This window comes from Phycicoccus sp. M110.8 (assembly GCF_032464895.1).
In the GTDB taxonomy this organism is placed as follows: Bacteria; Actinomycetota; Actinomycetes; order Actinomycetales; family Dermatophilaceae; genus Pedococcus.
Genome location: NZ_JAWDIC010000004.1, coordinates 280825 through 336565, shown reverse-complemented (window position 1 = coordinate 336565; position 55741 = coordinate 280825). Strand labels below are relative to the sequence as shown.

Annotated in this window: 56 protein-coding genes and 1 pseudogene (1 of these 57 cut by a window edge); 36 read left to right on the top strand and 21 right to left on the bottom strand. The window is 74.0% G+C overall.

The genetic code is table 11. From position 1 onward, the window contains the following. A protein-coding gene (gene mgtA, locus RKE38_RS17025) for a magnesium-translocating P-type ATPase (protein WP_316008659.1) crosses the window boundary here: on the top strand, positions 1-1355 show its 3' portion. The gene continues 1333 nt to the left of window position 1, outside the view; 1355 of the gene's 2688 nt are visible here — the last part of the coding sequence; its start codon lies beyond the left edge, outside the window; it ends in the stop codon at positions 1353-1355. A gap of 81 nt (positions 1356-1436) precedes the next feature. Here mgtA and RKE38_RS17020 read toward each other — a convergent pair whose 3' ends face one another. Next, positions 1437-2456 carry an FUSC family protein gene (locus RKE38_RS17020; RefSeq protein ID WP_316008658.1) on the bottom strand — a complete coding sequence of 340 codons (1020 nt, stop codon included), beginning with the start codon at positions 2454-2456 and terminating at the stop codon, positions 1437-1439. A 266-nt stretch (positions 2457-2722) separates the two neighbouring features. Here RKE38_RS17020 and RKE38_RS17015 point away from each other — a divergent pair, with 266 nt between their 5' ends. The 4 genes from RKE38_RS17015 (at position 2723) to RKE38_RS17000 (ending at position 5395) form a co-directional block, all read left to right on the top strand. Next, positions 2723-3790: an NAD-dependent epimerase/dehydratase family protein gene (locus RKE38_RS17015; RefSeq protein ID WP_316008657.1), complete on the top strand. Its 1068-nt coding sequence runs from the start codon at positions 2723-2725 to the stop codon at positions 3788-3790. A 40-nt stretch (positions 3791-3830) separates the two neighbouring features. Further along, the gene (locus RKE38_RS17010; RefSeq protein ID WP_316008656.1) at positions 3831-4460 is read left to right on the top strand and encodes a flavodoxin family protein; all 630 of its coding nucleotides are present in this window, start codon (positions 3831-3833) and stop codon (positions 4458-4460) included. Between the two features lie 19 nt (positions 4461-4479). After that, positions 4480-4797 (top strand): WhiB family transcriptional regulator, encoded by a 318-nt coding sequence (locus RKE38_RS17005; protein ID WP_316008655.1) that lies wholly within the window; start codon positions 4480-4482, stop codon positions 4795-4797. Between the two features lie 64 nt (positions 4798-4861). Then, the gene (locus RKE38_RS17000; RefSeq protein WP_316008654.1) at positions 4862-5395 is read left to right on the top strand and encodes a hypothetical protein; all 534 of its coding nucleotides are present in this window, start codon (positions 4862-4864) and stop codon (positions 5393-5395) included. Between the two features lie 96 nt (positions 5396-5491). On the opposite strand, the gene RKE38_RS16995 is transcribed toward RKE38_RS17000, so the two are convergent. The 4 genes from RKE38_RS16995 to RKE38_RS16980 form a co-directional block, all read right to left on the bottom strand. After that, positions 5492-6286, bottom strand: coding sequence for a hypothetical protein (locus RKE38_RS16995; RefSeq protein WP_316008653.1), 795 nt, complete (start codon positions 6284-6286; stop codon positions 5492-5494). 47 nt (positions 6287-6333) lie between these two features. Next, positions 6334-7563: an NRAMP family divalent metal transporter gene (locus RKE38_RS16990; protein ID WP_316008652.1), complete on the bottom strand. Its 1230-nt coding sequence runs from the start codon at positions 7561-7563 to the stop codon at positions 6334-6336. Next, positions 7560-8006: a hypothetical protein gene (locus tag RKE38_RS16985; protein WP_316008651.1), complete on the bottom strand. Its 447-nt coding sequence runs from the start codon at positions 8004-8006 to the stop codon at positions 7560-7562. Before RKE38_RS16985 ends, RKE38_RS16990 begins: the two co-directional genes overlap by 4 nt. Positions 8007-8271: 265 nt before the next feature. Then, positions 8272-8517: a hypothetical protein gene (locus tag RKE38_RS16980; protein WP_316008650.1), complete on the bottom strand. Its 246-nt coding sequence runs from the start codon at positions 8515-8517 to the stop codon at positions 8272-8274. Positions 8518-8635: 118 nt separating this feature from the next. On the opposite strand from RKE38_RS16980, the gene RKE38_RS16975 reads away from it, so the two are divergent. After that, positions 8636-9559: a cytochrome P450 gene (locus tag RKE38_RS16975; RefSeq protein WP_316008649.1), complete on the top strand. Its 924-nt coding sequence runs from the start codon at positions 8636-8638 to the stop codon at positions 9557-9559. 27 nt (positions 9560-9586) lie between these two features. On the opposite strand, the gene RKE38_RS16970 is transcribed toward RKE38_RS16975, so the two are convergent. From RKE38_RS16970 to RKE38_RS16960, 3 genes are read right to left on the bottom strand one after another with little or no spacing between them, the layout of a single operon-like run. Then, positions 9587-10426, bottom strand: a complete 840-nt coding sequence (locus RKE38_RS16970; protein WP_316008648.1) for a carbohydrate ABC transporter permease — start codon at positions 10424-10426, stop codon at positions 9587-9589. Then, complete coding sequence (locus RKE38_RS16965) at positions 10423-11427, bottom strand: sugar ABC transporter permease (protein WP_316008647.1); 1005 nt, start codon at positions 11425-11427, stop codon at positions 10423-10425. The genes RKE38_RS16970 and RKE38_RS16965 overlap by 4 nt, the downstream gene beginning before the upstream one ends. After that, positions 11420-12790: an ABC transporter substrate-binding protein gene (locus tag RKE38_RS16960; protein WP_316008646.1), complete on the bottom strand. Its 1371-nt coding sequence runs from the start codon at positions 12788-12790 to the stop codon at positions 11420-11422. The genes RKE38_RS16965 and RKE38_RS16960 overlap by 8 nt, the downstream gene beginning before the upstream one ends. Before the next feature lie 224 nt (positions 12791-13014). Here RKE38_RS16960 and RKE38_RS16955 point away from each other — a divergent pair, with 224 nt between their 5' ends. Together RKE38_RS16955 and RKE38_RS16950 are read left to right on the top strand one after the other, a co-directional pair. Next, on the top strand, positions 13015-13683 hold the full coding sequence (locus tag RKE38_RS16955; RefSeq protein ID WP_316008645.1) for a GAF and ANTAR domain-containing protein: 669 nt from the start codon (positions 13015-13017) through the stop codon (positions 13681-13683). Between the two features lie 187 nt (positions 13684-13870). Next, the gene (locus tag RKE38_RS16950; RefSeq protein WP_316008644.1) at positions 13871-14629 is read left to right on the top strand and encodes a GAF and ANTAR domain-containing protein; all 759 of its coding nucleotides are present in this window, start codon (positions 13871-13873) and stop codon (positions 14627-14629) included. A gap of 69 nt (positions 14630-14698) precedes the next feature. On the opposite strand, the gene RKE38_RS16945 is transcribed toward RKE38_RS16950, so the two are convergent. Together RKE38_RS16945 and RKE38_RS16940 are read right to left on the bottom strand one after the other, a co-directional pair. Continuing rightward, positions 14699-15328, bottom strand: a complete 630-nt coding sequence (locus RKE38_RS16945; RefSeq protein ID WP_316008643.1) for a nicotinamide-nucleotide amidohydrolase family protein — start codon at positions 15326-15328, stop codon at positions 14699-14701. Next, positions 15321-16130 carry a sigma-70 family RNA polymerase sigma factor gene (locus RKE38_RS16940; RefSeq protein WP_316008642.1) on the bottom strand — a complete coding sequence of 270 codons (810 nt, stop codon included), beginning with the start codon at positions 16128-16130 and terminating at the stop codon, positions 15321-15323. The genes RKE38_RS16945 and RKE38_RS16940 overlap by 8 nt, the downstream gene beginning before the upstream one ends. 259 nt (positions 16131-16389) lie before the next feature. On the opposite strand from RKE38_RS16940, the gene RKE38_RS16935 reads away from it, so the two are divergent. The 12 genes and pseudogenes from RKE38_RS16935 to RKE38_RS16885 all read left to right on the top strand — a co-directional run bounded on the left by RKE38_RS16935 (position 16390) and on the right by RKE38_RS16885 (position 28348). Then, positions 16390-16656 carry a hypothetical protein gene (locus tag RKE38_RS16935; RefSeq protein ID WP_316008641.1) on the top strand — a complete coding sequence of 89 codons (267 nt, stop codon included), beginning with the start codon at positions 16390-16392 and terminating at the stop codon, positions 16654-16656. Positions 16657-16713: 57 nt separating this feature from the next. Beyond that, the gene (locus RKE38_RS16930; RefSeq protein ID WP_316008640.1) at positions 16714-17355 is read left to right on the top strand and encodes a UdgX family uracil-DNA binding protein; all 642 of its coding nucleotides are present in this window, start codon (positions 16714-16716) and stop codon (positions 17353-17355) included. 132 nt (positions 17356-17487) lie between these two features. Next, a complete protein-coding gene (locus tag RKE38_RS16925; RefSeq protein ID WP_316008639.1) occupies positions 17488-17961 on the top strand; it encodes a hemerythrin domain-containing protein in 474 nt (157 codons plus the stop codon). Positions 17962-18039: 78 nt separating this feature from the next. Beyond that, positions 18040-19707, top strand: a complete 1668-nt coding sequence (locus RKE38_RS16920) for a carbamoyltransferase (RefSeq protein WP_316008638.1) — start codon at positions 18040-18042, stop codon at positions 19705-19707. Further along, positions 19704-21269, top strand: coding sequence for an HAD-IIIA family hydrolase (locus tag RKE38_RS16915; protein ID WP_316008637.1), 1566 nt, complete (start codon positions 19704-19706; stop codon positions 21267-21269). Before RKE38_RS16920 ends, RKE38_RS16915 begins: the two co-directional genes overlap by 4 nt. Continuing rightward, positions 21262-22344: a glycosyltransferase family 9 protein gene (locus RKE38_RS16910; RefSeq protein ID WP_316008636.1), complete on the top strand. Its 1083-nt coding sequence runs from the start codon at positions 21262-21264 to the stop codon at positions 22342-22344. The genes RKE38_RS16915 and RKE38_RS16910 overlap by 8 nt, the downstream gene beginning before the upstream one ends. Then, on the top strand, positions 22341-23324 hold the full coding sequence (locus RKE38_RS16905; RefSeq protein ID WP_316008635.1) for a glycosyltransferase family 4 protein: 984 nt from the start codon (positions 22341-22343) through the stop codon (positions 23322-23324). Before RKE38_RS16910 ends, RKE38_RS16905 begins: the two co-directional genes overlap by 4 nt. Continuing rightward, positions 23321-24499: pseudogene (locus RKE38_RS19595) on the top strand (glycosyltransferase); the annotation flags it as partial. The gene RKE38_RS16905 and the pseudogene RKE38_RS19595, both read left to right, overlap by 4 nt. A 90-nt stretch (positions 24500-24589) precedes the next feature. Next, positions 24590-25180, top strand: coding sequence for an SIS domain-containing protein (locus RKE38_RS19590; RefSeq protein WP_410055479.1), 591 nt, complete (start codon positions 24590-24592; stop codon positions 25178-25180). Beyond that, positions 25177-26628: a PfkB family carbohydrate kinase gene (locus RKE38_RS16895; RefSeq protein WP_316008633.1), complete on the top strand. Its 1452-nt coding sequence runs from the start codon at positions 25177-25179 to the stop codon at positions 26626-26628. The genes RKE38_RS19590 and RKE38_RS16895 overlap by 4 nt, the downstream gene beginning before the upstream one ends. A gap of 41 nt (positions 26629-26669) precedes the next feature. Then, complete coding sequence (locus RKE38_RS16890) at positions 26670-27410, top strand: SDR family oxidoreductase (protein ID WP_316008632.1); 741 nt, start codon at positions 26670-26672, stop codon at positions 27408-27410. Continuing rightward, positions 27407-28348 carry a glycosyltransferase family 9 protein gene (locus tag RKE38_RS16885; RefSeq protein WP_316008631.1) on the top strand — a complete coding sequence of 314 codons (942 nt, stop codon included), beginning with the start codon at positions 27407-27409 and terminating at the stop codon, positions 28346-28348. Before RKE38_RS16890 ends, RKE38_RS16885 begins: the two co-directional genes overlap by 4 nt. 27 nt (positions 28349-28375) lie before the next feature. Here the strand turns inward: RKE38_RS16885 and RKE38_RS16880 are convergent, their stop codons facing one another. After that, complete coding sequence (locus RKE38_RS16880; protein ID WP_316008630.1) at positions 28376-29368, bottom strand: UDP-glucuronic acid decarboxylase family protein; 993 nt, start codon at positions 29366-29368, stop codon at positions 28376-28378. A 217-nt stretch (positions 29369-29585) separates the two neighbouring features. Between RKE38_RS16880 and RKE38_RS16875 the strand changes: the two genes are divergently transcribed. The 3 genes from RKE38_RS16875 (at position 29586) to RKE38_RS16865 (ending at position 32123) form a co-directional block, all read left to right on the top strand. Continuing rightward, a complete protein-coding gene (locus RKE38_RS16875; RefSeq protein WP_316008629.1) occupies positions 29586-30461 on the top strand; it encodes a glycosyltransferase family 2 protein in 876 nt (291 codons plus the stop codon). Between the two features lie 199 nt (positions 30462-30660). After that, entirely contained in the window at positions 30661-31413 is a 753-nt protein-coding gene (locus RKE38_RS16870) for an ANTAR domain-containing protein (RefSeq protein ID WP_316008628.1), read from the top strand. Beyond that, on the top strand, positions 31410-32123 hold the full coding sequence (locus tag RKE38_RS16865; protein ID WP_316008627.1) for a GAF and ANTAR domain-containing protein: 714 nt from the start codon (positions 31410-31412) through the stop codon (positions 32121-32123). Before RKE38_RS16870 ends, RKE38_RS16865 begins: the two co-directional genes overlap by 4 nt. A 30-nt stretch (positions 32124-32153) precedes the next feature. Here the strand turns inward: RKE38_RS16865 and RKE38_RS16860 are convergent, their stop codons facing one another. Then, on the bottom strand, positions 32154-33017 hold the full coding sequence (locus tag RKE38_RS16860; protein WP_316008626.1) for an MBL fold metallo-hydrolase: 864 nt from the start codon (positions 33015-33017) through the stop codon (positions 32154-32156). A 14-nt stretch (positions 33018-33031) separates the two neighbouring features. Continuing rightward, positions 33032-33505: a DUF4383 domain-containing protein gene (locus RKE38_RS16855; protein ID WP_316008625.1), complete on the bottom strand. Its 474-nt coding sequence runs from the start codon at positions 33503-33505 to the stop codon at positions 33032-33034. Positions 33506-33696: 191 nt separating this feature from the next. On the opposite strand from RKE38_RS16855, the gene RKE38_RS16850 reads away from it, so the two are divergent. Further along, a complete protein-coding gene (locus RKE38_RS16850; protein WP_316008624.1) occupies positions 33697-34299 on the top strand; it encodes a hemerythrin domain-containing protein in 603 nt (200 codons plus the stop codon). A gap of 30 nt (positions 34300-34329) precedes the next feature. Here RKE38_RS16850 and RKE38_RS16845 read toward each other — a convergent pair whose 3' ends face one another. Continuing rightward, positions 34330-35520, bottom strand: a complete 1191-nt coding sequence (locus RKE38_RS16845) for a Vms1/Ankzf1 family peptidyl-tRNA hydrolase (protein WP_316008623.1) — start codon at positions 35518-35520, stop codon at positions 34330-34332. A 318-nt stretch (positions 35521-35838) separates the two neighbouring features. Here RKE38_RS16845 and RKE38_RS16840 point away from each other — a divergent pair, with 318 nt between their 5' ends. The 5 genes from RKE38_RS16840 to RKE38_RS16820 all read left to right on the top strand — a co-directional run bounded on the left by RKE38_RS16840 (position 35839) and on the right by RKE38_RS16820 (position 39427). Next, positions 35839-36615 carry a hypothetical protein gene (locus RKE38_RS16840; RefSeq protein ID WP_316008622.1) on the top strand — a complete coding sequence of 259 codons (777 nt, stop codon included), beginning with the start codon at positions 35839-35841 and terminating at the stop codon, positions 36613-36615. Then, entirely contained in the window at positions 36612-37019 is a 408-nt protein-coding gene (locus RKE38_RS16835; protein WP_316008621.1) for a phage holin family protein, read from the top strand. The genes RKE38_RS16840 and RKE38_RS16835 overlap by 4 nt, the downstream gene beginning before the upstream one ends. Beyond that, positions 37016-37798 carry a DUF3618 domain-containing protein gene (locus tag RKE38_RS16830; protein ID WP_316008620.1) on the top strand — a complete coding sequence of 261 codons (783 nt, stop codon included), beginning with the start codon at positions 37016-37018 and terminating at the stop codon, positions 37796-37798. The genes RKE38_RS16835 and RKE38_RS16830 overlap by 4 nt, the downstream gene beginning before the upstream one ends. 136 nt (positions 37799-37934) lie before the next feature. Next, complete coding sequence (locus tag RKE38_RS16825) at positions 37935-38612, top strand: alpha/beta fold hydrolase (RefSeq protein WP_316008619.1); 678 nt, start codon at positions 37935-37937, stop codon at positions 38610-38612. Between the two features lie 143 nt (positions 38613-38755). Beyond that, entirely contained in the window at positions 38756-39427 is a 672-nt protein-coding gene (locus tag RKE38_RS16820) for an ANTAR domain-containing protein (protein WP_316008618.1), read from the top strand. A gap of 20 nt (positions 39428-39447) precedes the next feature. Here the strand turns inward: RKE38_RS16820 and RKE38_RS16815 are convergent, their stop codons facing one another. Further along, the gene (locus tag RKE38_RS16815; protein WP_316008617.1) at positions 39448-43158 is read right to left on the bottom strand and encodes an FAD-linked oxidase C-terminal domain-containing protein; all 3711 of its coding nucleotides are present in this window, start codon (positions 43156-43158) and stop codon (positions 39448-39450) included. Positions 43159-43232: 74 nt separating this feature from the next. Beyond that, positions 43233-43655, bottom strand: coding sequence for a MarR family transcriptional regulator (locus tag RKE38_RS16810; RefSeq protein WP_316008616.1), 423 nt, complete (start codon positions 43653-43655; stop codon positions 43233-43235). Between the two features lie 207 nt (positions 43656-43862). Here RKE38_RS16810 and RKE38_RS16805 point away from each other — a divergent pair, with 207 nt between their 5' ends. From RKE38_RS16805 to RKE38_RS16785, 5 genes are read left to right on the top strand one after another with little or no spacing between them, the layout of a single operon-like run. Continuing rightward, complete coding sequence (locus RKE38_RS16805; RefSeq protein WP_316008615.1) at positions 43863-44873, top strand: SDR family oxidoreductase; 1011 nt, start codon at positions 43863-43865, stop codon at positions 44871-44873. Continuing rightward, the gene (locus tag RKE38_RS16800) at positions 44873-45259 is read left to right on the top strand and encodes a hypothetical protein (protein WP_316008614.1); all 387 of its coding nucleotides are present in this window, start codon (positions 44873-44875) and stop codon (positions 45257-45259) included. Before RKE38_RS16805 ends, RKE38_RS16800 begins: the two co-directional genes overlap by 1 nt. Further along, positions 45256-47046: a thiamine pyrophosphate-requiring protein gene (locus tag RKE38_RS16795; protein WP_316008613.1), complete on the top strand. Its 1791-nt coding sequence runs from the start codon at positions 45256-45258 to the stop codon at positions 47044-47046. The genes RKE38_RS16800 and RKE38_RS16795 overlap by 4 nt, the downstream gene beginning before the upstream one ends. Continuing rightward, complete coding sequence (locus tag RKE38_RS16790; RefSeq protein ID WP_316008612.1) at positions 47043-48218, top strand: enolase C-terminal domain-like protein; 1176 nt, start codon at positions 47043-47045, stop codon at positions 48216-48218. Before RKE38_RS16795 ends, RKE38_RS16790 begins: the two co-directional genes overlap by 4 nt. After that, the gene (locus RKE38_RS16785; RefSeq protein WP_316008611.1) at positions 48215-49978 is read left to right on the top strand and encodes a glycoside hydrolase family 15 protein; all 1764 of its coding nucleotides are present in this window, start codon (positions 48215-48217) and stop codon (positions 49976-49978) included. Before RKE38_RS16790 ends, RKE38_RS16785 begins: the two co-directional genes overlap by 4 nt. Here RKE38_RS16785 and RKE38_RS16780 read toward each other — a convergent pair. Continuing rightward, positions 49968-50972, bottom strand: a complete 1005-nt coding sequence (locus RKE38_RS16780; RefSeq protein WP_316008610.1) for an NAD-dependent epimerase/dehydratase family protein — start codon at positions 50970-50972, stop codon at positions 49968-49970. The two genes, RKE38_RS16785 and RKE38_RS16780, sit on opposite strands and share 11 nt — an antisense overlap. 141 nt (positions 50973-51113) lie before the next feature. Here RKE38_RS16780 and RKE38_RS16775 point away from each other — a divergent pair, with 141 nt between their 5' ends. Beyond that, positions 51114-51347, top strand: a complete 234-nt coding sequence (locus RKE38_RS16775) for a hypothetical protein (RefSeq protein WP_316008609.1) — start codon at positions 51114-51116, stop codon at positions 51345-51347. On the opposite strand, the gene RKE38_RS16770 is transcribed toward RKE38_RS16775, so the two are convergent. From RKE38_RS16770 to RKE38_RS16755, 4 genes are all read right to left on the bottom strand, one after another. After that, entirely contained in the window at positions 51335-52525 is a 1191-nt protein-coding gene (locus RKE38_RS16770; RefSeq protein ID WP_316008608.1) for a C40 family peptidase, read from the bottom strand. The two genes, RKE38_RS16775 and RKE38_RS16770, sit on opposite strands and share 13 nt — an antisense overlap. A 63-nt stretch (positions 52526-52588) precedes the next feature. Continuing rightward, positions 52589-53113 carry an SRPBCC domain-containing protein gene (locus RKE38_RS16765; RefSeq protein WP_316008607.1) on the bottom strand — a complete coding sequence of 175 codons (525 nt, stop codon included), beginning with the start codon at positions 53111-53113 and terminating at the stop codon, positions 52589-52591. Further along, a complete protein-coding gene (locus RKE38_RS16760; protein WP_316008606.1) occupies positions 53110-53427 on the bottom strand; it encodes a metalloregulator ArsR/SmtB family transcription factor in 318 nt (105 codons plus the stop codon). Before RKE38_RS16760 ends, RKE38_RS16765 begins: the two co-directional genes overlap by 4 nt. A gap of 189 nt (positions 53428-53616) precedes the next feature. Then, a complete protein-coding gene (locus RKE38_RS16755; protein WP_316008605.1) occupies positions 53617-54459 on the bottom strand; it encodes a UbiA family prenyltransferase in 843 nt (280 codons plus the stop codon). 122 nt (positions 54460-54581) lie between these two features. Here RKE38_RS16755 and RKE38_RS16750 point away from each other — a divergent pair, with 122 nt between their 5' ends. Continuing rightward, the gene (locus RKE38_RS16750) at positions 54582-55739 is read left to right on the top strand and encodes a type III polyketide synthase (RefSeq protein WP_316008604.1); all 1158 of its coding nucleotides are present in this window, start codon (positions 54582-54584) and stop codon (positions 55737-55739) included. The last annotated feature ends 2 nt before the right edge of the window (positions 55740-55741 follow it).

The window sequence follows — 55741 nt, the reverse complement described above, 5'->3', positions numbered from 1 at the left end:
TCGAGGTGGTCAAGGGCGCGCCCGAGGCCGTGCTGGAGCGGTGCGGACCGGTCCCGAGCCGGGTCGCCCACGCGCTGGACGCGGAGTTCGCGGCCGGCAACCGGGTCATCGCGCTGGCCCGGCGCACGCCACCGGAGGGGGCGTTCCACCTCGAGGGCCTGCTCGTCTTCCTCGACCCGCCGAAGCGCGGCATCGACCGCTCCCTCGCCCGGCTCGAGGGGCTCGGCGTCGACGTCAAGCTCGTCACCGGCGACAACGCGGCCGTGGCCGCGAAGGTGTGCGCCGACCTCGGGCTGTCCCACCCGGGCGAGCAGGACGTCCTCGACGGCTCCGAGCTCGACCGGATGGACGACGCCACGCTCGCCGCGCGCATGGCCGGCACGGTCGTGTTCGCCCGGGTCAGCCCGGAGCAGAAGGCGCGCATCGTGCGGGCGCAGCGGGCCACGCGCAGTGGTGTCGCGTTCCTCGGCGACGGCGTGAACGACGCCCTGGCCCTGCACGCCGCGGACGTGGGCATCTCGGTCGACTCGGCCACCGACGTCGCCAAGGACGCCGCCGACGTCATCCTCCTGGAGAAGGACCTCGACGTCCTCGCCGACGGTGTCGTCGAGGGCCGGCGGATCTTCGCCAACACCATCAAGTACGTGATGATGGGGACGTCGAGCAACTTCGGGAACATGTTCTCCGCCGCCGGCGCCTCGGCGTTCCTGTCGTTCCTGCCGATGCTGCCGTCGCAGATCCTGCTCAACAACCTGCTCTACGACACCAGCCAGCTGGCGATCCCGACCGACGGCGTCGACGCGGAGCAGCTGCGTCGACCGTCGCACTGGGACATGCGCCTCATCCGCCGGTTCATGGTGGTGTTCGGGCCACTCAGCTCGGTGTTCGACTTCATGACCTTCTGGGTGATGCTGCACATGTTCCACGCGGACCCGGCGCTGTTCCGCTCCGGCTGGTTCGTGGAGTCCCTGGCGACCCAGACCCTCATCATCTTCGCGATCCGCACCCGCCGCGTCCCGTTCTTCCGCAGCGCCCCGAGCCTGCCGCTCGCGGCTGCAGCGTGGGGCGTGGTGCTCACGGGCGCGGTGCTTCCCGCGACGCCGCTGGCGCACACTCTGGGCTTCCAGACGCTGCCCGGCCTGTTCTACGCCACGCTGCTGGTGATGGTCGCGGCCTACCTGCTGCTCGTCGAGGTCGGCAAGAAGCTGTTCTTCGCCGTCCTCGAGGGGCCACCCCGCATCGAGCGGCACCCGTCGCGCCCGGTGCGGCCACGCCGGGTGCACCGTCGCGCGTCGCGGTTCAGCACCGGAGGACGCGTGGGCCAGGACGCGTCGCACCCCGCGCCAGGCGGCTGACCGGCGCGTGCGCCGTGTCACTCGCTCTCTGGCCGCCGCCCCGCGGGTGGACCGTCGCCGGTCCGTCGTCGCCAGGCCCGCTCAGGACGGCGTCGCCGGGTCGGGCGTGACCCCGCCCTGCCTCGTGCGCCCGAAGGCGTGGCTGAGCGCGAGCACGGCGACGCCCACGACGCTGCCGAGCACCGTCTCGACCCCACGGTCCACCAGCAGGCCGCTGGCCGGGACGCGGTGCGCGGCCTGCCCCATGAGCAACGCCAGCGGCGTGATGGCCAGCAGGGCCAGCCCGTAGTTGCGCCCCACGAGCAGCTCGGTCACGAACTGCAGGACGGCCACGAGCGCCACGAGCCCGACGCCGCGCAGGTCGAGGGCCAGCAGGGCCGCCGCAGGGAGCAGGCCCACGAGGGTCCCGCCCACGCGGTGGACGGCGCGCGTCAGCTGCCCGGACATCCCGCGCACGGTCAGCGGCGCGACGGCGGCCACCATGGCCCAGTACGGGTGCCCGATGCCGGCCAGCACGGCCAGGGCACCGGCCGGCACGACGGCGACCGCGTCGCGCACGGGCAGCCACGAGTGGTGCAGCCGGACGGGCAGCGCAGGCGACCGCGACCCACGCAGCACGCCGCCCACCGCGCCGACGGCGAGCGCGAAGACGACCGATCCGGCGGTCACCACCGCGGCCGGACCGAGGTCCGCCGGCGTGTGCGGTGCCGAGGCACACGCCCCGAACGCGAAGACCAGGAAGAGCGAGCCCGGCGGGTGCCAGTCCTGCGCGAGCGCCAGGTGCGAGCCGGCGTATGCCACGGCGCCGGCGACCGGGACGGCCCACCATGCGGCGTGCGGCAGGCACCCGACGAGCACGCCCAGCAGGACGGCACCGAAGAGCGCCGCACCCGCTGTCGCCTGCATGGTGGCTCGTGACAGGTGCCGGTGGTTGCGCCCGTAGAGCGAGGCGAAGGCGCCGAACGCGGCATACGGGGACCACTCCGGACGCCCCGCGAGCACGACCACGAGCAGGGGCACCGCCACGGAGACGGCCGCCCGGGCGGCGACGCGGTGCGCACCCTGGTGCGGTCGCAGGTGCCACAGGTCCAGCTGGGTCACGGGCTGATGGCTCCTGTTCGTGGTCGGGGAACCCAGTCTCCCCGGTCCGCGTCGGGATGGTGGCCCGGGTCCCGCCGGGCGGGCTGGGCGGCCGGCGGCCAGGGCGGCCGGCCGTGTTTGCGGCGGCTCCAAGCGGGGCATGCCCTCCGTGCCGCGACCGGTCACGCAGGCCGTGGGCCCGGACTCGGCCGAGGACCGTGGAGCCGACACGCACGGAGGTGCGCAGTGGACACAGCGCTGGAGAGCACGCCCCGGGGAGCGGCCTCGTGATCGTCGCCGTGACCGGCGCGACCGGGAACATCGGTTCCGCCGTGGTGCGGCGGCTGCTCGCCGACGGCCACGAGGTCCGCGGCATCGCACGACGCACTCCCGTCGAGGGGCTCGACGACCGGGTGGCCTGGACGGAGCTGGACCTGACGGCCGCCGACCGCGACGCGCGCCTGCTCGAGGTCCTGTCGGGCGCGGATGCGGTGGTGCACACGGCGTGGGGGTTCCAGCCCACCCGCGACGTCGCGTTCCTCCGCAGGCTCGACGTGGGCGGAACCGCGGCCGTCGTGCGGGCGGCGACCGCGGCCGGCGTGCCGCACCTGGTCCACGTCTCGTCCCAGGGCGCGTACTCCCCCGGGCCCGGACCGTCACCCGTCGAGGAGGACTGGCCGACCGGGGGCGCCGCACCCGAGCTGCCGTACAGCCGGCACAAGGCAGCTGCCGAGCGCGTGCTCGACGCCCACGAGGCCGTGCCGGACCACACTCCCGTCGTGGCTCGGGTGCGGCCCTCACTCGTGGTCCGGGCCGAGGCGGGCGGCGCGGTCGCCCGCTACATGCTGCCCAGCCTCGTGCCCCAGGGCGTGCTCCGGCTGCTCCCGGTACTGCCCCTGGACCGGCGGTTACGGCTGCAGGTCACCCACACCGACGACGTCGCCGATGCCATCGTGGCGGTCGTCCTGTCCCGTGCCACGGGTGCGTTCAACCTGGCCGCCGAGCCCGTGCTCGGGCGCGAGGACGTCGCGCGCGCCCTCGGCACACCGGCGGTGCACCTGCCGTGGCCGGCGCTGCGGGCCCTCGCGGGACTCGGCTGGACCCTGCGGCTGCAGCCCTTCGACCCCGGGTGGCTGGACATGGCCCGCGTGGTCCCGACCATGTCGAGCCGGCGCGCCCGGGAGGAGCTGGGCTGGCAGCCGGCGCACGACGCACGGGACGCCATGGCCGAGGCCGTCGCGGGGATGGCGCGCGGCGAGGGCGGCGGCAGCCCGGCGCTGCGACCGCGCCGTTGGCTCGAGCAGCTGGGCAACCTCGTCGGTCGGGGACCGGTCTCTCGTCGACCCACCGCCTGAACGGGGTTTGTCCTCCGACAGTGCCGGGTACGGGCCCGACATGTCCGCCTCCACGACCGACCGCCCGCTGAGGGCCCTCGCCCTCACGTGCTCGCTCAAGCCTTCGCCGGCCGAGTCGAGCACCGACGTGCTCACCCGTCAGCTGCTCGACCAGCTGGCGACCCACGGGGTGCAGGGCGAGCTGGTCCGCGTGGTGGACCACGACATCCGGCCCGGCGTCGAGGCCGACATGGGCGACGGGGACGAGTGGCCACAGCTGCGCCAGCGCATGCTCGACGCCGACATCCTGGTCCTCGGCACCCCGACCTGGCTCGGCCAGCACTCCAGCGTCGCCCAGCGCGTCCTCGAGCGCCTCGACGCCGAGCTGTCCGACACCGACGAGCAGGGGCGGCTGCGCACCTTCGGCAAGGTGGCCCTGGCCGTCGTCGTGGGCAACGAGGACGGCGCCCACCACATCACCGGGATCCTCTACCAGTCCCTGGGCGACGTCGGCTTCACCATCCCTGCCAGCGGGGTGACGTTCTGGAACGGCGAGGCCATGAGCGGCACCGACTACAAGGACCTCGACGAGACCCCTGACAGCACGGCGAGCGCCACCCGGACCGCCGCCGCCAACGCCGCGCACCTTGCGGCCCTCCTCCGCGACCGCGGCTACCCGCCGGCCGCCTGAACCCCTTCGGAGGCACCAGATGCGCAAGCCAGACCGACTTCCCGCTCCCCTTCTCGAGTCGTACGCGTGGCAGGACGAGGCGCGCTGCCGCACCCTTCCCGTGGGCTCCTTCTTCGACGCCGAACTCGCGCGTGGCGCCAACCGCCGCGAGCGCGAGGAGGCCGCCAAGCGGGTGTGCCGCGAGTGCCCGGTGATCCGGCAGTGCCGCGCCCATGCCCTCGCCGCCGAGGACTACGGGGTCTGGGGCGGCCTGACAGCCCACGAGCGCGACGTCATCCGGCAGAGCCAGTCCCGCGGCGTCCGCCGGGCGACCCCCGCCACGCTCAAGGCGTCCTGAGGCCCGCGCCAGCCCGGGACCGGTTCGACGCATGGCCGGCCCGCCTGCGGGGTACCGATCGCCTGTGACGCACTCGAGAAACTCCTCCGCAGCGCCGACGGCCAACCAGTGGCTGACGCGCTACCTCCAGGACCACTACGTGGCCTCCCGGGGCGAGCTCGAGCTCTTCGAGCGCAGCGCCGGTTCCCTGCAGGACGCGCACCTGCGTGAGGAGGTGTCCGCCCTCGCCCGTGAGGCGACGGAGGACCGCTCCGCGCTGCTCGCCCTCATGGACGCGCTGGAGGTCCCGGAGGCCAAGGTCCAGGAACAGGTCGCCGTGGTCGGGGAACGCCTCGGACGCCTCAAGCCCAACGGCACCCTCGTGCGCCGCTCCCCCCTCAGCGACCTGGTCGAACTCGAGGGCCTGGCGCTGGCGGTCCGCGCCAAGCGGGCCGCGTGGACCGCCCTGCGCGCCGTGGCACCTGCTGTCGAGGCACTGAACCCTTACCACCTCGAGCAGCTCATCGACCGCGCCGACGACCAGGAGGCTCGGCTCGAGCAGCTGCGCGTCGTCGTCGCCCAGCGGGTGCTGGCCGCCAGCGGGGAGGTGCAGGCCTGATGTGGTTCTGGCTGCTTCTCGTACTCGTCATCGTCGTGGGCGGTGTCGGCTTCTACCTGTTCGGCAGCCGCAAGCACCACTGACGCCGGGCTGCTCCTACCCGACGTCGCGGGGGTGCCGCAGGCGGGCGGCCCCGGACACCTGCAGGCGCCGGTCGGTCCAGGCGATGTCGACGTGCCGGAGGTCGACCCGTTGGTCGTGACGGTGCCAGACCCGCATCGCGAGCTCGACGAGCCGGGGTCCCTGGGCGGACATGGTGTAGCCGAGCTCGGCTCCCAGGCGCCGCCGTGAGCAGACGAGGTCCGTCAGCACGAGCCGCCCCCAGGGGCCGCCCCGCCGTCCTCGTGGAGCCGCGAGCACCTCGATGACCGACCCCAGGTCCCGACCACCGACGGTCGCGCGGCTGCCCACCAGCTCGCTCGTCGTGTGGTCACCCTCCTGCAGGAGGTATGCCTCGGGCAGAAGCCCGCGGCGCCGCATTGGTGCCCCTCCCGTGCTCGGGTCGCCGTCCCGAGCGCCGGGCAGCCGCCCCACGACGTGCTGCCGCAGCCACAGCTCGAGGCCCGCGGAACCCGCCAGCACCTCCGCCGCCCTGGCAGACACCTCGACCGCCGACCCGACCCTCGTGACCTCGGTCAGCGGCACCACGACGGGCCTCGGGTGCTCTTGCGGATGGAGCCTGGCCCAGGCGGCGTGCAGCCACCGGCCGCCCCTGCCTCCCTGCCGACGGGCGAGACCTGCGGGGCCGCTCATGAACGCGACCACCTCCAGCTCGTCCCCCGCCTCGCGCAGGACGAGGTCGTCGATGTTGCCGAGGAGCTCGCCGTGCGGTCCCACGACCTGGTGGTCGAGCAGCCGCAGGACCAGTGGCACCTCCTCGGACCGCGACACGGCGCCCGGGCCTCCCGCCCCGCTCCCGCGCACCTTCCCGGTCCCGCTCACTGGCCCGCTCCCGTCACGACCATGAGCGGGATGGCGGCGAGGGACGCGACGAGGACCAGCACGAGGTAGATGCTCCCCAGGACGTTGGCCACCCGGCCGTTGCGGTACCTGCCCATGTAGGTCCGGTCGTTCGCCACCACGAGGATGGGGAGGTAGGTGAGCGGGAGGGCGACGGCACTGAACACCACGCTGTACTCGGTCACCATGATCGGGTCGACCGTCGTGAGCAGCACGCCGATGGCGACGACGCACGAGAGCAGGACGACCGTGTGGAAGCGAGCCGCTCGCAGGGGCTCGACGAACTTGCCCCACTGCCAGCCGAAGTACTGGGCGATGCTGTACCCGACGGACAGACCGGTCTCGCACGCGGCGCCGAAGGTGGCGGCGAAGAAGCCGAGGAGCGCGAAGGCCAGGCCGACCTTGCCGAGGGCCACCACGACCGGCAGGGACACCTGCCCGAGCGTGTCCACCTCGATCCCGCGCGGCAGCAGGATGGTGGCCGCGGTGGCGGCGATGGCGAGCGAGAGCAGGCCGCCGAGCGGGAAGCCGATGAACACGTTCGCCCGCATGGTGGCGAGGTCCTTGGCCTTCCAGTGCTCCTCGATGCCGCCGGAGGAGAAGAAGAACACCTCGTACGGCGTCATCGCGGCACCGAACAGTGCCACGCCGTAGTAGGCGTAGCTCCACACGTCCTCGCGGACCGGGACCGCCGGGTGGCCGGCGGACGCCGCGAGGCCGCCCCAGTCGGGCCCCAGCTTCCAGACCGCCACGGCGAAGACCAGCAGGGCGAGACCGGCGAGACCGAAGACGTTCTCGAGCACCGCGAACTTGACCCGCCACAGCACCAGCCAGACGGCGGCCCCGACGACCGGGATCCACAGGTAGCGGTTCACGCTCGTCGCCAGCTCGAGCGAGAGGGCGACGCCGCCGATCTCGGCGATCATCGTCAGCAGGGTGACGGCGACGGAGGCGAGCAGGTTGAGCAGCCCTGCCTTCGGACCCAACCGCTCGCGCACCAGGTCGAACGTCGCCCGCCCGCTGACCGCCGCCACCCGGCCGCTCATCTCGGCGAAGACACAGATGCCCAGCACCCCGACCAGGACGACCCAGGCCAGGCTGAGGCCGAACCGGGCGCCGACGAGCGAGTTGGTCACGAGGTCGCCGATGTCCACGAAACCGCCGATGGCGGTGAGGATCCCGAGAGCGACCGCGAAGAAGCGCTTCACCGCAGCCGCACCCCCAGCGCCTCCAGCTGGTCGGCGGTGGCGGTGAGCCGACGCGTCGCCGAGACCACCGCGCCGCGGTCACCGAGGTCCACCGCCACCCTGAGCCTCGCCACGGCGTCGGAGGTGTCGCCGAGCGCCTGCGTCACCGAGGCACGCAGGCCACCGGCACCGGCCGGCGGGTCGGCCGCCGCGAAGTCCGACTCAGCTCCCCCCACGGTGCGGTCCGCGTCACCGACGATGACGGTGGCCGCCGCGTCGGGCAGGTTGCCGTCGAGCCAGGACCGCCCAGCCAGCTCCGCGGTCCGCGCGCCGCCCAGCTGCGTCTGCACCGCGGTCGACGCCGACTCACGGTAGGAGGCGACCGTGGTCCCACACCCACCGAGCGTTGTCGCCAGGAGCGCTCCGGTCAGCACCGCCGGCGCTGCGCCGCGCAGCCGCGTCATCGTTCCCGCCAGAGCAGGAAGTACGCGAGGGTGGCGAGCAGCACCGCATACTCCAGCCACCCCAGCACGAGCCACACGCGGTCGGCCATGCCGGAGAAGTACCCGCTCGCGGCACGGGCAAAACGGTGCCCCGTTTCGCGGGTTGGGTTGTCCCCCAACGGGTAGTCCCGCACACATGGCAGCCAACACGACCGTCCCCGCGTCCTCACCCCCTGCAGGTGCGGGTCGACGACGCCCCGGCTTCCCGGCGACCGACTCGACCGCTTCACTCCTCTTCCACGGCTACGACTTCGCTGCCCGGGCGCGCCGGCGCCACGGCGGGGACGACCCAGACGCCGTCCCGCTGCGGCGCATGGGGTCGCCGGCCCTGCTCCTGCGCGGGCCCGAAGGGGTGCGGCTCTTCACCGACACCGACCGCGTGCGCCGCCACCGTGCCACCCCGGGTGTCGTGGCGAACCCGCTCTTCGGCAGGGGCGCAGTGCACGGGCTCGACGACGACGAGCACCTCCACCGCAAGGCCCTGTTCGTACGGGCGACCCAGCCCGCGCGCGTCCGGCGACCTCGTCGCGCGCACCGCGCGGGCCTGGGGCGCCGAGTCGGCACGCTGGGCGCCCGGCCACCGGGTCCTCGTGGAGGACGCCGCGGTCCGCGTCTTCGGACGCACCGTGCTGGAGTGGGCGGGGGTCCGCCTGGACACGCGAGAGGCCGATCGGGTCGCGCGACGGCTGGCCGCCGTCGTCGACGGCTTCGCGGTGCCCGGGCCGGCGCACCTGCGTGCCCGGTGGGACCGCGCCCACACCGACTCGTGGGCCGGCGGGATCGTCCGGGACGTGCGGTGGGGTCGGGTGCGGGCGGACCCCGGCAGCATCCTCGAGCTCGTCGCCCACTGGACCGAACCCTCGGGCGACCTCCTGCCCGAGGCGGTCGCCGGTGTGGAGCTGCAGAACCTCCTGCGGCCGACGGTGGCGGTCTCGCGCTTCGCCGCGTTCGCCGCTCTGGCCCTGGCGCAGCACGCGGACTGGGCCGCCCGGCTACGCACCGAGGCCCGCGACAGGTCGCTGGGCTCGGCGGTCCCCGGGGAGCCACCCACCGGGGGTCCGCCGGCCGGCCCCGAGGCGGTCGCCTTCGCCCACGAGGTGCGCCGGCTGACGCCCTTCGTGCCGTTGCTGGCCGGGCTCACGCGCCGGGAGGTCGTGCACCGCGGGCACGTGCTGCCTGCGGGGACACGGCTGCTGCTCGACGTCGTCGGGACCAACCGCGACGCCCGGTACTGGCAGGCACCACTGGCGTTCGACCCGGCTCGGTTCCTGCCCGAGGCAGGCGGCTGGGAGCGCGACGCCCTCGTGCCGCAGGGCGGCGGCGTGGTGGCCACGGGCCACCGGTGCCCCGGCGAGGACGTCACGCTCGGCCTGGTCGCGGTGACCGCCGTGCTCCTCTCCACACGGCGGTGGCGGCTGCCCCGGCAGGACCTCCGCGTGTCGCACCACCGCATGCCGACCCGACCGGCCAGCGGCGTCAGGCTCGTCCCTGCGGACGACGTCCGCGCCGGGTGACCCGGCCCCGCGGCACGGGTTCGGTTGCTAGCCCTGCCTCGCCGACGTGGCGAGGCCGTCGAGGATGTACCGCTGGGCGAACGCGAACACCACGATCATCGGGACGGTCGCGATGAGCGTCGCGGCCATGGCGATCTCCCAGTGGTACTCGCCGCTCAGGGCGTACGCGTCGACGATCTGCTTCAGGCCGCGTGGCATCGTGAAGTAGTCCGGCGTCTGCAGGTAGATGAGCGGTCGCATGAGGTCCGACCAGCTCGCCTTGAGCTCGAAGACGAAGACGATGACGAGCGCGGGGCGGCACAGCGGCAGGGCGATCCGGCGGAACAGGCCGAAGTACGAGCAGCCGTCGACGCGCGCGGCCTCGAACAGCTCGCGCGGGACGCCCAGGAAGAACTGCCGCAGCAGGAAGATGTAGAACGCGGTCCCGAACAGGTTCTGGCCCCACAGCGGCACCTGGGTGTCGACGAAGCCGAGCTTGTTCCAGATGAGGTACACCGGGATCATCGTCACCGCGCCGGGCAGCATCATGGTCGAGAGCACGAGCCCGAAGAGCAGCCCGCGCCCGCGGAACCTGAAGTAGGCGAACCCGAACGCGACCAGCGCGCTCGACAGCGTCACCGTCGTCGCAGCCATGACTCCCACGACCACGGAGTTCGACAGCCACCGCAGGACCGGGCCGGCGTCCCACACCTGGACGAAGTTCGACCACTGAACGTGCCGCGGGACGAGCCGGTTGTCGAACACCTCCGACTTCGGCTTCAGCGACGCGCTGACGAGCCACACCAGGGGGTAGACGAAGCAGGCCGTGGCGGCCAGCAGCAGGACGACGTATGCCGCCCGCAGCAGTGGATGGACGCGCGTGGTCACCGGGTGTCCCCTTCGTAGTAGACGACCCTGTTGCCGACCCGCAGCTGCACGACGGTGATCAGCATGATGATGACGAACAGCAGCCACGCCATGGCCGACGCGAAGCCCATCTTGAAGAACTGGAACGCGTTCTGGAACAGGTAGACCATGTAGACGAGCGAGGCGTCGGAGGCCGTCGCCTTCTGCTGCGGGCCGTAGAACATCGTGTACGCCTGGTCGAACATCTGCAGCGCCGCGATGGTGTTCGTGATGACGGTGAAGAACACCGCACCCGAGATCATCGGCAGCGTCACGTTGAAGAACCGGCGGATCGGCCCGGCGCCGTCGAGCATGGCCGCCTCGTGCAGCTGGCGCGGCACGTTCTTCAGCGCGGCCAGGTAGATGACTATGGTGCCGCCCATCGACCACAGGCTGACCACCGCGAGCGACGGCTTGAGCCACGCCGGGTCGGTCGTCCAGTTGGGCCCGTCGATGCCGAACCACCCGAGCACCGTGTTGACCAAGCCCGTCTGGCCGTTGAGCAGCAACAGGAACAGCGCCGCCGCGGCAACTGCCGGGGTCATCTCCGGCAGGTAGAACGCGGTCCGGAAGAAGCCGCTGGCGCGGCCCACCCCGGCCAGCAGCATGGCCAGCCCGAGCGCCACGACCGTGCCGATCGGCACGAACAGCGCGGCATACACGAAGGTGTTGGCCAGCGACTGGCGGACGCGGGGGTCTTCCCAGAGCTGGCGGTAGTTGTCGACGCCGACCGAGTGGGTCTGGCCCACGAGCGAGTAGTCGGTGAAGGACAGCACCAGGCTGACCAGCATCGGACCCGCGGTGAAGACGAGGAAGCCGAGGATCCAGGGCGAGATGAACGCCAGCGCTGCGCGCGTCTCACGGCCCTGCACCGTGCCGCGGCCGCGCGGGGAGCGCGCCCGCGCCGGGCCCTTCCGCGATGAGGCGGAAGGACCCGGCGCGGGCTCCTCGAGCGGGGGTCGCGGCGTGACCAGCTCAGCCACGGCTGGCCTTGTCGAAGGCCGCCTGCGCCTCCTTCTGGGCCTGGCCCAGGGCCTGCTGGGCGGGCTGGCCGCCGAGGGCGCGGGCCACCGCGCTCTTCCACGCGGCGTCGATCTCGGCGCCCGCCGGAGACGGGTTGAGCGCGCTCGCCTTGTCCAGCGTCGCGTAGAACTCCTTGATGGCCTGGTCGAAGCCCGGGTCGGGCGCGGCCTTGAGGTACTTGGCACGGATCTGCTCGTCCGCCTTGGTGTTCGCGGTGAACAGGCCGGTGAAGAAGCTCTTGTCCTTCTGCACCTTGGCGATCCGCGCGTCGGCGGCCTTCATCCACGTCTCGGTCGACGTCATCGTCTTCATCCAGGCGCACGCGGCCGTCGGGTTCTTGGCGCCCTTCGGGATGGCCCAGGTGGAGCCCCCCAGCGTGCTGACCGGGTTGCCGGAGCGGTCGGTGATCTGCGTGGCCGCCAGCTTCAGCCCGGCGGGGATGGAGTCGCGCAGCACGTTGACGTACCAGTTCTCCATGGGGAACGCGGTGATCGTGCCCTTGGTGAGCGGGTTGGTGTCGCCGAAGATGTCGAAGGAGTCGCGGAACGCCTTGAAGCTCGTCCAGCCACCCTGGTCCTTGACCAGCTTCACGCCGTAGTCGAGCGCCTCGACGGCCTTGGGGTCGTCGAGGTTCGGCGAGCCGTCCTCCTTGACCAGCTGGGCGCCGTTGATGAGCGCCCACAGCGGGAACGAGTCGGGGAGCTTGGGGTCGTAACCGACCCGCTGGATCTTGTTGCCCGAGTGCTTGTAGAGCTGCGTCGCGGTCTTCTCCAGCGCCCCCCAGTCCTTGGTCTGGATCGCGGAGGGGTCCACGCCGGCCTGCTGCAGCGACTTCGCGTCGACGAGGTTGACCTGGACGATGTAGAACTCCGGGATGCCGTAGACGGTGTTCTTGTACGTCACCGACCGCATGGCCGCCGGGCGGTACTGGCTCGTGTCGATCGACTGCTGCTTGACGCAGTCGGTGAGCGGCTCGACGACGCCCTTCGCGGCATACGTGCCGATCAGGTTGCGGTCCATGTAGACGAGGTCGGGCGGGTTGCCGCTCGACAGCGCCGTGAGGAACTGCTGGGCGTCGAAGTCGCCCTTGTTGTGGGTCACCTTCACCTGGGGGTACGCCTGCTGGAAGGCGGTGATGCGCGCCTGCGCCACCTCGTCCTCCCCGCCGAACCCCATGATGTTCAGGCTCCCCGAGGGCTTGCCTTCGGCGGCGCCGCCCGAGCTCCCGCCGGAGTCGTTGCCCTTCGAGCCGACCCCGGCACAGGCACCGGTGGCCAGGGCCGAGACCAGCACCAGGGCCGTGGTCGTCCGTCGAACCGTCATGCGCGCACTCCTCCTCATGCCGCCCCGGCGGCGGCACCCGAGAGCCGCTTACCCCGCTTGTCGTCGGAGAAACGCTTCTCGCCGGAGAAACGCTTCTCGGGGGAACGCTTCTCGCGACCAGGTGGCCGGGTGGCGCTGGAGCAGCCGGTCGTGTCGAATGGGGGGTCGAGCGGCCGGGTCGAGACCAGGCACCGAGGACGCTCGCACCCGACGGAAGTGTCACCATGTCCCTCCCCTTCCCACCCGACGCCACCCGCGCCTTCCGGGCCGTGGCGGAACGGGTCTACCGCGGCGACGACTCCGCCGCCGTGCTCGACGAGATCGTCGCGCTGGTCGCCCGCACCGTGCCGGGAGCCGACCACGTGAGCCTGGCCAGCCTGCGGCCCGATGAGTCCCTCGTGACGCGGGCGGCGAACGACGACGTCGCCCGGCTCATGGACCGCCTCGAGACCGAGGCGGGCGAGGGTCCGTGCCTGGACAGCATCGAGCAGGACTCGGTGCAGCGGGACCCCGACATCGCCGGCCGCAGCACCTGGCCACGACTCGCCGAGCTCGTGCTCGACCGGACGCCGGTGCGCGGCATGCTGGGGTACCAGCTGCTCACCGAGGGCCGCAGCCGGTCCGCGCTCAACCTGTTCAGTGACGAGGTGGGCGTGTTCACCGAGGCCGTCGCCGACCAGGCCGCCCTGCTCGCCGGGTTCGCCTCGGTGGCCCTGACCGCGGTGGAGCGGCGCGAGAACGCCGACGCGCTGCGCGACCGGCTCGACGAGGAGCGCGAGCTCGGGCGTGCCGTCGGCCTCATCATGGCGGCGCACCGTGTCTCGGAGCACGAGGCGGTGCGGCGGTTGGCATCCGCGTCTCACGAAGCGAACAGCCGTCTCGAGGACGCCTGACCGGCTGACTCCCCTGCCGACCAGCGAGGACGCCCGTCCGTCCGCCCGTTCCCAGGCAGCTGCTGACCGGGGGCAGACCGTCACGACCTGCACCAAACGTCCGTAGGCGACTACCGTGGGCAGTCCCAGGCCGAGGCACTCCGCACCGGCAGGACGCCTCGGCATTCGACCACAGGACGGGTGGCCAGTGACCAGAGAGATGGGCTCAGCAGCAGCCGCCTCGCTCGGCGCGCACTTCGCCGAGATCGGGGCGGTCCTCACCTCAGCGACCAGCGGTGCCATCGAACCGGGCAGGGTGGTGCGCTTCGGTGCACGCATACTTCCGGGCACCGAGCACTGCGGGCTCACCCTCATCCGCGCCCAGCACCCGCCGCGCACGTTGGCAGCCAGCGACCCGCTGCCCGAGCAGGTGGACGCCCTGCAGTACGCCGTGGGCGAGGGACCCTGCCTGGACGCCGCCAGCGAGGGCGTCGAGCTCACCGGGGACCTCGAGGGCGACGACCGATGGCCGGTGTTCGGGCCCAGCTGCGTGGAGCGCACCGGCGTGCACAGCATGCTCTCCGTCCGGCTCACGGTCACGGGCAGCGACCTCGCGGCGCTCAACTTCTACACCCGGGACGCGGACGCCTTCGGCGACGAGGCGGTGGACGTCGCCTCCGTACTGGCCCCCTTCGCCTCCCTGTCGGTCGAGCACGCGCTGCGCGTCCAGGACTCCTCGAACTTCGAGGCAGCCCTGTCGAGCAGCCGCCAGATCGGCACAGCGATCGGCATCATCATGGCCCGTCGGCTGGTCACGTCCGAGGAGGCCTTCGACCTGCTGCGGGCCACCAGCCAACGCCTCAACCGCAAGCTGCGCGAGGTGGCCGCCCAGGTCGAGCAGACCGGTGAGCTGCCCGAGCCGCGTCGGACCGGGCAGCCCGCGTCCGGGACCGCGGCCGCCGGCTGAGCAGACCCACGCTGCGTCAGGCCGCACGCGACCGAGGGTTGCCAGCGACCGGCCGCGAGGCCGGCCGGGCTAGCCCGCGGCGGTGGCGAGCGCCTGCTGCAGGAGGGCCAGCCCGCGCAGCACGGTCTGCTGCACGACGTCTTCCGGGCCCCCGGGGAACCTCCGGCACTCCGTAGTCGTGTGCTGCCCCACGCAGACCGCCAGCCACACGGTCCCGGCCGGCTGCCCGTCCTGCGGGTCGGGTCCACCAGCGCCGGTGACCCCGAGCGCGACGTCCGCACCCAGCAGGTCCGCCGTCGTCTCCGCCATCGCGACCGCTGCCTGCTCGCTCACGACGGGGCCCTCGGGCACCTGCAACAGCGTGTGCTTCACCTCGCTGGCGTAGGCGACGACACCGCCGCGGAACCAGGCCGAGGAGTCCGGGGCCGCGCCGAGCGCGCTGCTGAGGGCGCCCGCGGTGAGGGACTCGGCGACGGCGACGCTGCGGCCCGAGCCGGACGCCAGCTTTGCCACCTCCTCGGCCCGCTGCGACGGGTCGGCGGTCGGCCGCGCCACTTCCTCCGCCTGCGGCGCGCGCTCTCCCGCCGGGGCAGGTGGCGTCACGGGCAGCTCGCCGGCGACCGGCAGCGGTGCCGGTCCCCGGCGTTCGTCGGCGTGGGGCAGCACCCGGTCCTCCGTCTGGGGTGTGGTGTCAGGCAACGGCTTCCTCTGTCGTCATGGCCGCACGGAGCCGGCCCAGGATGCCCGCCAGCAGGCGCGAGACCTGCATCTGGCTGACGCCGATGCGGTGGCCGATCTGGGACTGGGTGAGGTCCTCGGCGAACCGCAGCCGCAGCACCTCCAGCTCCTGCTCCGTCAGGCTGCGCATGGCCCAGCGCAGGGCCTCGCGCTCCTCGAGGGCGGCGCAGGGGTCATGGGGGTCGGGCACCTCGACCCGTGAGTCGCCTCCCGCCGCGGAGCCGTCGAGTGACGTGGTGCTGTAGCCGCTGGCGGCGGCCATGACCTCCCGCACGTCGTCACAGCTGAGGCCGGCCCGACCCGCGAGCTCGGCGAGCGTCGGCTCACGCTGCAGCTCCTGCCGGAGGGTCTCCTCCTGCCGGGCGAGGGTGACCCGCCGCTCCTGCAGGCGTCGGGGTGGACGCACCGCCCAGCCGCAGTCGCGGAAGTGCCGCTTGACCTCGCCGGTGATCGTGGGCACGGCGAAGGCTGGGAAGCAGGCACCCAGGCCGGGTCGGTAGCGACGGATGGCCTTGAGCAGCGCGAGGCGGGCGACCTGCTGGAGGTCCTCGTCGTCGACACCCCGCCCGTGGTACCGACGGGCGGCCTGGTCTGCGAGGTCCCAGGTGAGGGCCAGCACCTCGGTCTCAAGGCTGCGCCGGCGGGCGAGCGATCGGGTCACGGACATCTCGACGAGGAGGTCCTCGGCCCGGACGTGGGCCGAGCGCTCCCCGCTGTCAGGTGAGGGGGGCAGGGAGAGGGGGTACGGCGACGTGGTGTCCACGGCGCTCTCCTTCGGGCAGGGACCCGGCGCCGTGGTTGGACCGTTCTGCCTGCTCCGACCCAAACACGAAGTTCTTCCCCCCACAACTCGAAGCGCTTCTCCCAGCAGCGGCTCGCCGCCGACCGGTTCGTGCTGGAGCTGACCGGAGCCATACCAAGTCCATGCCTGGCCATGGGTTTGCGAGCCCGCGGAAGTGGGCATGACACCGTTGAGATCGGTGGCCCCGCGGGGGCTCCGCGGGGCGGGCAGGAGCAGCAGCATGACCATCCAGGTGGATCCCACGAGAACGCGTCCCCTTCCGACGACCGACCTCGCGGCCTCACTCGAGCGGGCGCTGGGGACGGACTTCCTACCGGCTCGCGGCGACCAGCTGCTCGCCGCGCTCGTGCACCAGCACGGGTCCGGGCAGCTCCTCTGGCAGCTTGCCGACCTGCCGACGAACCGCCAGTTCCTCTCCTTCGCGGAGGTGGCGCAGGTCTGTGCTGCCGGCGGCACACCCAGCGAGTGCCCGCGGTGGTACGCCTGACGGTGCCTGCACTGGGCGCGCGTCGGCAGGCGCACCGGCCCGACAGGTCGGTGCCGCGTGCCGCGTGACGACGCGGGCGCAGCACCGTGGGTGCCCGCGCACGGTGGACTCCCCGCCCTGCGGGACGCCCTCCACGACTGTCGCGGCTGTGACCTCTGGGAGCACGCGACGCAACCGGTGCCGGGAGCCGGCGCGGTCGACGCGCCCCTCGTCGTCGTCGGCGAGCAGCCGGGTGATCAGGAGGACCGCGCAGGCGAGCCCTTCGTCGGCCCTGCAGGGCACCTCCTTGACCGCGCCCTCGACGAGGCGGGCATCGCCCGCGAGGTCGTCTACCGCACCAACGCGGTCAAGCACTTCCGGTTCACGACGCGCGGCAAGCGCAGGATCCACGAGTCCCCTGCGCGCTGGCAGGTTGCGGCCTGCGGGCCCTGGCTGCTCGCCGAGCTGGAGCGCGTGGCGCCGCAGGTCGTCGTCCTGCTGGGGGCGACGGCGGGACAGGCGGTGCACGGGCCCTCGCTCCGGGTGGGTGCGGTCAGGGGCATGGTGATGCCCTGGCCGCTCGAACGGCTGCCCCTCCCCGAGCCGCCGGAGGCAGTCGTGACCACCGTGCACCCCTCGGCGGTGCTCCGGTCGCGGACTCGCGAGCAGGACTACACGGCCCTCGTGGCAGACCTGTCGGTCGCCGCTGCGGCCCTGTAGCGAAAGCCGGCCCCGTTTCGCCCCGGCAGGCGGAGGGTACTCCCGGCCAGCGCCCCGAGCGGGCGCGCCTACGGCAGGGCCAGCCCCAGACCTCCGGCGCGCAGGCGCCACTCGCACCACAAGGAGGACTCGATGACCACCACCGCCCGCGAGACCATCGTCCTCTCCGGACTGCACGAGGACGATGTCGTCCGCGTGCTGGTGGAGCAGCACGAGCTGATCCGGCAGTCCTTCGGGCAGGTGCGCGCGGTCTCGGGAGCCGCGCGGGCCGTGGCGTTCGCGGACCTGGCCCACCTGCTGTGCGTGCACGAGGCCCTCGAGGAGGAGTTCCTGCGCCCCGTGACGGCCGAGATCGGCGAGCTCGACATCGCCCGGGCACGCCTCTCCGAGGAGCTGCGGGCGGAGTCCGCGCTCGCGCGGTGCAAGGGCCTGGATGCCGAGTCCGACGAGTTCGAGCTGGCGCTCGGCCAGCTGCAGGCCGCCGTCCTGGACCACGCCGGCATGGAGGAGGCCGAGGAGCTCCCGGCCCTCCTTGCCGCCGTCGACGAGGCCCGTCGGCGCGACCTCGGCCGCGCCGTGCGGTTCGGCGCGGCAGAGGGCCTGTGACCGCCTGCGTTCCTGCTGGGGACAGAAGCGCTTCTCCCCCGGGAGAGTAGAAGCGCTTCTCCCGGGTAAGACCCGGCAATGCGAGTACTTGGCGTCAACGCCCTCTTCCACGACCCGGCCGCCGCGCTGGTGGTCGACGGCGCGGTGGTCGCCGCCGCCGAGGAGGAACGCTTCTCGCGGCGCAAGCACGGCAAGCGTCCCGTGCCCTTCGCGGCCTGGGAGCTGCCCGAGCAGTCGATGCGGTGGTGCCTCGACCAGGCCGGCCTGGGGCCCGCCGACCTCGACGCGGTCGCGTACTCCTTCGACCCGGCCCTGGCCAAGCCGGCCGCCGACATGGGGCTGCACGACCCGTGGGACCACATCCGGCTCATGTATGCCGAGGCTGCACCCGGCTTTCTCGCCGAGGCGCTGCCCGGGCTGCACCGCGAGCAGGTGCGGTTCGTACCGCACCACGTGGCACACGCCGCCTCGGCGGCGCTGGCCGCTCCCCTGCCCGGCGACGGACGTCCCTGCAGCGTCCTCGTGCTCGACGGGCGCGGCGAGCAGGCCTCGCACCTGGCAGGCCGGTACGAGCACGGTCGCCTGGAGGTCCTCGCCCAGCAGCAGCTCCCCCACTCGCTGGGGCTGCTCTACGAGTCGCTGACCGAGCACCTGGGTTTCCTGCGCTCCAGCGACGAGTACAAGGTCATGGCGCTCGCGTCGTACGGCCGGCCGCGCCACCTCGAGCGGCTGCGCGACCTCGTCCGCACCACACCCGACGGCGGGTTCGAGGCCCCCGTCCCGGACTGGGAGGAGATGGCGCCGCGTCGCGCCGGGGGCGAGACGGACTGGCCGGAGGAGTATGCCGACCTGGCCTGCTCGGTGCAGGCGCGCCTCGAGGAGGTCCTCGTCGAGCTGGCCCGGTGGCTGCACGACCGCACGGGTGACACCGCCCTGGCCATGGCCGGCGGCATCGCCCTGAACTGCGTGGCGAACAGCCGCATCTGGCGCGAGACGCCCTTCCAGCAGGTCTGGGTGCAGCCGGCCGCGGGCGACGCCGGGACGGCCCTCGGCGCCGCCCTGCAGGTCGCCGCCGACGACGGTACCCTCGCCACGCCCATGCACACCGCCGCCCTCGGGCGCGGTTTCTCCCACGAGGACCTCGCCGCGGAGCTGCGACGTGCCGCCCTGCCCTTCACGACGCCTGCCGACCTCGCCGGCGAGGTCGCCGACGTGCTGGCCGCCAACGGCGTCGTGGCGTGGTTCGACGGACGCAGCGAGTACGGCCCGCGCGCGCTGGGCCACCGCTCGCTCATGGCCCACCCCGGCTTCGCCACGAACCTCGAGCGGCTCAACGACGTCAAGGGCCGCGAGCAGTTCCGGCCGGTCGCGCCCATGGTGCTCGCCGAGCGCGCGAGCGAGCTCTTCGACCAGGGGCCGGTCCCCAGTCCGTACATGCTCTTCGTCCACCGCGTCGCGGAGCAGTGGCGGGACCGGATTCCTGCCGTCGTCCACGTCGACGGCACGGCCCGCATCCAGACCGTCGACGACGACACCACGCCGCACGTCGCCGCCCTGCTGCGCGCCTTCGAGCAGCGCACGGGCCTGCCCGTCGTCGTGAACACGAGCCTCAACACCGCCGGCCGCCCCATGGTCGACACCCCGCGCGAGGCGCTGGAGCTCTTCGGCTCCGCCCCCGTCGACGCCCTCGTGCTCGGCCCGCACCTCGTGCGGCGCACCGGCCTGGCCACCGGGAACACCCGGTGACGCACGCACACCGGGCTCTCCCGGCATACGCCGTCGTCGTCCCGACCGTCGGCCGACAGAGCCTGCACACGCTGCTCGAGTCGCTCGCAGCCCAGGAGGGTCCGGCACCCGCCGAGGTCGTCGTGGTGGACGACCGGCGCACTGCCCCCGGCGCGGACGACGTGAGCGACCTGTCGGCCGTCGTGCCCGCGGGGCTGGCGGGGGTGCGGGTCCTGCGGGGCTTCGGCCGCGGGCCGGCAGCCGCGCGCAACCTCGGCTGGCGCGTGGTGGAGGCGCCCTGGGTGGCGTTCCTCGACGACGACGTCGAGCTGCCGCTCGACTGGAGCACCCGGCTCGCCGCCGACCTCGGTGAGGCCGAGCCGGACGTCGGCGCCGTCCAGGGACGGCTGCGGGTGCCGCTGCCGCCTGACCGCAAGCCCACGGACTGGGAACGCTCGACCGCCGGCCTGCAGGACGCCCGGTGGGCGACGGCCGACATGGCGTACCGCCGCGAGGCGCTGCTCGGGGTGCACGGCTTCGACGAGCGCTTCCCGCGCGCGTACCGCGAGGACGCCGACCTGGCCCTGCGCGTGCGCGGGGCAGGGTGGCGGCTCACCACCGGGTCTCGTCTGGTCACCCACGCGGTCCGTGCCGAGGACCCCCGTGTGAGCGTCCGGGTCCAGCGCGGCAACGCCGACGACGCCCTCATGCGGCGGCTGCACGGTCCCGGCTGGCGGCACGCCGCCGAGGCCGGTCGCGGACGTCTTCCCTGGCACGTCGCGACCGTCGCAGCGGCGGCCACCGCCGCCGCCGCGGGAACGGTCGCCGTGGCGGGCCGAGGACGCCCGGCGGGTGGCCGAGCCGGTGCGCTCGCCGCGGGTGCGGCGGCCAGCACGGTCGCCCTGTGGGCCGACTTCGCCTGGCGCCGGATCGCGCCGGGACCGAGGACCCGGGCCGAGGTGTCGACGATGCTCTGGACGAGCGCCGTGATCCCCTTCGCCGCCGTGCGCCACCGCGTGGGCGGCTGGTGGCGGCACCGCGGCGCCGCGCCGTGGCCCCCAGCGGCGCGCGCCGTCCTCTTCGACCGGGACGGCACCCTCGTCCACGACGTCCCGTACAACGGCGACCCCGATCGCGTCGAGCCCGTCGCCAGCGCCACGTATGCCGTGCGCACGCTGCGCCGGCACGGCATACGCATCGGAGTGGTCACCAACCAGTCCGGGGTGGCGCGCGGGCTGCTGCGGCCCGAGGACGTGGCGGCCGTGAACCGGCGGGTCGACCGGCTGCTGGGCCCGTTCGACACCTGGCAGGTGTGCCCGCACGGCCCGGACGAGCAGTGCGCCTGTCGCAAGCCCGCGCCGGGGATGGTGCAGGCGGCGGCCGGCCGCCTCGGCGTGCGCCCCGAGGAGTGCGTGGTCATCGGCGACATCGGCAGCGACGTCCTCGCAGCCCGCGCGGCCGGGGCCCGGTCGGTCCTGGTCCCCACGGGCGCCACACGACCGGAGGAGGTCCGTGACGCGCCCGAGGTGGCGACCGACCTGCGGGAGGCGGTCGACCGGCTCCTGGGGGTGGACCGTGCCTGAGCGCGCGCCCCGTGTCCTGGCCGTCCGGCTGGACGGACTCGGCGACGTCCTGCTCACGGGCCCGGCCCTGCGCCAGGTCGCAGCCCGTGCGTCACGCCTCGACCTGCTCGTCTCCCCCGCAGGCTCCCCGGCCGCCCAGCTCCTGCCCGGCGTCGACGAGGTGCTCGTCGTGGACGCCCCCTGGTGCGGCTACACCCCGGCCGCGGTCGTCCCCGGCGTGCTGGACAGGCTGCTGCACGAGCTGCGCAGCCGCCACTACGACGAGGCGCTGGTGTTCACGTCGTACCACCAGAGCCCGCTGCCGATGGCGTTGCTGCTCAAGTGGGCCGGCGTCGCCAGGGTGTCGGGGACCAGTGACGCGTACCCGGGTTCGCTGCTGGACGTCCGGCACCGCCGCGTGGCGGGCGGCGACGACCCGGGCACCGGCGGCGGCCACGAGGTCGAGGCGGCCCGCGCGCTGGCCACGGCGGCGGGCTTTCCGCCGGCCCCGGGCGAGGACGACCGGCTGCGCATCCGGCCCGTCCCGGTGCACGCCGCGTCCCGCCCCTACGTCGTGGTCCACCCCTCCGCCTCGGTGCCGAGCCGGAGCCCGCTGCCCACCCTGGCGGGTGAGGTGGTCGTGGCGCTGCGGGGGGCCGGGTGGGACGTCGTCGTCACGGGCCCGCCGGCCGACGCCGGTTCCGCGATCGCAGGCTCGTTCGCCGACACGGACCTCGCCGGGCAGACCACGTTCCCGGGGCTGGCGGGTGTGCTGGCCGGCGCCGCGTGCGTCGTGGCCCCCAACACCGGACCGGCACACCTCGCCGCCGCCGTGGGAACCCCCGTCGTCAGCCTCTTCTCCCCCGTCGTGCCCGCCGACCGATGGGCACCGTGGGGCGTCCCCACCGTCGTCCTGGGCGACCAGCAGGCGGCCTGCCGCGGCACCCGCGCGCGGCAGTGCCCGGTGGCCGGGCACCCCTGCCTGGGTGGCATCCGGCCCCAGGACGTGGTCGATGCGGTCGAGAGCCTCGTCGGCCCTCCGCCCGGCGAGCGGCAGCCCCTGCCCGCACATCGCAGCGAGGAGGCCCGCGCGTGAACATCCTCCTCTGGCACGTGCACGGGTCGTGGACGACGTCGTTCGTCTCGGGTCGGCACCAGTACCTGCTCCCGGTGCTTCCCGACCGTGGACCCGACGGTCGCGGCCGGGCCCAGACCTGGGACTGGCCGGCCGGTGCGCGCGAGGTCGCGCCCGAAGGGCTCCGCGACGCGGACATCGACGTGGTCGTCCTCCAGCGGCCCCACGAGGCCGACCTGGTCGAGGAGTGGACGGGCCTGCGGCCGGGCCGCGACGTCCCCGTCGTGTACCTCGAGCACAACGCGCCGACCGGGCACGCCGTCTCCACGCGGCACCCCTCCCTGGAGGACGAGCGGCTGCTCGGGAGCACCGTCGTGCACGTGACCCACTTCAACGCCCTGTGCTGGGACAACGGCGCGCAGCCCGTGCGGGTCGTCGAGCACGGCATACCCGACCCCGGCCACCGCTGGACCGGCGAGGACGCAAGCCTTGCGGTCGTGGTCAACGAGCCCGTCCGGCGCACCCGGGTCGCAGGTACCGACCTCGTGCTGGATCTCGCTGCGGACCTGCCGCTGCACGCCTACGGCATGGGCACCGACGAGCTCGGGACGACGGCGCGGGAACGTGGGTTGCGCGGCCTGTCCCCCGAGACCTGCCACGACGTCAGCCAGACCGAGCTGCACGAACAGCTGGGGCGCCACCGGGTCTACCTGCACCCCTACCGCTGGACGAGCCTCGGGCTCTCGCTGGTCGAGGCCATGACGCTGGGTATGCCGGTGCTCGCCCTGTCGACCACCGAGGCCCCGGAGGCCGTGCCCCCGGGGACGGGAGTCGTCACCAACGACCCCAGCCTCCTGCGCCAGGTCGCCCGGCGCTGGTTGGACGACCCGGACGAGGCCGACCGGGTCGGCACTGCGGCACGCGAGCACGCCCTGAGACGTTTCGGCCTGGACCGTTTCCTCGCCGACTGGGACTCCCTTCTGGAGGAGGCAACCGCATGAGGATCGACATGGTGTCCGAGCACGCGAGCCCGCTCGCAGCCCTCGGTGAGGCCGACGCAGGTGGCCAGAACGTGCACGTGGCAGCCCTCGCCCGGACCCTCGGGAGCCTGGGTCACGAAATCCGCGTCTACACCCGCCGCGACGACCCGGACCTCCCGGAGCGGGTGCCGTTCGCACCCGGGGTGACGGTCGTCCACGTGCCGGCGGGTCCGGCCAGACCCCTGCCCAAGGACGAGCTGCTGCCGCACATGGACGAGCTGGGTCGGTGGCTGGGGCAGGACTGGCGCCTCCACGAACGCCCCGACGTCGTGCACGCGCACTTCTGGATGTCCGGACTGGCGGCCCTGACCGCCTCCCGCGGCAGCTCGGTGCCGGTCGTGCAGACGTTCCACGCGCTGGGCACGGTGAAGCGCCGCCACCAGGGAGCGGCCGACACCAGCCCGCCGGAGCGGGTGGGGCTCGAGACCCGGGTGGCTCGGGAGTCGGACCTCGTCGTGGCGACGTGCCGCGACGAGGTGGCCGAGCTGGGGGCGATGGGCATCGATGGGTTTGGGGTGGTGGTCGTCCCGTGCGGCGTCGACACCCGCCGGTTCACCCCCGCCGGGCCACGCGCTGCGGCCGCCCGGCCCCGCCTCCTGCTCGTCGGGCGGATGGTGCCGCGCAAGGGTTTCGATGACGCAGTGAGGGCGCTTGCCCACCTCCCCGGGGTCGAGCTCGTGGTGGCGGGCGGCCCGCCCCGGGACCGCCTCGACCAGGACCCCGAGGCCGAGCGCCTGCGCGCCGTGGCCCGGGACGCCGGCGTGGCGGACCGGCTGCTGCTCTGGGGCCAGGTGGAGCACGACGCCATGCCGGCGGTCTACCGGTCGGCGGACGTGGTGCTGGCCGTGCCCTGGTACGAGCCGTTCGGGATCACCCCGCTCGAGGCCGCCGCCAGTGGACGACCCTTGGTGGGCGCCGCCGTCGGCGGCCTGCTCGACTCCGTCGAGGACGGGGTCACGGGCGTGCTCGTGCCACCTCGCGACCCGAGCGCCATCGCCCGCGCTGTGAGTGAGCTGCTGGAGGATCCGGACCGGGCCGGCGAGATGGGCCGGGCCGCACGCCGACGGGCGGTCGAGCGCTTCGACTGGTCCACGGTGGCCGCCCAGACGCTCACGGCATACGAGCGGGTGGTGGCGACGAAGCACGCGACGTCGGCCCCCGCACCCGGACGGGTGTCCGCGGGCTGCGAGTGGCTCGAGACGCACGTGCGTGAGGTGGGCCGGGCGATGGACTCGCTGTGCGCCCAGGGCGACGTGGTGCGCCGGTGGGGTGAGGACCTCGCGACGGCGCTGTCGGCGGGGTCCCGGGTGCTGGTCGCCGGCAACGGCGGCAGCGCGGCGGAGGCCCAGCACCTCACCGCCGAGCTCGTCGGACGGTTCCGGGAGGACCGGCGCCCCTTCTCGGCGCTCGCCCTCACCGCGGAGACGTCCTCGTTGACGGCCATCCTCAACGACTACGGCCCCGACGAGGTGTTCGCCCGTCAGGTCGAGGCGCACGGGCGCCCCGGGGACGTGCTCATCCTCCTCTCGACCAGTGGGTCCAGCAGCAACGTCCTGCACGCCGCCAAGCGCGCCCGCGACCTCGGGGTGCTCGTGTGGGGCCTGACCGGGCCGGCGCCCAACCCCCTCGCCGCGCTCTGCGACGCCGTGGTGGCCGTGGACGCGCCGTCGACCGCCGCGGTGCAGGAGGCCCACCTCATGGCGGTGCACGGGTTGTGCGCGGTGTTCGACGAGGCGCTGTCGCGACCCGCCGCGGAGGCGCCGGCGGCAGCGCAGCCGAGCACACTGCTATCGGCCGGCGCGGCGGTGCGCCGGTGAGCCGCCGCCCCCACCTGGTCGTCGTCGGAGACGTCGTCCTCGACAGGGACCTCGACGGCTCCGCCACCCGGCTGGCCCCGGACGCGCCGGTGCCGGTGGTGGACGTCGAGCAGGAGCGGGTGGGTCCGGGCGGTGCGGGCCTGGCAGCGCTGATGTGCCTCGACGAGGGCGCCCAGGTCACCGTCGTGGCTCCGTGGTCGGACGACCCTGCCGGTCGCCTGTGGCGCCGGGCCCTCGAAGCCGCCGGCGCCGAGGTCGTCCCCCTCCCAGCCGCAGGGACGACCCGTGAGAAGACCCGGGTGATGGCCGGCGGCCAGGTCGTGGTGCGCTACGACCGCGGAGGCCCGGCCCACCCGCTCGCCGGGCTGCCCGACGGCGTCGCAGACCTGATCGAGGGCGCGGACGTGGTCCTGGTCGCCTGCTACGGCCGCGGGACCAGCGACCACGAGCTGCTGCGACCGTTGCTGGCTGCGCGCGCCCGGCACCGGCCGATCGTGTGGGACCCCCATCCCTCGGGTCCCGCACCGGTTCCGGGGGCGACGCTGGTCACGCCCAACGTGGCAGAGGCGCGTCGCTCGTGCGGCGCGGCGGACAGCGTCCCGGGCGACGAGCTCGCCGCTCGGCTCGTGCGCGACTGGGACGCCGCCGGGGTCGCCGTCACCGACGGATCCCAAGGGGCCTGGTTCGCGTCCGGCTCGGGTGAGCCGCTGCACGTCCCGGCCGGGCACGTCGAGGGCGACTCGTGCGGTGCGGGTGACCGGTTCGCGGCCGCGGCCGCCGTCGCTCTGGGTCGCGGGCGGACCGCCGGGGAGGCGGTGACCGGCGCGGTCGCGGCGGCCACCCGCTTCGTCGCCGAGGGTGGGGCGGGCGGCTACCGCCGGCGCACAGCCGCAGACGCGGACCCGACCACGAGGGCGGGCGCCGACGGAGGCACGGCCCCTGCCGGCACCTCCGCATCCACCGACCGCACCACCAGGGCATCTGCTGGCCGCACCCCCCGCGCAGACGCCGCCGGAGAGATCGCCACCCAGATCCGCGAGTCGGGCGGCACCCTCGTCGCGGCAGGCGGCTGCTTCGACGGCCTGCACGCGGGCCACGTCCAGTACCTCGAGGCGGCGCGCGGGCTGGGCGACGGCCTCGTGGTCCTGCTCAACGGCGACGCCTCGGTGCGTCGCCTGAAGGGCCCGGACCGGCCGGTGCACCCGCAGGAGGACCGGGTGCGCCTGCTGAGCGGCCTCGCCTGCGTCGACGCCGTCGTCGTCTTCGACGAGGACACCCCCGACGAGGCCCTGGGCCGGCTCCGGCCCGACGTGTGGGCCAAGGGCGGGGACTACGAGGGCACCGACCTCCCGGAAGCACCGCTGGTGCGCAGCTGGGGCGGCCGGGTGGTCCTCCTCCCCTACCTGTCCGGCCGCTCGACCACCGCGCTGCTGCAGCGTCTGCGCTGACCACCACCGACCCGAACCGAACCGACCAGAGAGGTGTCCCCATGGACGCACAGAACCTGTTCCCCGACAGCGGCAGCACCGACACGGCCTCCGGGTCGGGCGGGCCCGGGACGGTCGTCGTCACCGGCGGTGCGAGCGGACTCGGCGCAGCAGTCGTCGACGCCGTGCTGGCAGCCGGCGGCCACCCGGCCGTGCTCGACCTCGCGGCCCCGCGGGTCGACGTCCCGCACGTCACCGTGGACCTGTCCGACGGTGCCGCGACCGAAGCCGCACTCGAGGAGCTCCTCGAGCTCGCCGGACCGCCCGACGCGGTCGTGACCGCAGCGGGCGTCGACGCCTGCGGACCCCTGGAGCAGGTGTCGCGCAAGGACTGGGAGCGCGTCATCGCCGTGAACCTGCTGGGCACGGCCGCGGTGGTCAGGGCCTGCCTGCCGCACCTGCTCGAGCGCCACGGCCGGATCGTGACGGTGGGCTCGACGCTGGGCCTCAAGGCGGTCGGCGACGCCACGGCATACTGCGCCTCGAAGTTCGGGGTCGTCGGGTTCACCCGCGCGCTGGCCACCGAGCTTGCCGGGAAGGTGGGCGTCACCCTGCTCATCCCCGGCGGCATGCGCACGGCGTTCTTCGACGGTCGCACCGAGCAGTACAAGCCGGGCCCCGACGCCCAGCTCAACGACCCGGCGGACGTGGCCCGGGCGGTGCTAGTCGCGCTGTCCCAACCGGCAGGCTGCGAGCTGCGCGAGCTCGTCGTCGCCCCGTCGATGGAGCCCTCCTGGCCGTGACGCGTGTGCTGGTGCTGCGGGCCCTCGGTCTCGGCGACCTGCTCACCGGCGTGCCGGTCCTGCGGGGCCTGCGCCGACGGCATCCCGACGCGCACCTGGTGCTCGCCGCGCCGGCTCGGCTCGGGCCCTGGTTCACCGACCTCGGCCTCGTCGACGAGGTCCTGCCCTCTTCCGGCCTGGCGCCCCTGACGTGGGCCGGTCCACCCCCCGACCTGGCTGTCGACCTGCACGGGCGGGGCCCCGAGAGCCACCGCCTCCTGGAGGCGCTCGGACCGCGCCGGCTGCTCGGCTTCGCCTGCCCGGAGGCCGACCACGTCGACGGACCGCCGTGGCTGCCGGACGAGCACGAGGTCGACCGGTGGGTGCGGCTGGCCGCCTGGGGCGGTGTCCCCTGCTCCGTCGAGGACCTGCGGCTGCCGTCGGACGGAGCGCGCCGCGACCACGTCGTCGTGCACCCCGGCGCCGCGGCCGGGTCGCGGCGCTGGCCCGCGGAACGCTGGGCGGAAGTGGCCGCAGCGCTTGCGGAGGACGGCCATCCCGTCGTGGTGACCGGTTCGCCGGCGGAAGCGGCCCTGTGTGCCCGTGTGGCCGCCCACGCCGGCGTGGAGGACTGCAGCGGTGTGGACGACCTCCCCGGGCTCTTCCGCCGGGTGGCCACCGCCGCGCTGGTGCTGAGCGGAGACACCGGTCCCGCCCACTTGGCGACGGCTTCTGCGACACCGTCGGTCGTCCTCTGCGGCCCCGTCGACCCGGCCCACTGGGGCCCGCGCATCGACGGCCACCTGCACCGGGTGCTGTGGCACCCGCGTCCGGGCGACCCTGCCGGTGATCCGCACGCCGACGACCTGGATCCCCGCCTCGCTCGCACCACCGTGCCGGAGGTCCTGGAGGCCGCCCGGACCCTGCTGGCGGCGCGGCCGGTCGGGACGTCCGGCTGACGCGAGCGGTCCAGCCGGGAGCGACGGTCAGACCGCCTCGCGCGCCGCCCCGTCCTGCGCCTCCTGCGCCCGGAACCAGTCCACCGTGAGCGCCAGCCCCTCCTGCCACGGGACGCGCGGCTCCCAGCCGAGCAGGGTGCGGGCGCGCGTCGTGTCCGGGCGTCGGACGTGGGGGTCGTCGACGGGCCGTTCGACGTGCACGACCGTCGAGCCCGACCCGGTGGCGGCGATGACGTCCCGAGCGATGTCCAGCACCGTCATCTCGTCGGGGTTGCCGAGGTTGACGGGCCCGGGCTCGTCGGTGGCGGCGAAGGCCAGGATGCCGCGCACGAGGTCGCCCACGAAGCAGACCGAGCGCGTCTGGAGCCCGTCCCCCGCCACGGTCAAGGGCTCGTCGGCGAGCGCCTGGCGGATGAAGGTGGGGATCGCCCGGCCGTCGTGGGGCCGCATGCGGGGGCCGTAGGTGTTGAAGATCCGCACGATGCCGGCGTCCACCCCCTCCGCCGTCCGGTATGCCGTGGCGAGGGCCTCCCCGAACCTCTTGCCCTCGTCGTAGACGCCTCGCGGGCCGATGGGGTTGACGTGCCCCCAGTAGTCCTCGGGCTGCGGGTGCACCTGCGGGTCGCCGTACACCTCGGACGTGGAGGCCAGCACGAACCGGGCGTCCTTCTCCTTGGCCAGTCCGAGGGCGTGCCAGGTGCCGAGCGAGCCCACCTTGAGCGTCTCCAGCGGCAGCTTGAGGTAGTCGACCGGTGAGGCCGGCGACGCGAAGTGCAGCACGACGTCCACGGGTCCGGGCACGTGCACGAAGTCCGTCACGTCGCAGCGCACCAGCCGGAACCGTGGCGTGCCCAGCAGGTGCGAGACGTTCGTCGCCGAGCCGGTGCAGAAGTCGTCGAGGGCGATGACGTGCGCCCCCGCCCGCAGCAACGTCTCGCACAGGTGGCTGCCCAGGAACCCGGCGCCGCCGGTGACGACGACGCGCCTGCCCTGCCAGTCCCCGACGGAGTCGGTGGTCATGGTGTGCTCCTCTCGCGCGGCCTCCCGGCCCGTACCCGTTCCCGTCGTGCTCATGCGCCGGGTCACCAGCGAGCTGCCCACGAGCTGCCCACGAGCCGTCCCTCGACGGACGCGAACCGCAGCGACCGGGAGGCGGGACCGGGAGGCCGGCCCCGGCATACGCGATGGCACGCAGCACCCCCGCGTGGGCGCACCGCGTCCGGGGTACTGACAGGAGATGCCGACACCACCGCCTCCCTCGCCTGCTGTGACCGTGGTCATGGCCACCCGCAACCGTCGCGCCGACACCCTCAGTGCGCTCGCGCACCTGCGCGCGATGGAGCCACCGAGCCCGCTGGTCGTGGTGGACAACGCCTCGTGCGACGGCACGGAGGACGCGGTGCGCCGCAGCTTCCCGGGCGTCGACGTCGTGCGGCTCGCGGAGAACGCCGGTGCCTGCGCGAGGAACGTCGGGGCAGGCCGCGCGGGGACGCCGTACGTCGCGTTCAGCGACGACGACTCCTGGTGGGCCGACGGCGCGCTGGCGCGGGCGGCGGCCGTGCTCGACGCCCACCCCCGCGTGGCCGTGGTCATGGCACGGCTCCTCGTCGGGCCGGACGAGGCCCTCGACCCCACCTGCGCCGAGATGGCCCGTGCACCGCTCGGGACGATCACGGGCACGCCGTACCCGCGCATCGTCGGTTTCGTCGCGTGCGGTGCCGTGGTGCGCGGGACGGCGTTCCTGGATGCGGGGGGCTTCGACCCGGTCGTGCGCTTCCCGGGTGAGGAGCAGCTCCTCGCCCTAGACCTCATGGCGTCCGGGTGGGAGCTGGCCTACGTCGACGACGTCGTCGCACACCACCACCCGCAGGAGCGCGCGGACCGCGCCGATCGGAGCTCGGACATCCTGCGCTCGCAGCTGCTCACGTCCTGGCTCCGCGACCCCTGGTGGATGTGCGCACGCACGACCGGGCGAGCGGCCGTCCTCTCGCTGCGCTCCGGCCGACACCGGCGCGCGCTGGGCCAGGCGCTGGCGCGGGCGTGGCGCGTACCCTCACGCCGGCGGGTCGCGCCCAGCGGTGTGCGAGGCGACGTCGCCCGCGCCTCTGGCTGAGGCACGTGCACGGTGCCGTACGCCGGTCCCCGCAGCCACGACACGGCCCGTGGCCATGCGTCGGCACCCCACCCGCGACAGCTATCGTCTGGGACGTGGCCGGACCGGTGATTGCGCTGCGCACAAACGGGTACCGGCATGGCATGTCTCGTGGCGCCACAGGAAGCCGGGTGGGTTCGACCGGCCGGAAAGTCGTCCGGTGCGCCGTGACAAGGGCGTCGTCGTGAACCCGAAGCACGTGGCTGCCCTCCTGCGCACGTTGGCGACCGAGCTCTCCAACCACCACGCGGACCTGGGTATGCCGCGGAGGCTGTGTCTCGCGGCCGCCGCGCTGAGCCGGGCCCCGGGAGTCGCCCTGACGGTGGCCTACGCGAGCGCCGAACGAATCACCCTCTGCGCCACCGACGACGTTGCCGCCCGGCTCGAGGACCTCCAGGACGTCCTCTCGCAGGGGCCCGGGAGACTGGCCTTCACTGACGGCGTCCATGTCCGCGCCCTGCTCGACCACGTGGAGGACCCCCGGTGGCCCGAGCTCTCCGGCGCGGTCCGGGACGAGCTCGGACCGGTCCTGGTCGAGGCGTTCCCCATGCGGTCGGGCGGTGAGGTGGTGGGTGTGCTCACCTACCACCTCGAGCCCGGTGCGGCCCTCGCGCTCGACACGGCCGACGGCCAGCTCGTCGCGGACCTCGTCGGCGGCGCCGCGGTGGAGCACGACCCGGCCGACGAGCTCCAGATTGTGGGGGGCACCGGCCCGTGGGCCGATCGCTCCGCGATCCACCAGGCAACCGGCATGGTCATGGCGCAGCTGCGACTCGGAGCCGGCGACGCGGCCACCCTGTTGAAGGCCCACGCCTTCGCCAGCGGCGAGCCACTGGCCACGACGGCCCACCGCGTTCTCGACCGCACGCTCGACTTCCGCACCACCGACAGCAGCGAAGGAAGCTCCCCATGACCGGTAGCTCCATGACCGAGGCCCTGACACGCGCGACCTCCGCCCTCGTGGGCGCCCACGACACCACTGACCTCCTCGCCGCGCTCCTCCTCGACGCCGTACAGGCCCTGGGCGGTGCCGCTGGTGGCCTGGTGCTCACCGACGAGGCCGACGGGCTGGAGCTGCTGGCCGCCACCTCGCACGGGGCGGGTGAGGTGGAGCTCTACCAGATCCAGCACCGGGGTGGACCCTGCCACGAGGCTGCGCGCGACGGTGCCGTCGTCTCGTGCAGATCGGCGGCGGACATCACGAGCCGCTGGGGCGACGTGGGCGAGGCGATCGTCGGTGCCGGGTTCACGGCGGTGCACGCCTTCCCGGTGACCTGGGGAGGCGAGCCGTACGGCGCGCTGAACGTGTTCCACGCCGCCACGCCACAGGGCGACGAGGCGGAGCTGGTGCCGGCCGGCCGGGCCTTCGCCGACGTGGCGAGCCTCGTCATCGTGGCACCACAGGACGTCGACGGGGTCGAGCTGGGGCGCCGCAAGCGTCTCGCCCTCGCTGGTCGCACCGCAGTCGAGCAGGCCAAGGGCGTCATCGCCTTCCGGGAGGACGTGCCGACCGACGAGGCGTACGTCCGGCTGGTGGAGCTGGCGAGCGCCGCAGGGGTGACGCTGACCGGCATGGCTCGACGCGTGCTGCAGGCGGCGGTCGACGGCGTCCCCTACGCCTGACGGCGTCGGCACTCGGCGCGGAGCCGCGGTCTACGGCGTTCGGCGCGCAGCCCCGGGGCGCAGGTCCTGGCGGGCGCCGCGGGGCACCGTCACGACCCGGTCGCCGAACCCGGCCACCTCGGCTGCGCGCAGGAAGTCCGACAGCGGCGAGGTGAACACGTCGAAGTCGTCGTAGTGCACCGGCAGCACGAGGTCTGGCTGGAGGCGACGGACGGCCTCGACCCCCTGCTCGGCGTCCATGGTCACGAGGATCCCGAGCACCCTAGTGCCGCCGAGGTGCAGCACGCCGACGTCCAGCTGCGGGTACCGGCGGGCGATCTCGTCCAGGCCGTCGAAGACGAGGGTGTCGCCGCTGACGTAGACCCGGGGTGCCTCGTCGTCACCGACGACCTCGAGCACGCTGCCCATCACGTCCGGCAGGACGAGGTCGACCAGCCCGGGGCCGTGCCGACCGGGGCAGGAGGTGATGCGCAGCTCGACGCCGTTCTTGGGGACCGTCACCGTGTCCCACGTCTCCAGCCCGGTGACTTGCCGGAACCCCAGGGACTCCAGCTCCTTCCTGGCCTGGGGCGTGGTCACCACGGGGAGGTCCTTGTCCAGGCGCTCCTGCGCGACCTGGTCGAAGTGGTCGCCGTGGAAGTGCGAGAGCAGCACCAGGTCGACCGGTGGGAGCTCGTCGATCTCCATCGCCGGGTCGGTGAGGCGCTTGCTGCTGAGGCCGGGACCGAGGTCCACCGACTCGTGCCGGTGCACGAAGGTCGGGTCCGTGAGGATCGTGAACGGCCCGAGCCGGATCAGGGTGGTGGCGTTGCCGATGAAGAGCAGAGACCCCGCCCCGTCGGCGACGGTGTCCGCCGCCAACGGGTGGGGCGCGATGGTGGTGTCGTCAGGCATCGTGATCGACGGCCTCAGACGCCCTGGACGCGGGTGTCCGCCGGTCGGCGGGTGAGCGCCAGTCCCAGCGCGATCATGCCCAGGCCAAGGAGGAAGTGCAGCCAGTTGTCGGCGGTGTTGAGCGGCACGAAGTTGGCTGCCGACTCCTTGTCGATGAACAGGCCGTAGAGCCACAGGACGAGGTAGATGACGCCGCCCCCGACGAGGAAGCGGCGGGCGCTCGTCACGGCCCGCGCCATCGCCAGGCCGGCGATCCCGAAGAGGAGGTGGACGATGTTGTGCAGGACGGACACCTGGAAGACGCCGAGCAACATGGCCTCGGAGTCGTGGCTGGCGAAGGACATCTGGTCGTAGTTCGTGGTGATGCCGGGGATGAAGCCCAGGATGCCCACGAGCAGGAACGCTGCGCCCACCACCTGCGCGGCGCGCTGGACGTGGGTCCTCTCGGCTTCGTCGACACCCGTGACGTTGGTCGCGCGGCTGGTCATGCGGTCCTCCTTGGCTCAAGCCCGGCGCGTTCGCGCCCGGCTGTGCCTCCCCTACCCGGCCGCAGGCCGCCCATTCCCCCACCGCAGCCCGGATCGTGGCGCCGCCCTCGTTTCCGCGCACGGTGGTCCGGGTACGTCCCGGGGTCGGAGACGACACACAGCCCACGAGAGGCAGGACGATGACGGAACCGATGACAGAGGGCACCCGCCCTACGCCCCATGAGGAGCCGGTCGGCAGGCCCGTGGGCGACGAGATCGGCCCCCGGCACGGTGGCCCCCAGGAGGTCCGCGCCGTCGTCGCCGCCCAGCACCGGCACCTGCGCGACCTGGTCGAGGCGGTCCGGGACGCCCATCCGGCCCGAGGCGAGGCACTCAGCGCACTGCTCCGCTACGTCGCCGCGCACGAGGTGGTCGAGCAGAACAGCCTCCACCCCGTCCTCGGCCGAGGCAGCACCGAGGACGGGGAGGTGGGGGCTCGTGTGTCCGAGGAACGCGAGGCCACGGACGCCATGGAGCGGCTGGAGCGGCTCGACCCGGGGGGCACGGCGTTCGAGCGCGGTTTCGACGCCTGGGCGGAGGCGCTGCTCGCGCACGCCGAGGCCGAGGAACGGGACGAGCTGGGGACGCGGCTCGAGGAGCTGGACGAGGCGGAGACCAGCATGGTGCTGCGCCTGCTGGACCAGGTGGACTCGATTGCCGCCTCGGACGCCATGACCGAGCGCGCGGCAGGCGATGGCGGCTTCGCGGCGCTCGTCGACGCGGCCCGGCTCGAGGTCAGCCGCCGCCTCGACTGACCTCGAGCCCCACCGCACAGAGGTCCCGGGCTACTCCGGGTTCTCGCTGCCCCCCGGCGTCTCGCCGTGTCCGGGCATGCTCGGGACGCGGTCGTGCGGCGTCGACTGGTCGCTCCAGCGCAGCACGGCGGCGACGTCGTCGCGGACGTGCGGGTCGTCGTCCTCGACCAGCAGGACTCTCGCGTCCTGCCCCACGACGGCCCACGCGAGGGCCGCGTCGGCCCGCACCTCCACCGGCTTGGACTGGCCCGCGGCGACGGCGTCCTCGCGCGTGGTGCCGAGGCCGAGCGGCACGGCGCCCGACCAGAGGATGATGGCCGACGACGGTTCGTCCCGCAGCACCAGCTGCTCCACCTGCCCGCGGCGCAGCGCGTCGACGGCCGCGTCCAGACCCTCGACGGCGCGCTGCTGGCGGCTGAGCTCCTGTGCCAGCTCGCCCAGCACCTCCTGGCGACGCCTGGCGCGCGCCTCGTCCAGGGCCTGCACCACGGCCTCGTGCTCCGCGTCCTCGGACGTGCCCTCCGCCCTGCCGCCGGAGTCGATCCGCACGAGCACCTCCGACGCCGCGTGCCCGACCCGGGATCGCAGCTCGCCCCAGGCACGCTCGTCCCCCGCGACCACCACGACGTCGGGGGCGTGGCGGCGCACGACGGAGTCGATCTCGCGGGCCACGGCCTCGGCGTTGCGCTCCCAGGAGTCCTCGACCCGGGCCTCGTACCGTCGCTGGGACCAGCCTCCTCCCGGGACCTTGTGCAAGACCTCGTGGCCGCCCTCGACGACCTCGGTCCGGGCACCGGTGCCGAGCCCGCCCACCACGTCGATGTCGGCGCCCGAGCGGTCGAGGCGGACGACGGCATACGGGACGAAGCGAGCCGCGGCGCGCAGCAGCTGCATGAGGTGCGGAACTGGTCCGTATGCCGCCTCCTCTCGAGCGGGGCGCCCGGGCAGGAGCCGGTCGACGACCAGGCCGTCCGGCCCGGCCACAAGGACCCTCGTCACCTCGCCGCCCTCGCCCGTGGGGGCGACGGCCTGCGCGGCCACGATCTCGACGACCTCGTCGGGCGCGCCGTTCTCGCGCAGCTCGCGCTCGAGCACCGCCCAGCGCTGCTCGACGTCACCGCCAGAGGCACGGTCGACCGCGGTGGCGTCGAGGGTGACACTGGCAAAGGGGCCGGCCGCCTTGCCGAGCTCGGCGAGGTCCGCCAGATCGGAGAGCCTCATGAGCGCACCTCGCTCGTCTTGGGACGGGTCGGGGCCGCACAGGCCACCCCGAGGTCGAGGGGGCGACCAGGCCGGGCCGGCCTGGACTGGTTGCAGATGTGGGCTGTCATGGCCGACCCGTACCCAGCCCTCAGCCGGCCATTCCTTGTCAGCGCACGACTCAGCGCGAGGACCGTGTGCGTGCCGGGGGGACAGCCTTGCCGTCGTGGGCGGGCCGGAGGTTTGACCGGCCCCCGCCGGGGTACTCGCAAGGCCACGGCGCGCACCGTTCTGCGCCGTCCACCAGTGCGACATCCACCACACAGAGAGGATCCGGCGATGAGCGAAACCCAGTCGTCGACCACCCAGGCCGCGCGCGACGTCGGCGGCCAGGGCAAGGAGGCCGCGAAGGACGTCGCCTCGACCGCCACGGACCAGGCCACGCAGGTCGCGCGGGAGGCCCGCGACCAGGCTCGGAACCTGCTGTCCCAGTCCAGGAGCGAGCTCACCGACCAGGCGAGCCAGCAACAGTCACGGATCTCCCAGTCCCTCAGAGGGATCGCCGACGAGCTGCACTCCATGGCCGACAACTCGGAGCAGGACGGCATGGCCACCGGCCTCGTTCGCGAGGCCGCCGGCCACGCGCACAACGCCTCGCGCTGGCTCGAGGACCGCGACCCGGCCAGCGTGCTCGAGGAGGTCCGCGGCTTCGCCCGCCGCCGCCCCGGCACGTTCCTCGCGGCTGCCGCCATCCTCGGCGTCGTCGGCGGTCGGCTCACCCGGGCGACCGTTGACGAGAAGCGCGACGACTCGTCCGGCGGCGCGTCGAACGGCTACTCCCCCACCCACTCCACCGCGGGCTTCGGCGCCCCGGCGGCCACCGGCGCGGTCGGGACGGGAGACGGCTTCCCGACGGCCGGTGTCGAGACGACGGGGACGACCGCGAGCCCGGCCACCACGCCCCTGGAGACCCCGGGCTACGGCACCGCCGCCGAGGAGGACATCACGGCCGGTGGCCCGCTCGGTGACCCCGCGTCCGAGGTCGGCAGCACGCTGCCGCCCGAGCCCGTGCGCGGACCGGTCGGCGCGCCGCGCGACAACGAGGTGCTCCCGTGACCGAGCAGCAGTCGACCCGCGAGGAGTCGCTGCGCTCGCTCGGTGCGCTCGTCTCCGACATCAGCCAGGACCTCTCGACGCTGGTGCGGCAGGAGGTCGCCCTCGCCAAGGCCGAGGCCAAGGAGAGCGCGACCCGCGCCGGCAAGGGCGCGGGCATGCTCGCCGGCGCCGGCGTGGCGGGCCAGCTCGCCCTCGTGTTCCTGTCCGTCGCCGTCTGGTGGGGGCTCGGGAACGCCATCGGCCGCGGCTGGTCCGGCCTGGTGGTCGCCGTCATCTGGGCGGTCATCGCCGCGGTACTGGCCGCCGTGGGCCGTGGACAGCTCAAGCAGGCCCCCGGACTGCCCCGCACGACGGACACGGTCAAGGACATCCCCGACGCCCTGAAAGGACACCAGACGCCATGACGCAGCCCTATGAGACCACCCACACCTACGAGACGAGCACGACCACCGTGCCGTCCACGACGTCGACCGACGACCCGGACGCGATCCGCCGGGAGATCGACCGCACCCGCGGTCGCCTCGCCGCCGACGTGGACACGCTCGGCAACTCGGTCAGCCCCTCCCAGGTGGCCCACCGCACCGTCGGGCGTGCCAAGGGCCGCGTGGCGTCCCTCAAGGACAGCGTCATGGGCACTGCCCACGACGTCGCCGGCGGCGCCAAGGACATGGGCAGCAGTGGCGCCGACACCGCGCAGCACGCGGTGCAGGCCACCACCGAGGTCCCCCACCGCGCTGCGCAGCGCGCCCGCGGCAACCCGCTCGCGGCCGGCGCCGTGGCCCTCGGCATCGGCTGGATCGTCGGCTCGCTCCTGCCGGCGAGCGAGAAGGAGCAGGAGCTCGCACGCAACGCCCGCGAGCAGGCGCAGCCGCTCGTCGAGGAGGCCAAGTCGGTGGCCCAGGAGGCCGGCCAGAACCTCAAGGAGCCGGCTGCGCAGGCGGCCGGTGCCGTCAAGGACCAGGCCCAGTCCGGCGTCGAGGAGGTCCGCCAGGAGGGCGCCGACAAGGCCCAGCAGGTCAAGGAGACCGCCCAGGACGCCGCGGGCAGCGCGTCCTCGGGCTCCTCGGGCTCCTCGGACACCTCGGGCACGTACGGGTCCTCCGGCACGTACGGGTCCACCTACGAGTCGCCGACGGGCTCCACCGGCTCGACCGGCTCCTCGGGCGGGAGCGTCGGCTCCTGACCGCCGACTCCCCCACGACCCGTGTGGACGGGACGGGCCCGGACCGACTGGTCCGGGCCCGTCCCGCGTCACGTGTCGGCCACGCGTTGCCCGCCCACCCTGCGCCGCGCGTCGGGCCGGGGCAGGCTGGGTGACCATGGAGGTGTACTCACGACTCGTCGAGACGCGCACGCCGGCGCGGCCCGAGGCGGTCGCCCTCGTCCTGCACGGCGGCGCCAGCCGGGGCCAGGCCATGCGGGTGAGCCCCACCCAGCTGTCGGTGCTGCGCATGGTGCCCATCGCGGGACGCCTTGCCCAGGCCGGGCGCGGACGCCTGGCGGTGTTCCGTCTCCTCAACTCGGCCCGCGGCTGGGACACCCACACCACCCCCGTCGACGACGTGCGATGGGCGCTGGGCCAGGTGCGGGAGCGGTATGGCGCGGACCTGCCCGTCGCCCTCGTGGGGCACAGCCTCGGCGGTCGCGCTGCGCTGCTGTCGGCGGCCGCTCCCCAGGTGCGGTCGGTCGTGGCCCTGGCCTCCTGGGTGTACCCGCAGGAGGCGGTGCCACCGGCGCCGGGGCGGGACGTGCTGTTCGTCCACGGCGACTCGGACCGCATCGCCAGCCTGGCCAACGCCCGGGCCGTCGCCCGCCGGCTCTCGGGCAGCGCGCGGGTCGGGTTCGTCACGGTGCGGGAGGGCAAGCACGCCATGCTCAGGCGGCACGCGGTCTTCGACGGCCTCGCCGCCGACTGGGTGCGCGCGACGCTGCTCGGGGACAGCGTGGGCGCCCCTGTCGACCGCCTCCGGGGCGGCGAGCAGCTGCTCCAGGTGTAGCCCGGCACGCCAGTCCCCGCCCAGCCCCTCTGGTGGCGGTCCCGGACGGCGCTGACCTGCGAGATGGTGACACCCCCGCCCGCACGGGTCTATGGTCGAAGTGGTCAAACCACGGCCTCGCGATCGTCCCCCGGAGGCTCGCCATGACCCTGACCGATCCCATCACGAGCACGGCCCCCACCGCGTTCCCCTACCGCTACGACACCGCCCTCGACGTCTGGGACGTCGACGAGCAGTGGCTGGCGCTGCACGGTCTGCCCCCGCACTGTCCCTTCACCACCGAGGACCTGCTCGAGTGCGTGGACCCGAATGACCGCCCGTCGGCCCGCACCTGGCTCGAGGAGCACCTCACGCAGCCCGGGTCGGCGTCGCACGCCTACCGGATGCGAGCCGGGCAGCGATCCGGTCGACGCGTACGCCTCGTTGCGCACACCGTGGCGGACCTGTCCATCCCCGGCGTCTTCCGCGTCGACGGCTTCCTCCTCGACATCACCGGCGACATCTCCCGCTGGCAGTCCGAGGCAGTGGAGGCGTCCTCGGCCTACCGGGCCACGATCGAGCAGGCCAAGGGGGCCCTCATGCTCGCCTTCTGCGTCGACGAGGAGACCGCCTTCCGGATGCTCTGCGGCTACTCCCAGCGCCGCAACGCCAAGCTGCGCGACGTCGCCGCGTTCATCACCGACGCCATCGGCGACCCGCACTTCGCCCACCCCGACCACCCGGTGGAGAGCCTCGTCGACGTGGTCACGCTGCTGCACGACGACCGCACCCACCTGCGTTCCGCTCCGACGACCGGTCACGCGGCCAGCGCCTGACCGGTCGTCCGCGCGAGCGGTCAGCTCCTGCCGGCACCGTCCACGGCGAGCCCGCGACGGGTCACCTCGTCCTTGGCCGCCGACCGCGTGGCCGCGAACCCACGGGTGCCGTCGAAACCTCCCCCGCGCAGCGTGTCGGCCACCTCGGCCACGGCGTGCAGTCCCGCCACCATGCGCCCCGCGACCTCGTCGTCGACGCGCGGCAGCAGCATCGTGAGCTCCTGGTGCTCCTCGGCCTCGGCGTGCCGCGTGACCGCGTCGGCCAGCTCGGCGAAGGTCTCCTCGAACTGCGGTGTGTCCACGTCGAACTGCTCGAGCTGCTGGACGAGCGCGCTGGCCTGGTGCTCCTCGTCGACCCGGTCCTTGGCCACGGTGGTCCCGTCGGCCACGGCCATGAGCGACGGGTGCAGCACGAGCTCCTCGACCGCCTCGTGCGCCGCCAGGTAGTGCTGGAACGACCGGTAGGCGCCGGCGCGCTCCTGCCCGTGCCCGTCCTGCACGGCCCGCACGAGGGTCGTGACGTGCCCGTGCTGCTCGTGGACGAGCGCGGTGACGGCGTCGTGGGGACCTGGCATGGGTTCGCCTTCCGTTGAAGTGCCTGGTGCTCCGGCGGCCGTGGTGGCGTGCCGGGGCGTATGCGTCGTCCTACCCGAGCGGTCCGGGACCGAAACCGCATCGGCGCCCTCGCGCCCACGCTGTCGTCGCTGGGCCTCGGCGAGGAGCTCGGCGAGGTGATGGGCCTGCCGGCCGCCGGCGAGCTCCGCCACCTGGGTGCGGCAGCTGAACCCGTCGGCCAGGACGAGGGCCTCCTCGGGCAGCCGGTCGAGCGCGGGCAGCAGGCCGTTCTCGGCGACCTTCCGGCTCGTCTCGAAGTGGCCGCGCTCGAACCCGAAGTTCCCGGCCAGCCCGCAGCAGCCGGACTCCAGCGCCGGGACGTCCAGTCCCATGTCCGAGAGCAGTGACGCGTCGGTGTCCCACCCCAGCACGGCGTGCTGGTGGCAGTGCACCTGTGCGGCACCGTCGACGGGTCGCGTGCCGCCGTCCCTGTCGCCGTGGGCGTCGCGGTCCCGGTCCGCGTCCCCGGAGCCGTCCGGCCACCACCTCGGCGCCTCCCAGCCCGGTGAGTGCTTCCCCAGCAGCTCCGCCAGCGTGACGGTCGCGTCGCGCAGTCGCGCCACCTCCCGGTTGTCGGGGAGCAGCTCGGGGCCGTCGCTGCGGAACACCGTCGTGCAGCTGGGCTCGAGGCCGACGACCAGGGCGCCGTCGCGGATGTCCGGCCAGAGCGCCGACGCCGTCCGGGACAGGGCCCGGCGCGCCGGACCGAGCTGCCCGGTGGAGATCCAGGTCAGACCACAGCACAGCGGCTCGCTCGGGACGACGACCTCCCACCCGGCCGCCCCCATCACCTCGACGGCCGCGTCGGCGATCCAGGGGTGGAAGTGGTTGGTGAAGGTGTCCGGCCACAGGACGACCCGGCCACGGCTCCCCCGCTCCTCGCCTTCGGCCTTCGTGCGAGCCTGCTGCGCCCAGCCGTCCTGGAACGACCGCTGCGCGAACCGGGGCACCTGGCGGGCGTCGAGCCCGGCCAGCCGCTCCAGCAGTGGCGCCACGCGGGACCCGCCCACGGCGTTGGCGACACGCGCGAGCCCGGCGCGGTGCACGGCATACGCCGCGAGCGGGAGCCAGCCGAGGGTGTAGTGGGACCGCGGGCGCAGGCGGTGCCGGTAGTGGTGGGAGAGGAACTCGGCCTTGTAGGTCGCCATGTCGACGTTGGCCGGGCAGTCGCTCTTGCACCCCTTGCACGACAGGCAGAGGTCGAGCGCGTCACGCACCGCCGTGGAACGCCACCCGTCGCGGATCGTGCCGTCGCGGTGCCCGTCGAGCATCTCGAAGAGCAGCCGCGCGCGCCCTCGCGTGGAGTGCTCCTCCTCGCCGGTCGCCTGGTACGACGGGCACATCACCGAACCCGCCTGGTGGCCGTGCTGCCGGCACTTGCCGACCCCGACGCAGCGGTTGGCGGCGTCGACGAACGACCCGCCGTCGTTCGGGTAGGCGAACTCCGGTCGGCCCATCGGCCGGGGCACCCACTCGCCCCCGAGCCGCAGGTCCTGGTCGAGCCGGCGCGCGCGGACGACCTTTCCCGGGTTCATCCGGTTCCGCGGGTCGAAGATGTCCTTGAAGTCCTCGAAGAGGCCCACCACCTCGGGCCCGAACATGATGGGCAGCAGCTCGCCCCGGCTCTGCCCGTCGCCGTGCTCACCGGAGAGCGAGCCGCCGTAGTCGCTGACGAGGTGCGCGGCCCGCTCCATGAAGCGCCGGTACTTCGCCACCCCCTCGTCGGTGTACAGCCCGAAGGGGATCCGCGTGTGCACGCACCCCTGGCCGAAGTGGCCGTAGAGGCTGGGGCCCGTCTCCCCCTCGTAGCCGAACTCCTCGAACAGCTTCTTCAGGTCGTGGAGGTAGTCGCCGAGCCGCTCGGGCGCGACCGCGGAGTCCTCCCAGCCCTCGAAGGTGTCCGCGTGGTGCGGGACGTGCGCGGTCGCGGCCAGCCCGGACTCGCGCACGAGCCACAGCTCGTGCTCGGCGTCGGGGTCGTCGAGGAACTTGACCTGGGGGTCGTGCTCGGTGTCCCCGAGCGCGTCGAGCATGCCCTGCGCCCGCTGGTCGGCCTCCTCGGTCGTGGCGCCGCCGAACTGCACCATGAGGTAGCCCGTCCCCTCGGGCAGCTCGCGCAGCGCCTTGGCGTTGAGGTGCTTGATCTTGTTGTCCACCAACAGCTTGTGGTCCAGGCCCTCGAGCGCGATCGGCTCGTGCTCGACGATGGCGGGGACCGCCCTGGCCGCGGCGACGATGTCGCGGAACCCCAGCACCACGAGGGTCTTGTGCTCCACGACGGGCACGAGCCGCAGCTTGGCGCGCAGCACCGTGACGAGGGTCGACTCGCTGCCGACGAGCGCCTTCGCCATGTTCAGGTTGTTCTCCGGCAGGAGGCTGTCGAGGTTGTACCCCGAGACGCGCCGCGGGATGTCGGGGAACCGCTCGCGGATGAGGTCGGCGTGGTCGGCGGCGAGGGCGCGGGCGCGCCGGTAGACGGAGGCGCGCAGGTCGCCGTGCCGCTCGATCTCGGCGTACTCCTCCTCGCTCGTCTCACCGCACCAGAACCGGGTGCCGTCGTAGAGCAGGACCTCGAGCGCCACGACGTTGTCGACGACCTTGCCGGTGCGCTGGGCCGTCGCGCCGCAGGAGTTGTTGCCGATCATGCCGCCGAGCGTGCAGTTCATGTGCGTGGCCGGCTCGGGACCGAAGCGCAGGTGGTGCTCGGCCAGGTCGGCGTTGAGCCGGTCGAGCACGATACCCGGCTCGACGACGCAGGTGCGCGCCTCGCGGTCGACCTCGAGCAGGGCGTTGCAGTACTTGGACCAGTCGACGACGACGGCGGTGTTCGTGCACTGGCCGGCCAGGCTCGTGCCGCCGCCCCGGGACAGCAGGGGCACGTCGTGCCGGCGGCAGACGGCCACCGCGGCGGCACCGGCCGCCACGGTCCGCGGGACTACCACCCCGATGGGCACCCGGCGGAAGTTCGACCCGTCCGTGGAGTATGCCGCGCGGCTCCCGGCGTCGAACCTCACCTCCCCGTCGACCTCCCGCCGCAGGTCCCGCTCGAGGGCCTCGTACGTCGCCGCCGTCGTGTCCGTCGACCGGGTCGTCGCCGTCGTGGGGTTCGCTGCCATCGGGGTCTCCTGTCCTGCGCCGGTAGCTCCTGGGAACTACCCGTGCCGGGTCCGGCGCAACCCGGTACGGGAGGTCAGGTCCTGCCGATCGGCCAGAGGCCGTCGTCGTGCACCTCCCCCGCCGCCTCGGCGAAGGCGAGGAGGCCGCGGGTGAGGTCGGCCCGGTCGGCAGGTTCCATGCGCTGCAGCACGCGTCGCAGCGCTCGGCGGCGGCGCTGCATGATCCCGTCGAGGACGTGGTGCCCGGCAGGTGTGAGAACCAGCCGCACGTGACGGCGGTCGCTGGGGTCCTCGAGGCGCTGCATCAGGCCGCCGCGCACCAGGCGGTCGCACACGCGCGTCGCGTTGGACGGGTGGATGTCCATCCACTCGGCCAGGGCGCTGAGGTTGCAGTCGGGGTGGGCTCGGGTGAGCACGAGCATGCGGACCTGTGCGGGAGTGAGGTCGGTGTCGGACCCCTCGACGGTGACCGCCACGAAGGCCCGAGCGGCCCCCATGGCAGCATCAAGCTCGGCGGCCCTCGGTGCGGGCCGCCGACGAGTCCGGAGCGCGCGTGCGGACGTGCTCATGGGGTCTCCCTCCCGCGACGTCCACGACCGGCCGGTCCGGCCGTGGAAGATCCTCATCATGATGCAGTCGTTGCGCAGGCGCAATCGTTGCAATTCGACTTGCGACTCGCGCATCGTTGCCGTTGCATCGAAGACATGTCCTCATCGCAGACAGTCGTCGTCACCGGCGCCACGGCGGGGATCGGCCGGGCCACAGCCATCGCCTTCGCGGCAGAGGGCGCACGCGTCGCCCTCCTCGCCCGCGGGCAGGACGGCCTCGAGGGGGTCGCCCGCGAGGTCGAGGCAGCCGGCGGGCACCCACTGACCCTGTCGGTCGACGTCGCGGACGCTGCAGCCGTCGAGGAGGCTGCGGAGACGGTCGAGGCCCGGCTCGGGCCGATCGACGTGTGGGTGAACGTGGCGTTCACGTCCGTCTTCGCGCCGTTCCACGAGATCACCGCGGACGAGTTCCGGCGGGTCACCGAGGTGTCGTACCTCGGCTTCGTCCACGGCACGATGTCCGCCCTGAAGCGCATGCGTGCCCGCGACCGCGGGACGATCGTCCAGGTCGGCTCGGCCCTCGCCTACCGCGGCATCCCGCTGCAGAGCGCGTACTGCGGTGCCAAGCACGCCATCCAGGGCTTCAACGAGTCGCTGCGCTGCGAGCTGCTCCACGAGCGCAGCCACGTGCGGGTGACCATGGTGCAGATGCCGGCGGTGAACACCCCGCAGTTCGGCTGGGTGCTGTCCCGCCTGCCACGGCACGCCCAGCCCGTGCCGCCGATCTACCAGCCTGAGGTCGCGGCGCGCGCCGTCGTGTACGCCGCCCACCACCCCCGCCGACGCGAGTACTGGGTCGGCTCCAGCACCGCCGCGACCCTCGCGGCCAACGCCATCGTCCCCGGGCTCCTGGACCGCTACCTCGGCCGCACCGGCTACGACTCGCAGCAGACCGACCAGCCACGCGACCCCGACCAGCCCGTGAACCTCTGGAACCCTGCCGACGGCCGCGACGGCAAGGACTTCGGCACGCACGGCATCTTCGACGGCAAGTCCAAGGACCGCTCCGTGCAGCTGTGGGCCTCCCACCACCACGGCCTGCTCGGCGCCGTCGGAGCGGCTGTCGTCACCGCCGGCCTGGGGGCCTGGGCGCGCCGGAGCTCCTGATGGAGACCAGCTCGCCTCTTCCGCTCCGGGGCCTGGGCGTGCTGTCGGTCGTCCAGGGCGCGGCATACCTGCTCGCCACCCGGCGCCTCCTGGAGCTCGTCGCCGGACGACCGCCCGCACCTGCCGAGGTGCCGGTGACCCGGGTCCTGGGCGCGCGCCTCGTGGTGCAGGGCGTCGTCCTGTGCCTGGCGCCGGCGAGCGAGCTGCCCCGCGTCGGCAGGCGTACCGCCGCCGTCGACGGGGTACACGGTCTGTCGATGGCAGCCCTCGCCGGCGCCTCACCCCGTCACCGCCCGGTCGCCCTGGCGAGCGCGCTGAGCGCCTTCACGTCCGCCCTCGCCACCTACGCCCTCGTCCCCCGTCCACGCCACAGGAGGTACCCATGAGCCAGACCACTGCCGACCACGTCCTCGCCCGGCTGCGCGAGTGGGGGGTCGACCACGTCTTCGGGTATGCCGGGGACGGCATCAACGGGCTGCTCGCCGCGTGGGCGCGGGCCGACGACGCCCCCGCGTTCGTCCAGGCCCGGCACGAGGAGATGGCCGCGTTCGAGGCCGTCGGCTACGCCAAGTTCTCGGGGCGCCTCGGGGTCTGCACCGCCACGTCGGGCCCCGGGGCCATCCACCTGCTCAACGGCCTCTACGACGCCAAGCTCGACCACGTCCCGGTCGTGGCGATCGTCGGCCAGACCGCGCGCTCGGCGATGGGCGGCTCGTACCAGCAGGAGGTCGACCTCGCGACGCTCTACAAGGACGTCGCGTCCGACTTCGTCGAGACGGTCAACGTGCCCGAGCAGCTCCCGAACGTCCTCGACCGCGCCATCCGGACGGCCATGTCGGCGCACGCACCGACCGCGATCATCATCCCCTCGGACGTGCAGGAGCTCGAGTACACGCCGCCGAGCCACGAGTTCAAGATGGTGCCGTCCTCGCTCGGCGTCCGGTGGCCGACGGTCGCGCCCGACGACTCGGCGCTGCAGGAGGCGGCCGACATCCTGAACTCCGGCGAGAAGGTCGCGATGCTCGTCGGCCAGGGTGCGCGCGGCGCACGGGCGGAGGTCACCCAGGTGGCCGAGCTGCTGCAGGCCGGGGTCGCGAAGCCGTTGCTGGGCAAGGACGTCCTGTCCGACGACCTCCCGTTCGTCACGGGATCGATCGGGCTGCTCGGCACACGTCCGAGCTACGACCTGATGCAGGACTGCGACACGCTGCTCATCGTCGGCTCGAGCTTCCCGTACACCCAGTTCCTCCCCGAGCTGGGCAAGGTCCGTGCCGTGCAGATCGACGTCGACGCCGGGCGGATCGGCATGCGCTACCCGACCGAGCTCAACCTGGTCGGCGACGCCGCGACGACCCTGCGCGCCCTCGTCCCGATGCTGAAGCCGCGCGAGCGCGGCTCGTGGCGCGAGGACATCGAGAAGGGCGTCGCGTCGTGGTGGGAGACGATGGCGAAGGAGGCCGAGGTCCCCGCCGAGCCGGTGAACCCGATGAAGCTGTTCTCCGAGCTGTCCACCCGGCTCCCCTCGAACGCGATCGTCGCCGCCGACAGCGGCTCGTCGGCCAACTGGTACGCCCGGCAGCTGCGGTTCCGGGACGACATGCGGGGCTCGCTCTCCGGGACGCTGGCGACCATGGGGCCGGGCGTGCCGTACGGCATCGGCGCGAAGTTCGCCTGCCCCGACCGGCCGGTCATCGTCTTCGCCGGGGACGGCGCGATGCAGATGAACGGGCTGGCCGAGCTCATCACGGTCAAGCGCTACTGGGAGCACTGGTCCGACCCGCGGCTCGTCGTCGCCGTCCTGCACAACAACGACCTCAACCAGGTGACGTGGGAGATGCGCGCCATGGGCGGCTCCCCCAAGTTCCCCGAGTCCCAGACGCTGCCCGACGTCGACTACGCGGCCTTCGCCGCCAGCCTGGGCCTCGCGGCCCGCACCATCACCTCCCCCGACGAGCTCGGGCCCGCGTGGGAGCAGGCCCTGGCCGCCGACCGGCCGACGCTGCTCGACGTGCACACCGACCCCGACGTCCCGCCCATCCCGCCGCACGCCACCTTCGAGCAGGTGAAGAACTCCGCGGCAGCGCTGCTGCACGGCGACGAGGACCGCTGGGGTGTCCTGCGTGAGGGCATCCGCACCAAGGCCAAGGAGGTCCTCCCGGGAGGTCACTCGTGAGCCCCACCCACCACAAGGTCGTGCCCGGCCGCGAGGCCACGGCCCCACAGGTGGCCGGCCCCGGCCCGGCGGTCGAGGGCCTGGAGGCGGTGGCCCTCCGGCTGCCGGTCGACGCCGACGAGGAGACCGACGGCACTGCCCGTTGGGACGCCACCACGATGGTCCTCGTCCGTGCCCACGCCGCGGGCGTGACGGGCACCGGGTGGACGTACGGCCCCGCCGCGTGCGCCGCGATCGTCGACGAGCTGCTCGCGCCGGTCGTCCTGGGGCGCCCGGCATACGGGGTGCCCGGCTCGTGGCTCGCGATGGTGCGGGCCGCCCGCAACTCCACCCGCGCGGGCGCCGTCGGGTATGCCGTGTCGGCGGTGGACGTCGCTCTCTGGGACCTCCACGCGCGGCTGCTCGGGGTTGCCGTCCCGGATCTGCTGGGGCGGGTGCACGACGAGGTGGACGTCTACGGCAGCGGCGGCTTCACCAGCTACGACGACGACCGCCTCGCAGACCAGCTCGACAGGTGGGTGCGCGGCCAGCGAATCCCCCGCGTGAAGGTCAAGATCGGGCGGCCCGGCGGTGCCGACCACGCCCGGGACGTGGAGCGCATGCGCCTGGCCCGGGACACGATCGGCGACGCGACCGAGCTCTACGTCGACGCCAACGGCGCGTACTCCGCGAAACAGGCGGTGCGCACGTTCGAGGCTGCCCAGTCCGCCGGGGCTGCCGTCACGTGGTTCGAAGAACCGGTGTCCTCCGACGACCTCGCGGGACTGGCCCTGGTGCGGCAGCTCGTCGACGCCGACGTCGCCGCGGGCGAGTACGGCACCGACATCGGCTACTTCGAGACGATGTGCCGGGCGGGCGCCGTCGACTGCCTCCAGGTCGACGCCACCCGCTGCGGCGGCTGGACCGAGTGGCTCCGGGCCGCCGCGGTCGCCGCGGCCCACCACCTGGACGTCTCGGCCCACTGCGCCCCGCACCTGCACGCGCCGGTCGCCGCTGCGACACCGAACGTGCGGCACCTGGAGTGGTTCCACGACCACGTCCGGTTCGAGGACGCGGTGTTCGACGGCACGCTCGACCCCTGCGGCGGCAGCGTCCGGCCGGCGCCGGACCGGGCCGGGCACGGGCTGACCGTGGACGAGGACGCCGTCGAGCGGCTGCGGGTGGCCTCGTGAGCACGCCCGACGGCCCGCCGCTGTGGGCCGAGTTCCCGCCCCACTCGCTGCGCGACTACGCCCTGCTCGCCGACGGCCACCGGGGCGCCCTGGTCGGCCCGCGCGGCGACGTGGTCTGGCTGTGTGCACCGCGGTGGGACAGCGACGCGGTCCTCGCCTCCCTCGTCGGGGGCGACGGCGGGTATGCCGTGACGCCGGTCGAGCCGTGCGTGTGGGGCGGCTACTACGAGCCAGGCACCCTGGTCTGGCGGGACCGCTGGGTGACCCCCAGCACCGAGATCGAGTGCCGTGAGGCCCTGGCCTACCCCGGCGACCCGGACACCGTGGTGCTGCTGCGCCGGGTCGACGCCGTGGCCGACCGGGCCGACGTCCGGGTCGTGCTGGACCTGCGGGCGGGCTTCGGGAAGGAGCCGTGGCGTGACCTGCGCCGTCACGACGACGGCAGCTGGACGGCCACCGTGGGCGAGCACCGCATGCGCTGGCGCGGAGCGCCGGACGCAGTCGTGGACGCCGACGGACGCCTGCGGGCGCACCTGTCCGTCGCGCCCGGGGAGCACCACGACCTCGTCCTAGAGATCGGACGGATCCACGACGGCCCCGTTCCCTCCGCGGACGAGCTGTGGGACCGGACGACGGCGGCATGGCACGACCGTGTGCCAGACGCGTTCGGGCACACGGCCGCCCCGCGGGACGCCCGGCACGCCTACGCCGTCCTGTGCGGCATGACGCACCCTGAGGGCGGGATGGTCGCCGCTGCCACGCTCGGCCTGCCCGAGAAGGCCGACGAGTCCAACTCCTACGACTACCGCTACGTCTGGCTCCGCGACCAGGCCTACGTCGCCATGGGGTCGAGCGCTGTCGGCCGACCCGAGCTGCTCGACAGCGCGGTCCGGTTCGCGACCGAGCGCGTCCTCGACGGCGGCGCGCTGCGCCCGGCATACCGGGTGGACGGCACCGGCCTCCCGCACGAGCGGCGCCTGGACCTGCCCGGCTACCCCGGTGGCTGCGACGTGGTGGGCAACTGGGTGCGCGGGCAGACCCAGCTCGACGAGTTCGGGGAGCTGCTGCAGATGTATGCGCGCGCGGCCTGCCTCGACCGGCTCGACGGCGACGGCTGGCGCGCGGTGCAGGCACTGGTGCGGCACGTGGAGACGGCCTGGGACCAGCCCGACGCCGGCATCTGGGAGCTGGACGACCACTGGTGGACGCACTCGCGCCTCGCGTGCGTGGCCGGCCTGCGCGCGGTGGCACGCGAGGCCCCACGCGCGGAGGCGTCCCGGTGGGACCAGCTCGCCACGAAGGTCCTGCACCACACCACGCAGCGCTGTCTCGCGCCGGACGGGTCGTGGCAGCGCGCGCAGGACGTGACCGGTCCCGATGCCGCCCTGCTGCTGCCGCCGGTGCGCGGCGCGCTGCCCGCGGACGACCCGCGGACGCGGCGCACGCTCGAGGTCGTGGGCCGCGAGCTCGTCGAGGACGGCTACCTGTACCGCTTCTTCGATGGGGACGACGGTGACCACCGGCTCGGGGTGAGCCAGGGGGCGTTCACCATGTGCGGGCTGATGATGGCGCTGGCGCTGCACCACCAGGGTGACGACGTCGAGGCGGTGCGCTGGTTCGAGCGAAACCGGGCCGCGTGCGGCCCTCCCGGGCTGTATGCCGAGGAGTACGACGTCCAGCAACGGCAGCTGCGGGGCAACCTGCCGCAGGCGTTCACGCACGCCATGCTGCTGGAGACGGCTGGCGTCCTCAGCCGCTGACCAGGTGGTTGGAGTTGTTCTCCCGCAAGGGGTTGCTGACCTCGAGCTGCCCGTGCTCGACCAGCCAGCGCACCGCCTCCAGCGCGGCGTCCTCGGGCTCGTACCGCGGCGTCCAGCCGAGCAGGCCGCGCGCCTTGTCGATGGCCAGGTACTGGCTGCGGTTCAGGTGGGCCCAGCTGGTGTCGGCGTGCTCGTCGGTCGTGCCCGCGCGGAACTCCTCCCACGTCTGCGGCTGCACGGCCACCTCCTGCCCGAACCAGCCCGCGGCGATCTCGGCGTACCCGCGCACGGTCAGGGCACTGGGTGCGACGACGTTGAAGGACTCCCCCGCCGCGGCGTCGCGGTGCGTCACCGCGAGCTCGAACGCCTGGGCGACGTCGTCGGCGTGGACGTGGTGCAGCAGCTCGGCGCCGCTGCCGGGGACGGCGAGCGGCTCACCGGCGGACAGGGTGCGCCAGACGCCGGGGTCGAGGTTGCCCAGCGGCCCGATCGGCGCCCACCCGGGGCCCGTGATGTGCCCGGGGTGCAGCGAGGTCGTGACCAGCCCGCCGGTGCGCGTCTCCTCCTCGAGCATCCGGGCGATGGCGTCCTTGGCGACGCCGTACTCGTCGGTCGGCGGTCCTGCTGCCGCACCGTCCTCGCGGATCGGCAGCTTGCGGCTCGGGCCGTAGCGCCACACCGATCCGCAGTGCACCAGGTGCCCGACCTCCCCGCGCAGCCGCTCGACCAGGGCCGAGGCGGACTCGACCGTGAAGCAGACGAGGTCGACGACCGCGTCGGCCCCCAGGTCCGCGACCCGGCCGGGGAACGACCCGTCGCCGTCCTCGGCCTCACGGTCGACCGCGATCCGCTCGACCTGCTGCCACTCGGGCGCGGAGGCGTAGGGCTCCCGGGTGCCGCGGCTGAGGACGACAACCTCGTGGCCGGCGCGCACCAGGCGCGGGACGAGGAACGTTCCGATGTGGCCGGTCCCACCGACGACGACGACCTTCATCCTGCGACCCTACGGGCGTGGCGCGGATGTGGCGCGCGCGACGGGCCGACACGTGCCGACACGTGCCGACGCCCGCCGACACCTGCCGACACCACCGCGGGGACCTTGCCCGCGCGAGGCCACCCGGCGCATCGTGGTGTCGTGGCCAGGACGAGGAAGTGGGACGAGCTCAGCCCGGGCACCCGGCGGTTCGTGGTGGTCGCGGGCGCGGTCGAGGCGGCGCTGAAGGTGGCCGCCCTCGTCGACCTCGCGCGCCGGCCGGCCGAGCAGGTGCGCGGGCCCAAGTGGCGCTGGGCCCTGGCGGTCGCCGCAGCAAACTCGTTCGGACTCGTGCCCCTGGCGTACTTCCGGTGGGGTCGCCGTCAGGGCAGGTAGCGGCGGGCCCCGGCCTGCTGCACGGCATACGCGGGGGTCGCGACGGGGATGGTCTGGACGCTCTGCCCGGTGGCGGGCGACTGGACCATGAGGCCGGACCCGGCATACATCGCCACGTGGTGCACGTAGCCGCTGGAGGTGGCGTAGAAGAGCAGGTCCCCGGGCACCGTGGACGTGGACGCGACACGACGACCCGCGAGTGCCTGCGCGTCCGCGTCGCGCGGGATCCGCACGCCGTGGACCCGGTAGACCAGGGACGTCAGCCCCGAGCAGTCGAACCCGAAGCCGGACCGTCCCGCCCACAGGTACGGCAGCCCGGTGAACCCCCGCGCCGAGGCCACGACGGACGCGCCGGTGGCCGGCAGCGCACGACCGTCGGTGCTCGTCCGCACCACGGCCGTGGGGTCGACCCGCCGCACCACACCGCCCGGGAGGGCCACCTGCACGAGGCCGCCGGCGGTGCCGAGCACGGGCAGCCAGGTGCCGAAGCTCACCTCGACGACCCGGGCGGCGGCAGCCGTGTCGCCGCGCAGCCACGCCGTCCGCGCCACCACGGTGGCGGCCTGCGTGCCCGAGCGTGGGGCCACCGCGCTCAGCTGGCGCACGGGGACCCAGCCCGGGTAGCCCCGAGCGTCCTTGGGCGTCGGCTGGTCGGGCGCGACGACCGACGCCCAGGAGCCGCTCACGGCGGTGACCAGGAGCCGGTCCCCGAGCAGTGACTGCGTCTCCGCGCGACCCTGCAGGCCCCTGCGGTCTGCGAGCGTCATCGCGGCGAGCCACCCCCGGACGTCGGCAGGCGCCCGCAGGGCCGGCGCGTCGACCGCGCGCGGGGACGACGGCGTGCTCCACAGCGTGGCGACGGAGACGGCGACCCAGGCCGGCTGCCCAGCTCGGACGGGGGGTGCCGTCGACGGTCGGGGCGTGGTGCTGCCGGTCCGCGGGGTGGTGGCCGTCGTCGTGGACGGCGGCCGCGTGGGTGTCGTCCTAGGTGAGGGTCGGGTCGTGGGGCCCTTGGGCTGCGGCGACGTCGGGGTCGTGGCGCGCGTCCCCGTGGCCGGCGGGGACGAGGGCGGCTGCGTCGTGGCGCACGCCGTGAGCAGCGCCGCGGACAGCACCACCGTCAGCAGTGCGCGCAGCTGCGGCCGCACGGCTCGGCCCGTCCGGGCACCCCTCTCCACGCGACCACCGTGCCGTGGTGTCGGCCGGCGGCGTCAGTGCCGGAGGTCCTCCAGTCGCCCGCGTCAGGCCTGCGCGGCGTCCTCGTATGCCGGGGTGAGCTCCTGCCAGCGCGCGTGCCAGTCCGGGGCCGCCTCCTCGGAGGACCAGCCGCCGGGATGCGCCGACCCGCCGCTGGCCAGCGAGCGGGCGAGGTCCTCGAGGTGGACCTGCCACCCGGCGCCGTAGAAGTGCAGGGCGCCCACGGGCAGGCCGCGCTCCTCGACCACCAGTCGCGTCCGGCCGCCCTCGGGGGTGAGCCAGGCCTCGACCTGTCCCTCCTCGTCGGTGCCCGGGGCTGTCGTGAGCAGCAGGTGGGAGGGCGCCTCGCAGACCTCGATGGTGACCGCGCCGGTCCACGTGCTGGTGAAGACGGCGTGCGCCGTCCCTCCCTCGCGCAGGTCGCCGGAGACCTCCGCGATCCAGCGCGCGAGCCGCTCGGGCTGGGTGCAGGCCGCCCAGAGGTCGTCGACGTCGGTGTCGAAGACGTCCTCGACCCGCACCGCCCCTCGGGTGTCGTCCAGCGCCCTCGTCGTCCCCAGGATGGTCATCGTCGTGCCCTCTTCCCTCGTGCGATCTCGGTGTGCAGTGCGTCGAGCCGGTGCTGCCACAGGACCCGGTAGCCCTCGAGCCACTCGTCCACCGGCGCGAGCGCCTCGGGACGAAGGCTGTAGATGCGTCGCTGCGCCTCCTGGCGCACGTCGACCAGCCCCGCCTCGCGGAGAACCCGCAGGTGCCGCGAGACGCCGGGCCTCGCGATCGGCAGCGCGTCGGCCAGCTCCCCGGCCGTCGCCGGGTGGTCGCGCAGGATGTCGAGCACCGTCCTGCGGCTGGGGTCGGCCAGCGCCTGCATCACCGCGTCCATGGTCGTGAGCGTACCCACTCCGTTACGTAACCGCAAGGGTACGCACCGGGGGACGCCGCCACGTCCCCAGCCCGCAAGACAACGGTTGCGCGGCAACCCGCGGGACAACAACCCGAGGTATGCCGGGCAACCGTTGTCTTGCGAGGGCGGGTCGGGTGGTCGCGCGGCGTGCGTCCGGTGGCCGCGCCCTCAGCGCAGGACCAGGACCACCACGTCGACCAGCGCGATGCCCACTGCCGCCACGAAGGGCCACCTCCCGCGCAGGACCACGGTCGCGACCGCGAGGACGACACACAGGCCCAGGCCGACCACTGCCCACGCCGGCGCACCCCCCGCCGGCCCGAACGTCGCCACCACCGAACCGGCCAGCAGCACGACCGCGGCCACCACGCGGACCCGCCGCGCCCCCAGCCGCTGTGGCAGGCCGTGCACGCCGGTCACGGCGTCGTCGGCGAGGTCCGGAAGCGCGTTCAGCAGGTGGGCCCCCACACCGAGCAGCGCGCCGGTGAGGACCATCCACGGCGGCGGCCACTCCCGTCCGGGCCCCGCCAGGGACACGACCGCCGGCAGCGCCCCGAAGGCCACGGCATACGGCACCGCGGACCACGCGGTGCGCTTGAGCCCGAGGTTGTATGCCCAGCCGGACGCCACCCCGAGGCCGAGGTGCACGACCGCCGAGCGCCAGCCGCACGCGAGCGAGAGCCCGACGCAGGCCACGGCAGCGACGCCGATGGCGGTCCGCACCATCGGCTCCGCCACCTCCCCGCTGGCCAAAGGCTTGTCCGGCCGCCCGACGACGCGGTCCCGCGCTGCGTCGATGACGTCGTTGGACCACCCGATGGTGAGCTGCCCGGCGAGGACCGCCCCCGTCACGAGCAGCAGGGCCGACCTCGGCAGCCCCAGCGCAACCGCGAGCAGCGCGGTCAGCACCGTGACGGCGACCGTCGGGCCGGGGTGGCACGCCCGCACCAGCCCGAGGACGGGAGCGGAGGACGCGGGAGCTGACGCGTTGCGTCCTGGTCGCTCGGGCACGGGCCCACCCTAGGCGCGGAGGGCACGCGCAGGACCGCGCCCGTCGGTGAGCACCGACCGTGGCGCCGATCACGACGCCCCTCATGAGGCGCAGGGGTCCCCGCTGTGCCTAGGCTCGTGCGGTGACCCGCATCGCCTCAGTCGCCGGAGTGCTCCCCGACCACCGGTACCCGCAGGCCGAGGTCACCGCCGCCCTCGCCGACATGCTCGGCGCCAAGGGCGTGGACCGCGCCCTCCTCGAGCGGATCCACGCCAACGCCGGCGTCAGCCAGCGGCATCTGGCGCTCCCCCTGGAGCGGTATGCCGCGTTGCGCGACTTCGGCCAGAGCAACGACGCGTTCATCGCGGCGGCCGTCGAGCTCGGGGCTCAGGCCGTCGTCGACGCCCTGAAGGACGCCGACCTCACCCCCGCCGACGTCGACCTCATCCTCTCCACGACCGTGACCGGGCTGGCCGTGCCGTCCCTCGACGCGCGCATCGCCGCCCGGATCGGCCTGCGGCCCGACGTGAAGCGCGTGCCGGTCGTCGGGCTGGGCTGCGTCGCCGGGGCCGCCGGCGTGGCGCGCGTGCACGACCACCTGCTCGGCCACCCGGACGACGTCGCGGTGCTGCTGTCGGTCGAGCTGTGCAGCCTCACCGTCCAGCACGACGACACCTCGACCGCGAACCTCGTGGCCAGTGGGCTGTTCGGGGACGGCGCCGCGGCCGTCGTGCTGCTCGGCGCTGCCCGAGCAGCGGCACGGGCCGCCGCCGACACCGCGGCCGAGGGCGAGGACGAGGACGACGACGAGGGCGGCCCGACCACCGGGACCGCGACCTCCGTCGCCGGCGCCCGGCCCGACGTGCGGGTGCTGTCGACGCGCAGCCGCCTCTACCCGGACAGCGAGCGCGCGATGGGCTGGGACGTCGGAGCCACCGGGCTGCGCATCGTCCTCGGCGTCGAGGTGCCCGAGCTGGTGCGCACCCACCTGCGGGCCGACGTCGACGGCTTTCTCGCCGACCACGGTCTCACCCGGGCGGACGTCGGCTTCTGGGTGGCGCATCCCGGCGGCCCGAAGGTGCTCGAGGCCATGGAGGACGCCCTCGAGGTGCCGGACGACGCACTCGGCGTCACCTGGCGGTCGCTGGACCGGATCGGCAACCTCTCGTCCGCCTCGGTCCTGCACGTCCTCGCGGACACCCTGCGCGAGCGGCCGCCGGCTCCCGGGTCGTACGGCATGCTCATGGCCATGGGACCCGGGTTCTGCCTCGAGATGGTGCTCCTGCGGGCCGTGGGCTGAGG

Bases quoted from the DNA above. Each gene is read 5' to 3' on its own strand.
- RKE38_RS16865 (WP_316008627.1), top strand. From the start codon at position 31,410: ATGACCGGTAGCTCCATGACCGAGGCCCTGACACGCGCGACCTCCGCC.
- RKE38_RS16855 (WP_316008625.1), bottom strand. From the start codon at position 33,505: ATGACCAGCCGCGCGACCAACGTCACGGGTGTCGACGAAGCCGAGAGG.
- RKE38_RS16825 (WP_316008619.1), top strand. From the start codon at position 37,935: ATGGAGGTGTACTCACGACTCGTCGAGACGCGCACGCCGGCGCGGCCC.
- RKE38_RS16850 (WP_316008624.1), top strand. From the start codon at position 33,697: ATGACAGAGGGCACCCGCCCTACGCCCCATGAGGAGCCGGTCGGCAGG.
- RKE38_RS16840 (WP_316008622.1), top strand. From the start codon at position 35,839: ATGAGCGAAACCCAGTCGTCGACCACCCAGGCCGCGCGCGACGTCGGC.
- RKE38_RS16845 (WP_316008623.1), bottom strand. From the start codon at position 35,520: ATGAGGCTCTCCGATCTGGCGGACCTCGCCGAGCTCGGCAAGGCGGCC.
- RKE38_RS16780 (WP_316008610.1), bottom strand. From the start codon at position 50,972: ATGAAGGTCGTCGTCGTCGGTGGGACCGGCCACATCGGAACGTTCCTC.
- RKE38_RS16935 (WP_316008641.1), top strand. From the start codon at position 16,390: ATGACCATCCAGGTGGATCCCACGAGAACGCGTCCCCTTCCGACGACC.
- RKE38_RS16760 (WP_316008606.1), bottom strand. From the start codon at position 53,427: ATGGACGCGGTGATGCAGGCGCTGGCCGACCCCAGCCGCAGGACGGTG.
- RKE38_RS16875 (WP_316008629.1), top strand. From the start codon at position 29,586: ATGCCGACACCACCGCCTCCCTCGCCTGCTGTGACCGTGGTCATGGCC.
- RKE38_RS16890 (WP_316008632.1), top strand. From the start codon at position 26,670: ATGGACGCACAGAACCTGTTCCCCGACAGCGGCAGCACCGACACGGCC.
- RKE38_RS16880 (WP_316008630.1), bottom strand. From the start codon at position 29,368: ATGACCACCGACTCCGTCGGGGACTGGCAGGGCAGGCGCGTCGTCGTC.
- RKE38_RS16795 (WP_316008613.1), top strand. From the start codon at position 45,256: ATGAGCCAGACCACTGCCGACCACGTCCTCGCCCGGCTGCGCGAGTGG.
- RKE38_RS16765 (WP_316008607.1), bottom strand. From the start codon at position 53,113: ATGACCATCCTGGGGACGACGAGGGCGCTGGACGACACCCGAGGGGCG.
- RKE38_RS17010 (WP_316008656.1), top strand. From the start codon at position 3,831: ATGTCCGCCTCCACGACCGACCGCCCGCTGAGGGCCCTCGCCCTCACG.
- RKE38_RS17005 (WP_316008655.1), top strand. From the start codon at position 4,480: ATGCGCAAGCCAGACCGACTTCCCGCTCCCCTTCTCGAGTCGTACGCG.
- RKE38_RS16920 (WP_316008638.1), top strand. From the start codon at position 18,040: ATGCGAGTACTTGGCGTCAACGCCCTCTTCCACGACCCGGCCGCCGCG.
- RKE38_RS16810 (WP_316008616.1), bottom strand. From the start codon at position 43,655: ATGGGGGCCGCTCGGGCCTTCGTGGCGGTCACCGTCGAGGGGTCCGAC.
- RKE38_RS19590 (WP_410055479.1), top strand. From the start codon at position 24,590: ATGGACTCGCTGTGCGCCCAGGGCGACGTGGTGCGCCGGTGGGGTGAG.
- RKE38_RS16985 (WP_316008651.1), bottom strand. From the start codon at position 8,006: ATGACGCGGCTGCGCGGCGCAGCGCCGGCGGTGCTGACCGGAGCGCTC.
- RKE38_RS16830 (WP_316008620.1), top strand. From the start codon at position 37,016: ATGACGCAGCCCTATGAGACCACCCACACCTACGAGACGAGCACGACC.
- RKE38_RS16955 (WP_316008645.1), top strand. From the start codon at position 13,015: ATGTCCCTCCCCTTCCCACCCGACGCCACCCGCGCCTTCCGGGCCGTG.
- RKE38_RS16815 (WP_316008617.1), bottom strand. From the start codon at position 43,158: ATGGCAGCGAACCCCACGACGGCGACGACCCGGTCGACGGACACGACG.
- RKE38_RS16805 (WP_316008615.1), top strand. From the start codon at position 43,863: ATGTCCTCATCGCAGACAGTCGTCGTCACCGGCGCCACGGCGGGGATC.
- RKE38_RS16820 (WP_316008618.1), top strand. From the start codon at position 38,756: ATGACCCTGACCGATCCCATCACGAGCACGGCCCCCACCGCGTTCCCC.
- RKE38_RS16800 (WP_316008614.1), top strand. From the start codon at position 44,873: ATGGAGACCAGCTCGCCTCTTCCGCTCCGGGGCCTGGGCGTGCTGTCG.
- RKE38_RS16925 (WP_316008639.1), top strand. From the start codon at position 17,488: ATGACCACCACCGCCCGCGAGACCATCGTCCTCTCCGGACTGCACGAG.
- RKE38_RS16860 (WP_316008626.1), bottom strand. From the start codon at position 33,017: ATGCCTGACGACACCACCATCGCGCCCCACCCGTTGGCGGCGGACACC.
- RKE38_RS16960 (WP_316008646.1), bottom strand. From the start codon at position 12,790: ATGACGGTTCGACGGACGACCACGGCCCTGGTGCTGGTCTCGGCCCTG.